The organism is Longilinea arvoryzae (assembly GCF_001050235.1).
Taxonomy (GTDB): domain Bacteria; phylum Chloroflexota; class Anaerolineae; order Anaerolineales; family Anaerolineaceae; genus Longilinea; species Longilinea arvoryzae.
Window position 1 is genome coordinate 164,274 of the sequence record NZ_DF967972.1, and the last position, 57,671, is coordinate 221,944.

A 57,671-nucleotide genomic window follows, 5' to 3' on the forward strand; every position below is an offset into this window, starting at 1 on the left:
CAGGCCATCCAGGCTTTCGAAGCCACTGAGGCCGCCGGCAACGCCGATCCGGTCCAGGTGACGGTCGCCGGACGGTTGCGCTCTTCACGCCCGATGGGCAAGGTGACCTTCGCACACATCGAAGACGGCAGCGGCCGCCTGCAGCTTTTCATGCGAATCAATGAAATCGGCGAGGAAGCCCTCAAGCAGTTCACCGAACTCTTCGACCTGGGCGATTTCATCGAAGCCAGCGGCAGCATGATGCGCACTCGCACCGGCGAAATCACCGTGCATGTCAGCTCCTTCCGTATGCTCGCCAAGGCCATCACACCCCTGCCCGCCGCCAAGGATGAAGTGGTGGACGGCGAGGTGGTGCGCCACGCCCAGCTCTCCGACCCGGAAACTCGCTACCGCCAGCGCTACGCCGACCTGGCCGTGAACCCCGAGGTGCGGGATATCTTCCGCAAGCGCGCCGCGATCACCCACGCCCTGCGCGATTACCTTGATTCGCACGACTTCCTCGAGGTCGAAACGCCAGTCTTGCAGCCCATCTACGGCGGCGCCGCGGCGCAGCCCTTCGTCACCCACCACAACCAGCTTCACCAGGACCTCTACCTGCGCATTTCCTTCGAGCTGTATCTCAAGCGCCTGCTGGTGGGCATGTACGACCGCGTGTATGAGATCGGGCGCGACTTCCGCAATGAAGGCGTATCCTTCAAGCATAACCCCGAGTTCACCCAGCTCGAATTCTACTGGGCTTACGCCGACTATGAAAAGGTGATGACCTTCGTCGAAGAAATGCTGGCCTATGTTTGTGACACCGTCCTGGGCACGCGTACGTTCGAATACAACGGCGCCACCATCGACATGAACCTGCCGTTCAAACGCCTGAGCATGCGGGATGGTATTCTGGAGAAATCGGGCATCGACATCAACGCCTACCCGACCACCGAGAGCCTGTCAGAGGCCATGCACGCCAAGAACATCGCCTTCAAACCCGGTTTGAAGCGCGGCAAGCTGGTGGACGCCCTGCTGAGTGAGTTCCTCGAACCCACCCTGATCCAGCCCACCTTCCTGTACGACTATCCGCGCGACATTTCGCCGTTGGCCAAGAGCAAACCCGGCGACCCTGGCACGGTCGAACGTTTCGAGATCTACGCCGGCGGCATGGAACTGGGCAACGCCTTCACCGAATTGAACGACCCGCTCGATCAGGAACAGCGCTTCCTCGAGATGGGCCGCACCTATGAGGCCGGCGACGAAGAACGCCATCCGCTGGACGAGGATTACCTCCAGGCCATGTCCTACGGCATGCCGCCCACCGGCGGTTTTGGCATGGGCGTCGAGCGCCTGACCATGCTGCTCACCAACAAACCCACCATCCGAGAGGTCATCCTCTTCCCGCACCTGAGGGAAGAGAAGTAGGAAAGTTCTGAGTTGATGAGTGATGAGGTGCGGCCAGGTTTGGCCGCGCCTCATTTTCAACTTCCCTCTCAATGTCTGATCAAATCATCAGTCTGCGCCGAATCGGGGAGAAGCTCCTGCAGGTACCCGGTAAAGTTCGGAGAGGAAAGACCTGGCGCAGCCTCCGATTGGGTTGTTTCCAGCGCTGATAAAGATCCCCCTGGGAGCAGCCTGACAGAAAAATTGTCATAACGCACGTCTGCATTCGGCATATTGGAATAAGGGATAATGAACAGACCTACGCCGGTCAAACCGCTGACACGTCCATCGGTCCAGGTTCCCAGAACGCTGCCATTGATACCCAATGTAATCTGGTTGCCGTTGCGGGTTACCATTAAGTGATTCGAAGAGCCATTGTGGATCAGCGCTGAATATTGCCAGTTAACGATCGCTTCATACCCATTGGCCCCACGATAGAAAAGAGCATATTCCTGGTAATCATTATTCACCACAAACAGATAGTAATTATTGAAACCCTCGTCCAGTCCAAAGAGCAAACCATACCCATCCCCACGGACGTTCACCCAGCGTGCATCCGCTTCAACGATGTAGTTCTGCCGTTTACAGGTCGGGGCCATGATCAGATAGATATATTGGGGATCTTTTGCCTGCAGGCGGTATTCGCCCTTGATATATTCGGTCAGAAGATAGGCGTCGTTGTTAATGGGCCAGCCGGTGGTGCTATTTTCAAACGTATCGAGAAAATCGGCGCATCCCTTTGTACATAAAGGAAGAAATGTCATATATCCGATCATCGTCTCGGCATCGATTACCTTGCTGAAAGTTCCGGCAGTCAACTGCGCCGAGTTGTGCAAAACTGCAGGCATCTGGATGTTATTCACCAACACCTGATAAGTCAGCATGACCGTCTCTTCAGCACTTAGAACCCCAGTCCAGGTAATGATCCCACTATTGAACACAGCGTCACCACTCGACGCTGAAAGCGAATCGGGCACGTAGCTCACTCCGGCGGGCAGCGGATTGACGGCCGATGCGTTTGAGTAGGTCTCCCCTCGCAAGTTATTGATCTCGATGGTATACGTCAGTGAATCGCCCGGTAGCGCATTCCGGTCTGAAACGCGCATTCTGGAAAGCGTCAGTGGATCCGCTTCGACGCTTTCAAATTGATAAAGTGCATAAGACGATCCGACAACAATTTCCCGGTTACTGTCATGATCGATCTGGTTAATCGGAATCTGATTAAACCCACCCAGGGCGTCTCCCAGATAGCTGCTTTGCCACAATAAATCTTCCGTATCACTTGTATAGACCATCAAATAACCGGAACTACAGACTACCCATTCAGGAATTTCGTCTTTATCCAGGTCAGCATATTTCAAGCATGCGATTGGTTTGGTGGTAAACGAGATTGTCTTTTCCAGCACATAGGAAGTGCCATTGAAAATATCGATAGCCCCATCTGAAAGCCCCACCAGAATAGATTGCCTGCCATTTTGATTCATATCACCCACAGCCAGGGAATAGGCCGTCGTTGGGATCAGTGCCTTTAATTCATGCGTCACCCCATTAAATACATACACTGAACCACCCTTGATCGAGACGATAATCTCCACTTGATGATCCTGATCCACATCGGCCAGTTGGATATCGTACACATTTCCCCGGTATGTATCCTGGTTAATACTTTGCCATTTGACTTCCGAAGTCTCTCCATCAAAAACAGTGATGTAAGGACCCAGACCGCCAGTATTTCTGCTCGCCCAGCCAACGACGATCTCCATTTTTAAATCGCCATCCACATCCCCGATCTCCAAAGCAGTCGTACTTTCCCCAGAATTTTTTTTACTTTGCCGTTCCAGGGTATGCGTGGCGCCATTATAAATTTGTATCAATCCATCATAAATGTCAGACGTAGCCAGAACAAATTCCGTCTGCCCATCCTGATCCACATCGCCAATCCGCAGTGAGGATATCCCAAACCAGGCATTGATTCCCGGAAGATCCTCGCTTTGCCATTCCAATGCATGTGTATCTGCATCAAAGATGCTGACGATTCCATCGTCATGCCCTGTATTACTGGATTTCGAGGCCATCACAATTTCAATCTGGCCATCATCATCGACATCCCCGGTATCGACCGCATACAATGGACCGTCCACATCGATGTTTTGCCATTCGATTGTATTGGAAAGGATATCGGCTACGTATAAGTGAACCGCTCCAATGATTGATTGTTGGCCCCCCCACACTACTTCCAATTGACCGTCATGATCCGTATCACCTGTTGCGAGCCCATTTAGGCCATTGGATGGATTGCTAATTTGCCAAAACACCTGATGCGTTTGTCCATCAATCGCATAAAGAGAACCCCATTGGGCATCACCATAAACGATATCTGGCCGATTATCTCCATTTACATCCGTCAAAGTTAATGCATCAATATCCATTTTTGTAGTGATTTCCCACATTGGGGACTCTGAGGTCGCTTTATAAATGGTAATCTTGTAATAACGTTCTGACTCAACAATTTCATAAATACCATCTCCATCGATGTCACCTATCGCCACTTGAGCCCCATAACCGGAAGCCTCGGGAAAATACCACTCCACATTGCGCGTCGCGCTGTTTAACACATAACCTCTACTGGATACGATTTCCGAATTTCCATCGCCATCCACGTCCCCTGCGGAGAGATTTCCGCCGTAGCCGCTGGTCTGCCAAATCAACAGGAATGTCACTGCGTTATAGGCAACAATATCTGTACCATTCGAGATTATGATTTCGAATGTTCCATCTCCATCCGCATCGGTAACGATCATAGAGTTAGGTACCAACGCGCTAGAGAAAGACCCAATTAAGCTGAAATCTGTCCCACTATAAACAAACACCCTTTTATCTGACAGGGCAACATAAATTTCACTGAACGCGTTTCCATCCACATCAGCGGTCAGCATCTTTTGTATATATTGGGTATAAATTTCACTAAAATACACTTGTTCATAATTCGCCGAATCAATCGATCGTAGTACGAACCAGCGATTATTTGGGCCATGGCTCTCAGCCAATGTTTCACCTGCAACCACCTCCAATGATCCATCATTATCAATGTCAGTGATGTTCAAGCCACTAATGCCTAACTCTGTTCCAAAAATAGGATATGACCATTCATTAGAAAGTAATGATTCTTCAGATAGAAGGGCTGAGGGAGGCTGATTTTCCATTTGACCTTCAACAGAGTTGAGCGAGTCTCCAAATGGGTTATCAGAAACCTTTTTCTTTCCAATGACGTTCAGATTTACGCCCAAAACCTCCTGGGAGAATCCACCTGAAGACTTCTGGATATAATTTCGCACAATGTTTTTATCGAAACCAACAGCACCATTTACATCTTCCTGGGCATTCCTATTAAGATGCGCAGCCTGAACCGCTGTTACGGGCTTGCCAGATGCGATTGCCGAAAACAGGATGGCTACAAAGACCAGCGATGAGATCAGGATGCGAGTCGTTTTTTGCATGCTTGACTCCATGGATTGTTGAGGGTGAGGTTGGAAGCGGTGCCCTTGTTCCATTAAATTTACTTGTCTTTGAAAGAAAGATTCTAGGGGTGTCAATACCGAATAAAATTATTCCTATTCAATGCACCAACTATTTTACAACATGTCGAATAAAAACGATGACCCTTCAGCCAATAAAAAAAACCAAAGGAGCTGATAGCGACTCAAAATCAGCTCCTTTGGGTCAAAGGCGGATTCATTCCTCCTTGTGGTGTCTACACCGAATTACTCTTGCACCGCCTCCGCCAGCAATCCTTCCAGCGTGACGCCTTCATCGAACAGGCGTGACTGCCAGCCCGGCGCGAAGCGATCCAGCAGCGCCGCCTGAGCGAAGCCGGTATAGTAAAAACGACCGTCCTCATCCGCGTTGGCTTCGCGCAGGATTTGCTGGATTTCGCCATCCCACTTTTTCTGCCCACTGCGATAAGCGTTGAACTCTGAATCCTGCGCTGTCCCGGCCAGAGGCTGGTAATTGCTCTGCATGCCAGCCAGCCTGTAAGCAGTCAGCTCGCTGTACTTGGCAATGCCCTCTTCCCACTCCTTCAACTGCTCGATTCGAATGAGCACGCTGGAAAGACCTGCAGCTTCCCGGCGGTCAGCGCGTTGTTGGAGAAATTCGCGCGTTAATTTCATTGCTTCGGCATCCTCCCCGGTCTCGAGCGCTGCGTTCAGCGTTTCCAATTCTGTCTGCCAGCCGGCTTGAAAACCTTGATCGTCATATGGATAAGTCGATCGATAACTTGCGTAGACCGTTTCGGCATCTTCCAATTTCTGTTCGGCCTGCATCCCCTGGTAGGCGTGCACCGATTCATGCAAAAGGAGCGTGGCGTACACATCGCTGCCCGACAGGAGCAAATTGCGCATGAATAATTTGACCGGCGCGATGGGTTGCAGCCAGGCCGGCAGCTGCTCTTTGAAATCATTTTCACCCCAGGCCCACAGATAGTCCATTGTGCCCAGGCTGGCCGCCCACGCATCCCCCACCCGCACCGTAAAACCCTCCGGGGTCTCGCCACTGGCCGGTAATTTTTGCCGGTAGTAGGGCTGCCCATCGAAATCCTCCCCCGGCGTCACTTCCCAGGCCGACCCCATGTGTTTGCCGCTGGGAACCACGGTCCAACCGTCCGCAGGATCCTTCAAACCGATCAGAAATGCATAGCTTCCGTTATAGATCACCACCGGAATCTCGGCCTGCGCGAAACCCGGCAGCGCCTGATCGCCCAGCGAATGGCGTAAATGGAACCCCTCCGCCAGTCGAACCTTTTCCATTTCGGTGAGATGGTCCCGATCGACCGATAGCTCCGGTTGGAGAGCGTTCATCACGACGATCGACGCCGTCAGAACCATACACAGCCCCACCAGCGACAGCACAATCGTCAGAAGGATGCGCGGAGCGCTTTTCTTTTGCGTTTTCACTTTTCAACTCCTCTTGCAGGACGAACCCTGTTAATCCTTGCCCGGCTTGTAATCATATGCCATAAACTCTTTAAAACACACCTTCTTTTGTGCGATCTTTCACAAGCTAATGGACCAAGACCGGCCTGGCCGGTTGACCGGTATGGTACACTTTTCACGATGAATAAACTCGATCTGGCCGCACTTCGCCTGCGAAACCAACGCATCCAGGCCGGGCGCTTCGAGCACCCTGAGGATGTCGCTTCCTGGATGGGCGCACTGCAAGCGCAGGATTACGCCCAGGCAGTGTGGGCGCTTGGACTGCGCACTCAAACGGCCACGCTGGCGGACGTGGAAAATGCGATTACCGCCGGTAAACTGATCCGCACTTGGCCCATGCGCGGTACGCTTCATTTCGTGGCGCCCCAGGACGCCGGATGGATGTTGAACCTCTCCGCGGAGCGCAGTTTCGCGGCGGCGCGGCGGCGCAACGAACAGTTGGAACTGGATGCAGGCGTGTTCGAGCGCAGCCAGCGCCTGTTCTTCGATGCCTTGCAGGGCCATCATTTGCTGACCCGCTCGCAAATAATGGAGTTGCTCGAGCAGGCCGGTATTTCGACGCAGGGTCAGCGCGGCTATCACATCCTCGTCCAGGCGGCCCAGAGCGGTTTGATCTATATGGGTCCCATGCTTGGAAAACAGCAGAGCTTCGGGTTGTTGAACGAACTCGCGCCCCAATCGAGATCCTTTTCCCGCGCCGAAGCCCTGGCCGAGCTGGCGACCCGATACTTTACGGGCCACGGCCCGGCCAGCGTGCGTGATTTCACTTGGTGGGCCGGACTCAAGCTCAGCGATGCGCGCGCCGGGTTGGCGGCCGCGCGAGGATTGACCCGCCTGCGGATTGATGAAATTGAATACTGGCTACCGGCGGAGGACCTGGACGGAAACGAAACCGCGAAGCCCAACCCACACCTGCTGCCGGGTTTCGACGAATACTTCATCGGTTACAGCGATCGCAGCGCGCTGATCGAAGGAAAGTATCTGGCACGCATCGTTCCCGGCGGGAACGGCGTGTTCTATCCCATGCTGGTGGTCGGCGGCCAGGTCGTTGGCGTCTGGAAGCGGGCCGTTAAAAACCGCGGCCTCGAAATCAACCTGACTCCATTTCAGGCATTGAAGATTCCAGAAGAGCAGATCGGGCCGGCCGCCGAACGCTATGCCCGTTTTCTGGGGCTGCCGTTGACAAAATTATCCCTGTCGCAATCGGAAGGCCTGTCAGCTTAAAATTTCAAAATATTACTTGACAATATGGATAATAAATATATACTCTAAAGAACATACGTTCGATGATCGAGGAGCAAATGTTCAAATGAGTACCCTTCCCTTCTCCACCCTGACTCAAGCGCTCGACGTCCTGTTCATCGAAGCCTACGCCGGACCACCCGATCCGCATGCCACCTGGTGGATCGATAACGAACCCGATTGCGGCATCCTGGGCATCTTGAAGAACGTCACCGCCGCCCAGGCTTCGACCTCGGTCGACGGCAGCGGCAAAGCCGGTTCGACCATCGCCGCCAACGTCGAGCACCTGCGCTGGTCAATGGCCAATGCCAACGGCGCCCTGCGCGGCGAGCCCTACAAGCAGAACTGGGATGAAAGCTGGGCGTTGGTCGATGCGGACGAAGCCAAATGGGATCAACTCCGAGCCGGGCTGCGCAGTGAATACGAATCGCTGCGCGAAGCCATCCAAAAACAACAGGATCTGCAAGGCGACTTTTTGCTCGGCGTCATGGCGCTCATCCCTCACGCCGCCTTTCACCTGGGCATTTTGCGCCAGATGATCGAACGCGTGCATCAGGCGCAATCGGCCGGCATCTGACGAACGCCGCCGGCCCGCAATCGTGTTTGGCATTGGCGATTTTCAAAAAGAATTCGAAAGGCTCAAGAAGGTGGGCGTCGTCTTTCGCCAGGAGCCGACCCGCCAGGATTGGGGCGGCTATCTGGCGCTCTTCGAGGACACCTGCGGGAATCTGATTCAACTCGCCCAGCAATTCGCCTGAGCAAGCGCCAGGAAGAGATGACGATGCGTTCGATTCCACGTTAAGAATCGAACGCATCGTACATTAAGGATCATCTAATGGATGTCTTTTTCAGTCCCTCTTAGTTAACCAATTGTTAAAATTACAGTTTCAAGTTAATCTTATGTTAAGGGTATAATTCCCCGTAGTCCGTAAAATCTTAAAAATTTTATCTGGAGGGACCCTTGAATTTTACATTCCTGCCCGCGGAAGTAAAATTTTATGACTATTTTGAAAAAGCAAGTTCAAATTTAGTCGACGGCGCCCACCTGCTTAAGAACCTTGTTGAAGACTTCCAGAATATCGAAGAGCAGGTCGGCCAGATCAATGAAATCGAGCATAAGGGTGATTTCATCGTCCACGAAGTCACCGAATTACTGCCGCGCACGCTCATCACCCCCATTGATCCGGAAGACATCATGCGCCTGGTTTCGGCGCTGGACGATGCGCTGGATGCCATTCAGGCCGCTGCCCAGCGCATGTCCATCTATCAGATTACGGAAGTCCGAAAGCCCGCCCGGCGCCTGGCCAGCCTGATCTTCGAAAGCGCCCAGGAACTGGATACGGCCATCAAGGGATTGCGTGACAAAAAGGAATTCGACCACATTCGCGAGCGCGTCATCCAGATCAACACACTCGAGAACAACGGCGACCGCGTGCTGTATGACGGACTGGTCAGCCTGGTTGCGCACCGCGAAGACATGTTCGAATTTACGCGTTGGAAGGAAATCTACGAGCTGCTTGAAGCCACCACGGACCGCATCGAAGACGCCGGAGACATCATCCTGCGTGTGATCATCGCCAACGCCTGACGCATTCCAGCCCACACCTATGGATCTTACTCTCCTGCTCATTATCATCATCATCGTGATCGCGCTGGCCTTTGACTTTGTCAACGGCTTTCACGATGCGGCGAATTCCATCGCCACCGTCGTTTCGACCCGTGTCCTCACCCCCGGACAGGGCGTTCTCTGGGCGGCGTTTTTCAATTTCGTCGCGGCCTTCACCTTTGGAACCGCCGTCGCCGAAACCATCGGCGGCGGATTGATCGATGTGACCAAGGTCGACAACTTCGTCATTCTGGCCGGATTGGTCGGCGCGGTTGTCTGGGATTTGATCACCTGGGTACTCGGGCTGCCCACCAGTTCCTCGCACGCGCTCATCGGCGGTTACGCCGGGGCGGCTGTGGTCAAAGCCGGTTTCAATGTGCTCATCATCAGCGGCTGGGTTAAAACCCTGGCTTTCATCATCATAGCTCCCGTGCTGGGCTGGGTGTTGGGCACCTTTTTCATCACCATCATTTACCGCCTCTTCAAACACCAGACTCCCGCCCGCACCGACCGGACCTTCCGACACCTCCAACTCCTTTCGGCCGGATTGTACAGCCTGGGACACGGCACCAACGATGCGCAGAAAACCATGGGCATCATCGCGGGCGTGCTCTTTACCGTCCCTACGTACAGACACCTGGTTTCGAATGCAGCCGGTCATCTATCCATTCCGTTTTGGATTGTGATGATGGCTCACGCCGCAATCGCGTTGGGCACCATGTCCGGCGGCTGGCGTATCGTCCATACCATGGGCAGCAAGATCACCAAATTGAAACCCATCGGCGGCTTTGCAGCTGAAACGGCCGGCGCCATCACCCTGTTCACCTCCACCAGCATGGGTATTCCCGTTTCGACCACCCACGTCATCACCGGCGCCATCGTCGGCGTGGGCACCGTGCACGGCAAGCGGGCCGTCAACTGGCATATGGCCAGCCGCATCGTCTGGGTGTGGCTCTTCACCATCCCGATTGCCGCACTGATCTCGGCGGGTGTCTACGAAGTCATCCTGCTGATTCAACACCTCTTTTAATTCTCAATGCACCCAACAGGCCGGCGCAACGCCGGCCTGTTTTTATTTTTCAATCCTGCTTCAACAAGCGCGATGAATTCCCCAGAATTCCCAGGTCGGGCAGCGACTGCAGGGCCGCCGCCAGGATGGGCGGCAGGATGCCGAAGGCGGCCAGCGTCAGGCCCACCGTATTGTAGACCAACGTAAAAATAAAGTTCATCTTCACCACATGCATCGTGCGCCGGGCAATGCGAAATAGGCGCGGCAGCAGGCTCCAATCGTCGCGCAACAGGGCGATATGCGCCGCCTCGATGGCCACGTCGCTGCCGTACGCGCCCATGGCAATGCCCACGTTCGCCTGTGCCAGCGCGGGCGCGTCATTGACGCCGTCGCCCATCATCACCACCGTGCGCCCTTCGGCCTGGTATTCCTTCACGATGCGAATCTTGTCCTCGGGCAGCAAATTGGCGCGGTAAGCGATGCCCAATTGCCCGGCAGCGGCCTGCGCCGTGCGTTCGTTGTCGCCGGTCAGAAGTTCGATGTGTTTCACGCCCAGCCCTTTCAACTCCGCCAGCGCGCCCGGCGCCTCCGGTCGCAGCGCGTCGGCTGCCGCCAGCACCCCGGCCAGCGCACCGTTCGTTCGAACATAGAGCAGCGTCTTGCCCTGGCTTTCCAACGCGGCGGCCCGGGCCGGAATCTCATCTTCACCGAGCATGCGCCAACTGCCCACCTCGATGGTCACGCCGTTCACGGCTGCGCGCACACCTCTGCCCGGATCGGTGCTGAAATCGCGCGGCTCCAGCAGGCTCAGTTCGCGCTCCAGCGCAGCCGAGCGCACCGCTTCGGCCAGTGGATGCTCCGAATAGCGTTCGGCCGAAGCCGCCAGGCGCAGCAATTCATCTTTGCCCAGGCCGTTCAGCGGCACCACATCCGTCAGGCGGGGCTTGCCGCTGGTCAGCGTACCGGTCTTATCGATCAACAGCGTGTCCGCCTTGGCCAGCAGCTCCAGATAGCGCCCGCCTTTGATCAACAAGCCGTGCTTCGCGCCTGCGCCGACCGAAGCCAGCATGGCAATCGGTGTGGCCAGGGCAAACGAGCACGAGCAGGCCACCAGCAGCACTGCCGCCGTGGAGAGCGGATTGCGGCTGATCAGGTAGGTCGCCAGCGCGATCGATGCCACCACCGGCAGATACCCGGCGGCAAAGCGGTCGCCCAGGCGCTGCACGTCGGCGCGGTTGGCCTCGGCCTCTTCTACCATTCGCACCACGCGTCCAAACGTGGTGTCCGCTCCGACCTGCGCGGCGCGCACCCGCAGGCTGCCCAGTTGCGCCAGCGTAGCGGCGTAGACCCTGGCGCCCGGTCCGGCTTCCACCGGCATCGATTCGCCGGTGATGGCCGCCTGGTCAAGTGTGGCCTGGCCTTCCAACACCTCGCCGTCCACGGGGATCTTTTCGCCCGGCCTTACGATCACCACTTCACCCACGGCCACCTGGTTCACCGGAATTTCCATTTCCGCGCCGCCGCGCTCGACGCGCGCCGTTTGCGGCGCCAGCGCGGTCAGGTCGCGGACGGCTTTGCGCGCGCGTTCGGTGGTGAATTTCTCGGCGTAGTCGCCCACGCGCATGAAAAACACCGCCACCGCCGCCGTGGCCCACTCACCCACCGCCAGCGCGGCAATCACGCCCATCGTCATCAGCGTGTGCGCGATAATCTGTTTGCGCAGCGCGGCCTGGATCACATTTTTGAACACCGGAAAACCGAACAGCAGCACCAAACCAACCCCAACCGGGAAGGGCACCCAATCGGTGACCTTCTCGAACCAACCCAGCCATTCGCCAAACACCACCCCAAACAGCACCACGCCGAACACAATACCGAAGATGGTCATAATTGGCCGGGTGAAATTCTGCAGCGTCCGGGCGGGGGGCGGCTCCACCGGAGCATTTACCTCCGGAACCTGATATCCCGCCGCGGCCACCGCCCGGCGGATCATGGGCAAATCGACCAGCACCGGGTCGAGCTGCACGGTGGCGCGTTCGGCCGCCAGCAGCACCGTCACCGACTTCACACCCGGCAGCGCGGCGATGGCATGCTGCACGTGCAGCGTGCATTCCACGCAATCCATACCTTGGATGGGAACTTCGAACTTTTGAATTTTGGACATGCATCGCTCCAGAAAACGAGCTACCGTTCTTGGGAACAAACTCAACAGCGGGGTGCCCGGGGTGATAATCTGACCGTCGCCGCGTTATTAACCCGGCTGGCACAGGCCGGCATAGAGTTCGATTTCACAGTGGGTAGAATCGTTCATTGTTCATAAATTATATCTTATTAGGTTTATTTTAAAGCCAGTGAGTATTTCAAATTCACCGATCCCCGATGCGGATGCTTTCCGAAATGGTGTTGCACGTTTGCAGGTATAATTTGCTCGTTGTCTTTCCTATTCGAACCGCGAAAAATGCACAGGGTAAACCCATGTTAAAAATCGGTGTTGCTCAGGCAGATTTCAAACTCGCCCAGCGCGAGGCCAACCTGGAGATCCTCCGAAAATTGCTCGCCGAAGCCGGCAAGGCCGGCGTGGACGTGCTGGTGCTGCCCGAACTCGCCAATTCGGGCTACAACTTCGAAAGCATGGCCGAAGCCGAGGCGCTGGCGGAAGTCGTCGATGAGGGCCCGGCCTGCAGCCTGCTGCGGGATTGGTCAGCGGCCGGACGCCTGGTGGTGAGCGGACTGTGCGAACGCGGCGCGGATGTGCTCTACAATTCAGCTGTCGTGTACGCCGATGGACGGTTGGAGGCGGTGTATCACAAGGTGCACCTGTTCGCCAACGAGGGCACGTTCTTCCAACCCGGAAATGAAAAGCCGCCGGTCGTGAACTTTCACAGGCAGCGCTTGGGCGTGATGATCTGCTTCGACTGGTTCTTCCCCGAGATGGCGCGCAGCCTGGCCCTGCGCGGCGCTCAGATCATCCTGCACCCGGCCAATTTGGTATTGCCCTACTGTCAGAAGGCCATGCTCACCCGCTCGCTCGAGAACCGCATCTTCACCGCCACCGCCAACCGCACCGGCAGCGAGCGCGGCCTGGCTTTCTCAGGGCTCTCGCAGATCACCTCACCCACCGGCGAACTGCTGACCCAGGCCGGCGACAAATTCACCGGCGTGGTATGGGTCGAAGTCGATCTGGATCGGGCTGATGACAAATGGGTCACGCAGCAGAATCACCTTTTCAACGACCGCCGCCCGGAGTTGTACGACGATCTATGCGTCCCAAAAATTTGACACAATAATAGAGAAATGTTACACTTTTTACAGAATTGATCAAGTATTTCATTTTCAAAGGAGTGTAACCATGCCTGTTCGTGAATCAATTGCGGTCTGGAATGGCAGCCTGACGGATGGTGAAGGCAAGATGCGTCTAGCCTCCGGTGCCTACGAAGGCGCGTTTACACGCGCATCCCGCTTCGAGGAAGGTCCCGGCACCAACCCGGAAGAGTTGATCGGCGCGGCCCACGCCGGCTGTTTCTCCATGTTCCTGGCGGCGCTGCTCTCCAATGCCGGGCACGTGCCCACCCGCATCTCCACCAGCGCCAGGGTCCACCTGGGCGCCGGCCCCAAGATCACGCTCATCGAACTCTCCACCGTGGGCGAAGTCCCCGGCATCGATGAAAAGGCCTTCCGCGAGTTTGCCGAGCAGGCCAAGAAAGGCTGCCCGGTTTCGCAGGCGCTGGCGGCCGTCGACATGATTCTGACGGCCAGACTGGCCTGATCGAAATTAACCCAACCTGCAAACACCGGGCGGATGATCCGCCCGGTGTTTTTGATTATCCAAAGGTGTGGGTTATTTATCCGGCTCCACCCGCACCAGCACGGCGCGCACCATGCGGCGGTGGGCATAGCTGTTGGCCTGCTCGCTGTAATTCTCACAGGTCACCAGCGTCAGCCAGGGTTTTTCCTCGTGCTCGAGCACCACGCCGGCCTGATCTGGCAGTACCAATCGGTTTTCATGCACTTCATAGACATACACCTGGCCGAAGGCGCGGATCTCGATCAGGTCGCCGTATTTGAGTTTCTTGATCCCCACAAACGGACCCGGCTGATTGTAGGCATCCCAAACGTGCCCGGTGATCACCGAGTTGCCGTTCCAGGTCGGATAGGCGGTACCGTTCAACCAACCGGCGCCATCTCCCAGCCAGGTCACATCCCAGCCATCTCCGCTTTGTGGCACGCCCACCACCGGAATATCCACACCCAGCGTCGGGATTTGCAATTGTATGTCTTGTTTTGTATAACGTTTTTCAGCTGGCTGATCGGGCAACAGGTGAATGGCTCCGGGGCGGAAACCGGTGTCGGGCAGCAGATTGACATCGCTGGCCGGGCGCGTCCAATCTGCGCTCGCGGTGGCATCCTGCTGCTCGCCGTTATCGGTCACATCACCGTCGCCGTTGATGTCCGAATCGATAAAGGCGGTGTTGGTCACATCCGAAATGCCGGCATCCACGCGCACGGTAAAGCTGATAGCAATTTCATTGACCGCTGTCGCGGCATCCAGCGCGCTGTAATCCGGGCCGAGCACGCCGCGCCAGACGATGCGGCCGCGCGGGTAGGTTGCGCTGGGGCCTTCATAATAGCAATACTGCGTGCTGGTCAGCCCCGAGTTATCGCTGCACGTCACGCCGCTGGCCAGCGAACCGGCCGGAGCGCCGGCGGGCAGTGGGTAGCCGCTGGGGATGCCGGTATTGACAAAGCTCGTGCCGACCGGGATGCCGTCGCCGACCTGCGCATTGACCGCCACCAGGTTGGCGTTATTGATCCAGACCATCGTCCAGCGGAGCAAACTTTCGCCGGTTTCGGTGACGACTTTGACGCCGAACGGCGGGTCGAACAGGTTGCCCTCAAAATCCAACGGGGTCGGATCTTCGTTGTTGCCCGGGTCGCCGTCGTTGTCCGGGTCGGGATCCGCGCCGTCCTGCGACACGTCGGTTACCGTGCCGCCGCCGGACCCCGTACCGGAGGCGATTGCGCTGTTTTCGAATGGCCCGGCCATCGCGGGAGTCACCCGCACCACCAGTCGAAGGGAGCCCGTCTCACCCACGCCCAACGTTTCCGAGCCGCTCAACAGGTTGACGTTGCTGCTGCCGTCATACCCTGGCCAGTTGACCATCAGGTCGCTGCTGGTCAGTGATTGCACCGTAAAGGTTGTCGGCTGTGGGAAAGCCGCTGAAAGATTGTCTGTGATTTGCAGGCTTGAGAGTGGTACGTTCCCGTAATTTTGCACAGTCAGGCCGAAGGTGATCTCCCATACGCCCGGGCTGACCTTCTGCGGCGCACTGATCACATCCTTAGCCAGCCCAATGGCGGGCGCTGCCGTCTGCGTTGGTATCAGGGTCGGTACCGACGTCTGAGTCGCAGTCGGGGTCGCCGTGGACGTATGCGTCGCGGTCGGGGTTGGTGTCGCCGTCGAGATGGCAGTGGCCGTCGCGGTCGAAGTCGCCGTGGACGTATGCGTTGTAGTCGGAGTTGGCGTGTCCGTCGAGATAGCGGTGGCTGTCAAGGTTGGGGTCGCCGTGGACGTATGAGTCGCGGTCGGGGTCGGTGTCTCCGTCGAGATGGCAGTGGCCGTCGCGGTCGAAGTCGCCGTGGACGTATGAGTTGCAGTCGGGGTTGGCGTGTCCGTTGAGATAGCGGTGGCTGTCGCGGTTGGGGTCGCCGTGGACGTATGAGTCGCGGTCGGGGTCGGCGTCTCCGTCGAGATGGCAGTGGCCGTCGCGGTCGAAGTCGGCGTATCCGTCGGCGTGGCGGTGGCGTCTCGGTCGAAGTCGGCGTGTCCGTCAGAGTCGCCGTGTTGGTCATGGTCGGCGTTGGAGTATCCAGGGGCGTGAGGACGACCGTCTCACTGTCCGTGTTAGAGGTGGTGCCGTCCGCCGAGGCAGACGCCAGGTTGGTCACTGCACCGGCAAGCACGTCGGCGTCCGTGACCGTGTATGTCGCAATGCAGGTCAGGCTCTCACCCGGGTCCAGGAAGGCATCCAGGTCGCCGACCGTTTCCACGGCCGGGCAGCTCTCGTCGCTTGAACGATCGTCGCTCACCACCACCGGCCCGGCCAGCGGTGCGTAACCGCTGTTGGTCACCTGGTAGGTGTAATGCAGCACGTCGCCGGCCGCGTCAAAGAACGTTTCGGCGACGCTCTTGACCAGCGTCAGCGCCGCGGTGGCGTAGCTGGCGGTGGAGTCATTCGATATGACCGGCGCGGCGGCGTAGCTGCCCTGGGCCGCGGCTGTGTTGGCATGCGCCCCTTCCACGGCCGCCACCGGTCCGACCACGCAGACCTCCGCGGTGTAGCGCGACAGCGCGGCCCACGAACAGGCCGCCAGGCTGACGCCCGTCCCGCTCAACGTTGGGTCGCTGACGGCGACGTTTGTCAGGTCCACATCGCCGATGTTCTCAACGATAAAGCGATAATACACCGGCGTGCCGGGGGCGACGCCGGCGAATTTTGTCCATACGCCGTTCGGATCGCCGTCCAGTCCGACCTGTTTCAGGATCGCCAAAGCCGGGTGAGGCGGGTTGACGGTCAGATCATCCGCTGCCGTATTGCCCATCAGCGGCACGCCGGAGATGACCGCCTGCACGGGAGAGGTAATGTTGTGGTACGCGCCGACCGTCGCTGCGCTCACATTCACCCGGATCACACAGGACCCGCCCGGCGCGATGCTGCCGCCGCTGAAGGAAATCGATCCCGCACCGGCCGCCGGCGTGAACACCGGCGCGCCGCAGCCAGTCGTGGCCGCGTCCGGCGCGGCCGCCACGGTCATCTGTCCGGGCATCGTCGGAAACCCATCGGTGAATTGCACATCGGTCAGCGCATCGTTCAGATTCGGGTTCGTGATGACCCAGGTAAGCGTCGAAACCTCACCCGGCAGGATCGGGTCGGGCGAGAAGGATTTACGGATGTCCGGCGGAGCCAGCACCGCCAGCGTATCCGATCCGTAACCGGCAGCGCTGGTGTTGGTCAGGGTGCCGGCGCTGTAATCGGCGGAAATGAATCCGGAAACATTGTCATAAACGCCCGCCCTGACCGCCGTGACGGTCACCGTCAACGTGCAGCTTGCCCCGGCTGCCAGCGCACCGCCGGTAAAGGCCAGCGAGGAAGGCGCGGTGCGGGTCAGCGTGCCGCCGCACTGCGCCGTACTGCCGCTGGTCATGGTCAGGCCGGCCGGCAGCGTATCGTCGAAGCGCACGTTCGTAAGCGCAAACGAGTTGGGGTTGCTGAGTGTAAAAGTCAAGGCTGAGGTGCTGCCCTCAGCGATCGGGTCGGGTGCAAAGCTCTTGCTCAACGTGGGCAGTTGCGGGGCGCCGCAACCCGTGAAGGTGATATTGTCGAGGTTCAGGTCGTTGCCGCGCGTCGTAGCGTTCGCGCCGAAACCGTAAATACGGTAATACGACGTCCCGGTGGTGGCCTGCGTGGTGTGCGTGGAGAATCCGGAGGTGGCCGGGTTGATCGCGGTGGCGTTATCCAGCAGCCAGGTGGCGCCGTCGCTGCTGTAATAAACGGAAACGTTATTCGGGCCGTTGTTTTTACGGTTGGCATCGAAGGCCATACGTACGTCCGTATAGTGGCGGGTATCGACCTGGAACTGGTAGAACGGGGAGGTGCCGGTGGCAATTGGACCGGTCTTGGCCCAGCCGTACAGCATCAGGGACGGCGCGAGGTTCCCGTTGGCGGTATCGATTTCCTGCGTCAACCCTTGCCCGTAGGAGGTCAGCGCGGTGGTCACGTCCGACGCGCGGAAGGAATACAGCGGCGGCGTGGCGCTGCCGCTTACACCGCCCGCCAGGGTCCACTGCGCCAGCATGGCGTTGGGCACGCAGGCCGGGGCGGGTGGGGCGGTGTTGACCGTCAGCGTATCGGAGGCGGAGTTGCCCGTGTCGCTCGTACCGATGAACAGATTGCCGGTGGTGTTGAGGTAGGTCCCCACCGCTGGAACACTCACGTTGACTTTGATGGTGCAGCTGCTGTTGGGCGCCAACGTGCCGTTGGAGAACGCAATCGAGCCGCTTCCGGCGGCCGGCGTAAAGGTGGGCGTGCCGCAGCCGGTGGTGGATGCGTTGGGTGGGGTTGCGACCACCATCATACCCGGCGTGGTAGGAAAAGAATCGCTAAAGTTGAGGCCGTTGATCGTGGCGGGCGTGGGATTGTTCAGCGTAATCGAGAGCGTCGAAATGCCGCCCGCATTGGTCGGGTCGGGGTTGAAATTCTTGCCGATCGTGATCATCGCCGGGTCGACGATATAGGCATAGCGCACGCTGGTGATGTAGTCGGCGTTGTAATGATAACTGCTGCCCGAGAAATCATAGATCAGGGTCGCCAGCGGCTGCGGGTTGACGCTACCCACGCTCAGGATGCGCACCTGGTAGCTGGTGGTTACCGATCCGCCGGTCTTGCCGGTCGAGAGGCAGGCGCGATAATTGGGGCTGTTGGGGTCGTTCTCCCAATGACAGGCATCGCCGTACAGCAGGCTGTTGGGATTATCCACGGTCGGCGACGTATCCGCCGAGTAACCGGTCTGTACCGAGAGGATCTGAAAGATGGTGTTGGGGAAATTAATAAAGTTTTCGATCTGTTCGTAGCCCTGCGTGGCGGTCTGGCCGGAGAGTGTGATGGTATAGGTCTGACCGACCATCAACGCCATCGTGCCGCCGTTGGGGATCGAAACGCCGTCCACGCTGACGTCCAGGTTGGCATTCCGATTTTGCGAAATCAGGTGTTCCACGTACAGTTCGCGCGGTGTGGGGGTGCTGATCACGCCCAGCGTATCCGCCGTGGCAGTGATGTGGTAACGGCGCACGTGATCATAAGCAGCCGGATTGCGCGTGATTTCCACTTCGTAGTAAAAGTCAGTGCATGCGCCGGGCGCCAGCGCTGCAACACTGGCGATACTTAACGAGCCCGGGCGTAAATGAATATATGAGTCGGTGCTGTCCCATACAAATTGTGTCGTCACATGCGTGGCCGTGTCGGTCGCATCCTCATTGCAGACGCGCGCGCCCACCGGAAAGACGTTGGGGCCAACATTCACATCATTGCTGTCCAACCCGATCACATCCCAGGTGATGGGCGTGATGGTCAGCACGGGTGCGCCGTGAACCGTCTGCGCCGGTGATCCACCCAGCCAGGCGATTGCCACGATATTGAAGACGACGAGGATGTTGAGAATCGCCCAACGCTTCTTCATAAAGATCCCCTTGTGTTGGATTGAAATCGGTAAAAAACCATACCCTGCGGCCATTACCACCCTTGATTCAGCCGTTAGTCCCTGATCCCCTGAAAGGGTCAGGAAATTTTAATCATAATGACAGTTACAAGCCCCTACAAAAGTCCAATTCTATCACAATCCCAAGAATGTCTTAAGAATTGTTAATATCCATACGATTACAATTCAACCTGCACCCGAACAACGGTTGGGGGCAGCGTGCTGCATGGAGCGTCGCCCAAAGCGCCGCCATCCCCACCGATCGGCGATCGAACCGTCTGAAAAACAGGAGTATCCTGGGTTCGCAAACCGTAGACCGCGAAACCCGCGAAACACACGATAATGAAGCAAGGATTTTTTCCGAAGCGCTGTGTGAACGGTTTTAATTCGCGACTTTCGGGATTATTTTCTTTCCGAGGGCAGCATGTCAAATGAGCATACCAGCAACTGGCTGGAAATCGATCTTTCAGCGGTGAGACACAACACGCGTGAGGTGCTGCGCCAGACCGGCGTGGCGCTGATGGCCGTGGTCAAGGCCAATGCTTATGGCCTGGGCGCGCTGCCCGTCAGCCGCGCCATGCTGGCCGGCGGCGCGACCTGCCTGGCCGTGGCGCGCGGCTGTGAGGCGCTGGAACTGCGCCGGGCCGGCATCCAAGTCCCCATTCTGGTGTTCGGTTTGCCTGCCGAAGCTGAACTGGATGCACTGATTGCCGCGGACGTCACCCTCACCCTGACCGGCTTCGAAGCCGCCGAAATGTACGCCGCGCGCGGCGCGGTCCTCGGCCGGCAGCCGCGCGTGCATCTCAAGGTGGACACCGGCATGGGACGGTTCGGGGTGCTGGCCGATGAAGCCCTGCCGTTGGCCCGGTGCGCGCTGGAAGCCGGCCTGGATCTGGAAGGCATCTACACCCACTTCGCGATGATCGACAGCGACCCGCGCGACCCGTTGAACGCGCTGCAGCTCGAACGCTTTCGCCAGGCGCTGGCCGCGCTCGAAGCCGCCGCCATCCGTCCGCTTTGGGTGCATACCGCCAATTCGGCCGCCGCGCTGGGCCACCCCGAAACGCACTTCAATATGGTGCGCGCCGGATCGGCCATGCTGGGCATCCGTCCTTTTTACTACGCGCCCTTCCCATCTTACCTGAAGCGCGTGGTCGCCTGGAAAACGCGGCTGGTGTCCTGCCGCGAGCTGCCGGCCGGCTGGGGTGTTTCGTACGGCCAGACCTACCATACCCGCGCAGACGAAACCATCGGCGTGATCGCCGCCGGCTATGCCGACGGCTTCCGGCGCGCCGGCAGGAACGAGGTGCTGGTGAACGGTCAGCGCGTGCAGGTGGTCGGGCGGGTGTGCGCCGACAACTGCATGCTGCGCCTTCCAGGACCTCTGCCGTTGGGCAGCGAGGTGGTCCTGCTGGGCCAGCAGGGCGGCCAGTCCATCCAGATCGAAGACCTGGCCGGGCGCTGGAACACCGCTCAATCGGATGTCATCAGCGCCATTGCCCCGCGCGTGGAACGGGTTTATCCCACATAGGCCGGCCTTCAACCTCGATCGCACAACCCTCAGGCTGATCGGCCGCATTCCCATTTTCCGGCGTCATCCTGCCAGCCACAGGTTGGATCATCCGTATTTAAAATCACTTTTTCATTCATTAATCTTCTATTCAGGTGGCTGTCTATCCTTTATATTAGTACAATGATTATCATTAATGGCATATTACATGACCTTTTCGTTCGTCAGATGATAGAAACGGCCACTTGAGTATGAGCAGGCGTAAATATCCTTCTTTTTATGAGAAAGCCATCCCCATCGCCCTGGCGGCCCTGGGGGTGTTGATGCTGGGTCTGCTGATTGTGATCGCCATTGTGCTGTCATCCGCCTGATATCCTGTTGAGCTGAAAGGACTCACCCACCTCATGAACCCGATCGCTTTTCTCCCCCTGACCTCGATGGTCGTCAGCCTCACATTCGCGGGTTTCGTCCTCCGCCACTACCTCCAACACCATCACACGCAGTTGCTGTTGTGGGGCGTCGGCATGGTCTTTTATGGCATCGGCAGCGCGAGTGAAGCCTATTACGGCCTGTTGGGTTGGAATCCAACCGTTTTTCGCTTATGGTATCTTTTTGGCGCCATTCTGGTGGCTGCCTGGCTGGGTCAGGGCACGGTTTACCTGCTGGCCAAAAAACGCACCGCCAACATTCTCATGGGGGTGTTGGGTCTGGCGTCCATCTATGCGCTGGTTGCTGTATTCAACGCCCGGCTCGATCCGACCCTGATCAGCGCCAGTGAGCTGAGCGGCAAAGCCATCACCTCACCCGGCGTGCGACTGTTGACGCCCTTCTTCAACCTGTACGGGACCCTGACCATGGTCGGCGGGGCCTTGTATTCATCCGTTTTGTTCTGGCGCAAGCGTGTCCTGCTGCACCGCGTCATCGGCAATGTTTTGATCGCCGCCGGCGCCATAATGCCGGCCTTTGGCGGAACCTTCAGCCGTCTTGGCATCCCCGGCGCGCTGTATATCAGCGAATTGCTCGGAGCGGTGGTGCTGTTCATCGGTTTTCTACGCGCATCGACGCCCATCGAATCGAAAGTGGAGGTCTATGCGTGACTCACCCCCGGCATTTCAGATAACCCGGTAAAAATCCAGTTCGCCGGAGATCCGGCGTCAGCGTTCGGATAACGGCGTGCGCGGCTCGGGCAGTGAAATGTTGAAGCGTACCGCCAGCAGGCGCAGGATGAAAACGAACGCCACCGCCAGCGGCAGGGCCAGCGTGTGCAGCCAGCCCAATTTCGTCGCCAGGATGTAGACCCAGGCCCCCAGCAGCGAGCAGGTGGCATACAGGTAGATATCCTTTTTGAACAACAGGGGTACTTCGTTGCAAATCACATCCCGCAGTACGCCGCCGAACACGCCCGTGATGACGCCCATCAGCGATGCGATGAACATGGACGTGCCGTCCGCCAGACCGGCTTCCACGCCCATCACGGTGAACGCGCCCAATCCGAGCGCATCCGGCACGATGATCGAGCGCACCGAAAGCCGCAGCAGCCGGGTGGAGTAGAACACCACCGGCGTCAGGGCCAGTGTCAGGTAGGCATAATTCTCATCCCGAATCCAGAACACCGGCGTATGTCCCAACAGGAGATCGCGCAGCGTTCCGCCGCCCAGTGCGGTCAGAAAGGCCACGGCCACAGCGCCCACCAGATCCATGCGCTTGCGGCGTGCCTCCATCACCCCCGAAACCACCCCGGCGCCCACGCCCAGGGCGGAAATGATCCTCATCACCCAATCGACTGGCATCTTCCGAACCTCAACATTTCCCTAAAAATACAACGAGGCGAGATTATATCACCGGAAAGTCAATTTGAAATTACCCAACGCTTTTCAGACGAGTCTGGAAAGTCGAAAAGCCATGTGAGGCGTTATATAATGAGTACACGGTTTATTGACTGGAAGGAGCAGACCATGAAATATCGTCCACTCGGTCAAACTGGCTGGTCGGTTTCGGAAGTCAGTATGGGCACCTGGGCCATCGGCAGCGCCTGGGGCAGCGTCGACGATGAGCAGTCCATGGCGGCCCTGCACCGCGCGCTGGATAATGGCGTCAACCTGTTCGACACCGCGGACGTCTATGGCGACGGGCGCAGCGAACGCCTGCTGGCCCGCCTGCGCAGGGAACGTTCCGAGCCGTTTTACGTCTTCACCAAGGCCGGCCGGCGCCTGGATCCTCACGTCGCCGCCGGTTACACACGCGCCAACCTGACTACTTTCGTCGAGCGCTCGCTGCGCAACCTGCAGGTCGAAGCCATCGACCTCTTGCAGTTGCACTGTCCGCCCACCGAGGTCTATTACATGCCCGAGGTTTTCGGCGTGCTGGACGACCTGGTCGCTCAGGGCAAGCTGCTCCACTACGGCGTCAGCGTGGAGAAAGTGGAAGAAGCCCTCAAGGCCATCGAATTTCCCGGCGTGAAGAGTGTGCAGATCATCTTCAACCTGTTTCGCCAGCGCCCGGCCGACCTGTTCTTCGAGCAGGCCCAACGCCGGCAGGTGGGCATTCTGGCGCGCGTGCCGCTTTCTTCCGGCATGCTGACCGGCAGGATGCGCCCCGATACGACCTTCCAGGCCAGCGACCACCGCGCTTTCAACCGTCACGGCGAGGCCTTCGACCGCGGCGAAACCTTCTCCGGCATCGATTACGAGACCGGGCTGCAGGCTGTCGAAGAACTCCGTCCGATCGTTCCGCCTGGCATGAGCATGGCTCAGTTCGCCATGCGCTGGATCCTGATGTTCCCGGCCGTGACCTGCGTCATCCCCGGCGGCCGGACTCCGGCCCAGGTGGATGAAAATACGCGCACGTCCGAACTACCCGGGCTGCCGGATGACGTCATGCAAAAGGCGGCCGAGATCTACAGCCGGCGCATCCAACCTCTGGTGCACTATTACTGGTAGGCCATCGATCTTCTGCGTCAACTTCGGCAGGAGGCAAAACGAGCGTGCATTCGCTTTGCCTGCTTGATTATTCCCAGTTGTCACGGCCTGGCGCCAGAGTTATGATAACCACAAATTGCATCGGGTTTGTGGCTGCGGAGTGAAACATGGCAAAAGATGACCTTATCACGCAATATTGGAGTCAAACACCCGAAACGCTCGGCTCCAGGCTGAACACTTCTCTGAAAGACGGCTTATCCCCCGCTGAGGCCGCCCAGCGATTGAAATCCGTCGGTCCCAACCAGATCCGGAAAAAAGCCAGGGCCACGCCGCTGAGGCTCTTATTCAACCAGTTCAAAAGCCCCATCGTCCTCATTCTGCTGGGCGCCACCCTCATCTCAGCTTTCCTGAGTGATTGGGTGGATGCAATGATCATCTTTGGCATCGTGTTGGGCAGCGCGCTGCTGAGTTTCTTTCAGGAATATAGCGCCAACAGCGCGGCTGAAAAACTGCGCGCCCAGGTTTCGTTGAAATCGCAGGTGGTGCGCAGCGGTCAAACCCTTTCCATACCCAGTGAGGAAATCGTCCCCGGCGACGTGGTGCTGCTGGCCGCCGGCAGCCTGATACCGGCGGATGGGGTGGTACTCGAGGCCAAGGATTTCTTCATCAGCCAATCCGTGCTCACCGGCGAGACTTTCCCGGTCGAAAAGACAACCGCTGCCGTCGCGGCGGGCGCGTCCCTGTCCGAACGCACCAATGTCGTCTATATGGGCACCAGCGTGCGCAGCGGCAGCGCGCGGGTGCTCATCGTCGAAACCGGCGCGGGCACCGCCTTCGGGCAAATCGCCGACCGGCTGGTGTTGCGTCCGCCGGAAACCGAATTCGAGAGCGGCATCCGCCGCCTAGGCTACCTGCTGACCGAAGTCATGTTCGTGCTCGTGTTGGGCATCTTTGCCTTCAATGTCTACTTTCACAAGCCCATTCTTGATTCGCTGCTCTTCTCGATTGCGCTGGCGGTCGGGTTGACCCCACAGCTTTTGCCGGCCATCATCAACATCAACCTGGCGCGCGGCTCGCAATCGATGGCGCGCCACGGCGTGATCGTGCGCCGGCTCGAGTCGATCGAAAACTTCGGCAGCATGGATATCCTGTGCACCGACAAAACCGGCACACTGACCGTCGGCGTGGTGGAATTGAATGGCACAATGGACGCCTCCGGGCAGCCCTCCACTGAGGTGGACCTCTACGCCTACCTGAACGCATCCCTGCAAACCGGCCTGCCGAATACACTCGACCAGGCCATCGTCGCCAAGGGTGCGGATGGGGCTGGCGAGTATGAAAAAATCGATGAAATCCCCTACGACTTCGTGCGCAAACGCCTGAGCGTGGTGGTGGAACACAACCACGAGCGCAGCGAGATCACCAAAGGCGCACTGGAGAACGTGCTGGCGGTATGCAGCCATGTGCGCCTGAATGGGCAGGACCAACCCATGGACACCGAACGCCAGGCTGACCTTCAAAAACGCTTCGAAGATTGGAGCGAACAGGGTTACCGCGTGCTGGGGGTGGCTACCAAGTCGGTCCCGGTCCAGCAGCATGCCTACGAACATTCTGATGAAGCCAGCCTGACCTTCGTTGGATATCTGCTCTTCCTCGATCCACCCAAACCCGGTGTGGAAGAGGCCATTCGCGGGCTGGAAAAGCTGGGCGTTCAGCTCAAGATCATCACCGGTGATAATCATTTGGTGGCGAAGCACACGGCCGCGGCCGTCGGGTTGGGTGATGTGAAAATGCTGACCGGCAGCGACCTGGATAAGTTGCGCGATGCGGCACTGTGGAACGCCGTCGAAACCACCACCATTTTTGCCGAAGTAGACCCCAATGAGAAGGAACGCATCATATTGGCGCTGAAGAAACGCAGGCATGTGGTCGGCTACATGGGCGACGGCATCAACGACGCTCCCTCCCTGCACAGCGCCGATGTGGGTATCTCGGTGGCTAACGCCGTGGACGTCGCCAAGGAGGCTGCCGACCTGGTGCTGCTAAAACAAGACCTGGATGTGCTGCGCGAAGGCATCCAGCAAGGGCGCAAAACCTTTGCCAATACGCTCAAGTACGTATTCATGGCCACCAGCGCCAATTTTGGCAACATGTTTAGCATGGCGGGCGCCTCGCTCTTTTTGCCTTTCCTGCCCATGCTACCCAAGCAGATCCTGCTGATCAATTTCCTGACCGACCTGCCGGAAATGACCATTGCCGGCGACAATGTGGATCCCATTTACATCGAGCGCCCGCACCGCTGGGATATTGCCTTCATCCGGCGCTTCATGCTGGTGTTTGGACCGCTCAGCTCGGTGTTCGATTTTGCCACCTTCGCCGTCCTGTTGTGGGGTTTACGCGCATCCGAACAGGCTTTTCATACCGGTTGGTTTATCGAATCGATCGTTTCGGCCAGCCTGGTGGTATTCACCATCCGCACCCGCCTGCCGCTCGGCCGCAGCCATCCCAGCCGTGCAATGATGCTGGTTACCGCCTTCGTGGCACTCTTTAGCCTGCTGTTGCCCTTCACTCCGCTGGCCGCTCCGTTGGGCTTGACGCCGCTGCCGATCACCACCGTGCTTATTTTGCTGGCCATCGTGGCGCTCTATTTCATGTTCGCCGAGCTGACCAAACGCTGGTTCTATCGACGCCTCCAGAACCAGTAAGCGCTATCCGCTCTCAATCGCTCAAGTCACTCAACGCCAGCGCCACCACCGGCAGTAGCGGTCGACCTATGCGCCGACTCAATCCCTTGTAGGCCAATGCATCGATTAATGGCGATGCGTTCTTTCCAATCCGGTTACTCACACTTCCTGAATGTCGACCCAACCGGCGACTGAAGAGCAGACGCGCAGGTCCGCGGCTACGGATTGTAAATCTCAATCGCTCAGGCCGCTTAACGCCAACGCCACTACCGGCAGGCTGGCCAGGTTGGGGTAGATCAGATAGCGTGGCGACCAGGAGGGTCCGAATTTTTCTTTGAAGCCGTGTAACCCGCGGAAATTATAGGTCGTGTTGACGTGGGTATAGATATAGTGCAGCGCGCGTTCGATGGCCGGATCGCCGGTAATCTCGCCCACGCCGGACAGGCCGCTCAACCCCAGATTGAAGCGCGGGTAGCCCATTTGCTGCGCGGTTTGTAGCAGGCTGGCAAACAGGTAATCCATCGTCCCGGCCGGCAGCTCGCGTTGGTGACGCATCAAATCCACCCCCACCCCGTGGTTCTGGTACTCGTCCACCAGATTGGCAAAGGCGACCACCTGGCCCTGCGGATCCAGCACGCTCAGAATGGGTGTGGTGTCGAGATAACCGCGCTCGAACCAGCCCAACGAGAACTTCATTTCCTTGCGCCCCTCCAGCCATTCGTTCGAGATCGCTTGCAAACGGTCCAGAAGGGCGGCGTCGTGCGGCGGCTGGCTGATGCGGCAGGTATAGCCCAGGCGTTCGAGTTTGTTGACCGAGGTGCGCACCGATTTCATCTCGCCGCCCTTGAGGGTGAAGGCCTGCAGGTCCACCAGCGCTTCCTCGCCGATTTTGAGCGCCTGCATGCCGGCTGCCCGGTAAGCTTCCAGATGATCCGGCAGGGTCTGGTAGAACGCCGCCAACCAATCATTGCGCTGGCAGAAGGCCTGGAAGGCCTGCACCGCCGCCAGCACGTCCTCCGCCGGGCCGATCGGATCTCCCAGGGCCACGGCGGTGCGGTTATTGTAGGCAAAGGCAATGACCGAACCGCCCGGGGAAAAGAAATAATGCTTGTCATCGAACAGGCAGAAACGCGCCAAAACCGTTCGCCCGTGCTGCTTAACAAGATCGGCAGCCTTCTCGCGTTCGCTGCGTTCGGCGGCATAGCGCAGCAGCACCGGCGCCAGCAGCGCCAGCAGGGCGTATCCAATGGTCACCGCGCCAATCACATAGACCGAGTCCGCGAAGTAGCGGCCGAAACGAGTGGTCGCAATCAGGCCGGGATCCGTAAACTCGGTAAACATGCGCAGGGTTTGTAAGACCGCCTGCCACAGATTGAATTGAATTGAGAAATGCCGGTCCAGAAGGTAGAAACCGGCCGTGCCATAAGCCAGCGTGAAGGCCAGCGCCATGCCCAGCGTGCGCAGACCGCGTTCGATGGTCGGCGCATCTGAACGGGCCTGAAAACGGCCGCGAAAAAGGACCAGCCCCACGATCAGCAGGACCGCCAGGCTGGCTTCCTCGATATCCAGGCTCTTGAACAAATGGGCGAGGGTGCTGACTGCCAGCGTCGCCAGGGTGACCACCCAGGCTGTGCGTTTGCCGCGCCAGATACCCGTCGCCAGCAGGAAAAGGGCAAAACCCGACAGCGCAGTCGCCAGGCGCGTGCCGGTGCGAACCTGCAAAGGGACCATCTCTTCCAGAAACAACAGCCGGCTTTTCAAAGCCGGGGTGACCGCCGAAAACAGGTTGACCAGCCCCATCGCGCCGGTCAGCAACGCCAAAAAACGCTCCGGGCGCAATTGGTTCATCCGAACAAGTTTCACGGTTCCCTCCGCACCCAACCCCGCTCTATGTTAAAATCATTAAACCATAAAGTAGAACCCATGAACACATCCGTTTTACCCACTTATTTCGAATATGGCAATCCCCAGGGCCTGCCGCTGGTGCTGATCCACGGCGGCGCGGGCGGCGTGTGGGTCTGGGATGAGGTCGTCCCCTTCCTGAAGGATTTTCACTGCCTGATGCCCGAATTACCGGAACACGGCTCCAACCATGCCAATGGCCGCTTCAGTGTCCCGCTCGCCGCGCAGGGGATTCTGCAATTGATCCGCGAACGGACGCCGCAGGGTCGAGCCCACGTCTTCGGCCTCTCGGTCGGCGGGCAGGTGGCGGTGGAGATGCTGGCGCGCGCGCCGGAAGCCGTGTTCAGCGCGGTCATCAGCGGCGCGCAGCTCCTGCCCGTGCCCGGTTACCGGCTGGGGATCTTCTCGGAAGCGGCCATGTCGCTGGTCTACTGGCTGGGCATCGCGCCCTGGAAGCACAATGACGCCTGGATTCGTTGGAATTTGCATACTTCCACCGGAATTCCCGAGCGGTATTTTCCACAGTTCAAACGCAATTTTCAAAATCTCAACCGCACGGGTTGGGCGCATGTGATGAGCGAGAACTACCGCTACCGCGCTCCGGCCGGCCTCGAAAAAGCCGACCTGCCGGTGCTGCTGATCGCCGGGCCGCATGAAAAGACGGATATTCAGCCCACCAACCGCCTGTTGAAGCAACGGCTGCCCCGCAGCCGCGCCGTTCTGGTGGGCCAGGGCCTCGGTTGGTCGGCCCCCCAGGAACACAACTGGCCCTTCAACAATCCCCAATTATGCGCCGACATGCTGCGAGCCTGGATCACCGGGCAGCCTTTGCCGTCCGGGCTGGTCGATTTTTCCTGAGCGCAGGCTGGTAGGTTCGATTGGGTTGACCTCTTACAAAAGGGTTTGTAAGAGGCTACTATTTATATATGACATAAACGCATTTTTGTACTATAATATTGGTACATTTGACATTCAACTCCATCCTGAGGATACAAAAATCGTATGCCAGCAGCGGATCGTAAAGAAGAGTTATCTGCAAATACTGAAACGGAAGTGGGGCGCAGGCTGCGTGAACTGCGCGCCTCACGCGGATTCTCGCTGCGCGCCCTGGCCGAACGCAGCGGTTTCAATATCAATACCCTCAGCCTGATCGAAAACGGCAAAACTTCACCCTCGGTGAGCACGCTGCAGCAACTGGCTCATTCACTGGAAATCCCCATCACCGCCTTTTTCGAATCCACCCTGGCACCGCGCCGTGTGGTGTACACCCCGAACCAGGAGCGCCCGACCACTCAGTTCGGGAGCTCGACGATGCAAAACCTGGGCAAAGATCTGGCCGGAAGCGAACTGCAGCCTTTCATCGTCACCCTGCAGCCCGGCGAGGGGCATCGCGACCCCATCATCGTGCATACCGGGCACGAGTTCGTTTTCGGTCTGACCGGCAGCATCGAATATCGTATCGAAGAAAAGACCTATCCCATCGGTCCGGGGGACGCCCTGGTCTTTGAATCGCACCTGCCCCATAGCTGGAGGAATTCCAGCCCGCAGGAAGCCCGTTTCCTGCTGATCTTACACTCCCCGGACCGGCATGAAGAACCGCTGAAACGCCATTTTATCCGCAGCTTGACCCAAAAAGGAGCATTTTCGATGAAGATCGCAGTCATTACCGAGGATGGCAAGACCATCAGCCAGCATTTCGGCCGCGCGCCGTATTACATGGTATTGAGCGTCGAGAACGGCCAGATCGTCGAGCGCGAAATGCGCGAGAAGATGGGTCACAACCAGTGTGATCATCTCGAAGAGCATCATCATGAAGGCGAACATGGTCATGATGAAGACTCGCACGGCAAACACGTTCACATGGCCGAGGCCATCCGTGACTGCCAGGTGCTGCTGTGCGGCGGTATGGGTTACGGCGCCTACGAAAGCATACGCCGGCTCAATATCCAACCCGTGGTCACCGATCAAAACGACATCGATGCGGCAGTTCAGGATTATCTGAACGGCACGCTGGTCGATCACACCGAAAAACTGCACTAGGCCGGCCGCGCTTGAGCGAAAAAACTGTGGAAATTATGCTTCAGCCCATCGGCATATTGCACACGCCCTTCAGCATGACCGAAGGAATGCCCATCCAATCAGCGCGTTCCGAACTGCCGGGCAGCGCCGAGGTGTTTCCGGAATATACCGAAGGCCTGGAAGGCGTGGAGGAATTCTCTCACCTCTACCTGCTGTACCGGTTGCACCAATGCCAGGCGCCGGACCGGTTGAAGGTCAAGCCCTTTTTGGACGATCGCGAGCACGGCGTCTTTGCCACGCGCTATCCATGCCGTCCCAACCGGCTCGGTATTTCGATCGTCCGGGTGGTCAGTTGTGCAGACGGCGTGCTGCATTTCCTCGGCGCCGACATGCTCGACGGCACTCCACTGTTGGATATCAAACCTTATATCCCTGAATTCGATGTCTTCGAGGTTCAGAAATCCGGCTGGTATGAACACCGCGCCTTTTCCTGATCGAGGGATTGACTTTATAAAACAAATATTCCATAATTTAAGCATCCCCTCAGACTTGAGGATGCGATGCGTATCGATCAGAATGTGTTTTGTACGGATTCTCCGTGCGCGGATGTACTGCCCGAGCGTAGCAGCGTTCCAGCCGTCGAACTCGACCCGGCGGCAGTCCGCCTGGTGCTGATCTCGGAATGCGCTTCGGCGTTGCCAGAGGACGATTATTACGCCTCTGGCAACGCTTTATTTGCCCGTACGACCCTCCAGGCGTTCGAAGATGCCGGCCTGAAGGCCAGCTCAATCGGCGATTTACTTGCGCACGGCATCTACTGCACGCCAGCGGTGAAATGCGCCAAAACCGGGTACGCCATCCAGAAAGCGACCATCGCGGCCTGTTCGCGCCTGCTGGAGCAGGAACTGGCGCTCTTCCCGAACGCCGCCGCCTACCTGTTGATGGGCGATGTCGCCATCTAGGCGCTGAATGCCATTGCCAGACGGCATCAAGAGGAACGCGTCATTCCGGCGGTGTCCACCTACAAGCTGCGCGGACAGACTTTCACCTACCGCGGCCGGCGCGTTTTCCCCTCCTACCTGCAGGCCGGTCCAAGCTTCTTCATCGAGAAAAGCAAGCGCAGAATGATCGCCGAAGATCTGAAGGCCGCCCTGGCTTTACTTCAGGCCTGATCTTCGTCTGATCTCAGGCCATTCGCATTCCAGGACCCCGTAAAGCAGTTCATCCCGCCATTCGCCGCGCAGCAGGCGCGTCTGGCGCATGCTGCCCTCGTGGCGCAAGCCCAGTTTTTGCATGACCCGTTCTGAGGCCCGGTTATCCGCGTCGCAAAAGGCAACCACGCGATGCGCGTCCAGTTTCTGGAATGCAAAATCGATCACGCTTTGGGCGGCCTCCGTGGCATAGCCCTTGCCCCATTCATCCGGATGCATCATCCAGGCAATTTCCCAATCGCGCGTCATGCGGATGTTCAGAGATAAGCCGATCAGGCCGCGCACGGTATCGTCCGGCTTTCGGGTGATGGCAAAACGGAACAGCGTGCGCGGCTGGATATGCGCCTGCATCTCGGCCTCGTGCAGGTAAGCTCCAACGCCGTCGGCGCCCATTTGCGGCTCAAACCGCACCACTTCAGTCCGGCTGTCGATGGCATACAATGCATCGAAATCAGAAACGCGAAATTCGCGCAGGGTCAGGCGAGGGGTTTCAAGGTGCATAAGCAAAGTCTTCGAATTTGCATTCCAAAAATGCGGCTGACGCCGGGAGATGAGATCATGAGGCAATGGGTTCCTGGACAGACCACCGGAAACCATCCGAGACGATTGTACTCAAAAAGACACGGCCGGGGGGTATCATTTTGGGACTGAATCCCAAATGGCACCCCTGGCCGCATCTTTTCCATCCACTGACCGCCGACCACTAACAGCCAACAGCCAACTGTGAATGGCTAATTACTGACGGCCAATCGCTTCTGCTCACTTCACCTGGTACGGCACCTCGGTAATGACGATATTTTCGCGGTGCAGCAGCGCCTTGCGCAGCGATTCGGCCGTGCGCGTGTGCAGGAAACTCGTCCACCAGTGTTGGGGTATAAATTGGGGTACGACGATGGTGATGATGTCGGTCGGGTTGGCGACCGCGGCCAGTTTATCGATATAGTCCAGCAAGGGCTCCAGGAACACGCGGTAAGGCGAATTCAACACTATCAGGCGGTATTCCTCGCCCCATTTTTCCCATTTCTCTTCCACCTTGGCCGTCTCTTTCGCGTCGACCGAGATATGTACGGCGGTTATATCGTCCGAAAGCGTGCGGGCGAAGCGCAGCGCCTCCAGCGTGCCGCGGTGCACGCCGCTGATGGGCATGATGACGCGGTTGCGGCGGATATGCGGCTTCTTGGGAGCCGGATTGTCCAATGAAAGCTGCCGGGCCAGGTTCTTGTAATGGCGGTGGATCGAGAAGAATATCGTCACCAGCACCGGCGTCAGCAGAATCACCACCCAGGCGCCGTCCTTGAACTTGGTCACCGCAAAGACGATCATCACCACAGCGGTGCAGAAAGCGCCCAGACCGTTGATGATCATTTTATGCTTCCAGCCGTTGTCATAACGCACCGTCGAACCGGGTTCGACGATCTCTTCACCGGGTTTCAGGTGGCCCGATTTCCACCAGCGGCGCGCCATACCCGTCTGCGACAGGGTGAACGATAGAAATACGCCGATGGCATACAAGGGAATCAAGCGGGTGACGCTGGCCTGGAAAGCAATCACCAGCAGCGAGGCAATGACCGATAACGCTACGATGCCGTAGGAAAATACCAACCGGCTGCCGCGGTAGGTGAGCTGCCGGGGCAGGAAGCCGTCGCCGGCATGCAGCGCGCCCAGGCGCGGGAAGTCAGCGAATGCCGTGTTGGCCGCCATCACCAGAATAATCGTGGTGGCGCTGATGGTGAGCAGATAAAGCGGACCACGACTACCGTAAACGGTGCGCGCCAATTGCGAAATGACCGTCTCACCATCCACCGGAATGACGCCAACATGAATGCTCAGGAAGGTGATACCGATGAGCAGCGAGCCCAAAATGCCAGCCATCCAAAGGAGCGTGATGCCGGCATTCTTCGCGCGCGGCTCGCGGAAAGCCGTGATGCCGTTGGAAATGGCTTCCACGCCGGTCAAGGAGGTGGTGCCGTTCGCGAAAGAGCGCAGGATCAGGAACATCGTGAGCGGCTGCAATACGTTTGTTTCCAGCGTCGGCGGATTGACCACCGTGCCCAGGGTACCGGCAAGCAAACGCACAAAACCGATGATGACCGTGGCGAAGATCAGCACCAGGAAAAAGTAGGTTGGGACGGCAAAAGTGATTCCCGATTCTTTTACACCGCGCAGGTTGATCAGCATGATCAGCAGAATCATTGCCACGGCAATCTCGACCCGGTAAGTGTACAGCGCCGGAAAAGCGGATACGATCTGCGCCACGCCGGAAGAAATGGACACGGCCACGGTGAGGATGTAATCGGTCAGCAGGGCCGCGCCGGCGGTCTGAGCCGGCAATTCGCCCAGGTTGTCGCGGGCAACGATGTACGCACCGCCGCCGTCCGGATACGCATGGATGGTTTGCTCATACGAGAAAGTCAGGATCATCAACAAACCGACGATGCCCAGCACAATGGGGAAAGCCAGATGCAGCAATCCCGTGCCAGCCGCCACCAGGATCATCATCAGTTCCTGCGGACCGTAAGCCACCGAGGACATGGCGTCTGATGAGAACACCGCCAGGCCGATCAACTTGCCGATGGTCTGGTGGGGGGCATCCTCCGTCGCCAGCGGCCGCCCGATCAGCATGGTTTGCAGCGACCGCTTGGGCGTAAACCCAGTCGTTTCGATAAAGATATTCGAGACCGATTCTTTGATATTCAATGCACACTGCTCCAAACGATTTTAATAACGATGAGTTTATACAACCCTCACCGTCAAAACGCGGGCAAGAATCGGCATCGAAGCGTCAAGAATGGGTCAAGAGACCGCCGATTTCGATAAAAAATGGACCAAAGGATTACAAATCCTTCAGTCCATTCAGATCTTCAGCTAACAGCCAAAAGCTAACAGCTAATCGCTAACAGCTAACCGCTGACCACTTTTTCATTCCACCTGATAGGGCACTTCGGTAATCACGATATTGTCGCGGTGCAGGAGCTCTTTGCGCAGCGCCTCAGCCGTACGTGTATGCAGGAAGTTCGTCCACCAGTGCTTGGGGATGAACTGCGGCACGATGATGGTGATGATGTCCGTCGGACCGGCCACCGCGCACAGCTTGTCGATATAATCCAGGAGCGGTTCGAGGAACAGACGGTAAGGCGATTTGAGCACCACCAGGCGGTATTCCTCGCCCCACTTCTCCCATTTCTCCTCCAGCTTGGCTGTCTCCTTCGCATCTATGGAAATATGCACCGCAGTGATATCGTCCGAAATGGTACGCGCATACCGCAGCGCGATCAGGGTGCCGCTGTGCACTCCGCTGACCGGCATGATGACCCGGTTGCGGCGAATATGCCCCTTGCGCGGGTTGTTTTCCAACGAAAGCTGCTTCGCCAGGCGGGCATAATGGCGGCGGATCGTGAAGAAGAAAGCGACCAACGCCGGTGTGAGCAAAATCACCACCCAGGCGCCGTCCTTGAATTTGGTCACGGCAAAGATAATCATGACCATGGCGGTACAGAGCGAGCCCAGGCCATTGATGATCATCTTGTGTTTCCAACCCTTGTCATAATGCAACGTTGAGCCTTGCTCCACGATTTCCTCGCCGGGTTTCAGGTGACCTGATTTCCACCAGCGGTGCGCCATGCCGCCCTGCGACAAGGAGAAGGACAGGAAGACGCCGATGGCGTACAGCGGGATCAATCCGGAAACGCTGGCCTCGAATCTGATCACCAGAAGCGAGGCAATGGCTGCCAGTAAGATGATGCCGCGTGAAAAGACCAACCGACTGCCGCGTACGGAAAGCTGCCGCGGCAGATAACCATCCGCGGCCACCAGCGCCCCCAGGCGCGGAAAATCAGCGAAGGCGGTGTTGGCAGCCATCATCAAGATGACGGTGGTGGCGCTGATCGTCAGCAAATAAAGCAGGTTGCGGTTGCCGTAGACGGTACGGGTGAGTTGCGAAATGACCGTTTCACCTTCCACCGGTACGACGCCGATGTGCACACTTAGGAATGTGATGCCCAGCAACAATGAACCCAGGATGCCAGCCATCCACATCAACGTGGCGCCAGCGTTCTTGGCGCGCGGCTCGCGGAAGGCGGTGATACCGTTCGAAATCGCTTCCACACCGGTCAAGGATGTAGTGCCGTTGGCAAAGGCGCGCAGGATGAGAAACAGCGACAGGGGCTGTAACAGGTTGGTCTCAAACGCGGGCGGGTTAACCACGGAGCCCAACGTACCGGTTAACAGGCGCGCAAACCCCATGATCACCGTAGCAAACATCAAAATCAAGAAGAAGTACGTCGGAATGGCAAAAGTAATGCCCGATTCTTTAGTGCCGCGCAGGTTGATTAGCATGACCAGCAGGATCATACCCACGGCGATTTCAACGCGGTAGGTATACAATGCCGGAAAAGCCGAGACGACCTGCGCCACGCCGGAAGAAATGGACACAGCCACGGTCAGGATGTAATCGGTCAGCAAGGCCGCCGCCGCTGTTTGAGAAGGCAGTTCGCCCAGGTTGTCGCGCGCGACAATGTACGCTCCGCCGCCATCCGGATAAGCGTGGATCGTTTGCTCGTAAGAAAAAACCAGGATCATCAATAGAATAGCGATGGCCAGTGCAATGGGGAATGCCATGCGCAGCCCGCCCATGCCGGCTGCCACCAGAATCATCATCATTTCCTGGGGACCATAGGCTACCGAGGACATGGCGTCGGAGGAGAAAACAGCCAGCCCGACCAGTTTGCCGATGGTTTGGTGCGAGGCTTCCTCCGTCGCCAGTGGCCGCCCGATCAGCATCGTTTGCAGAGAGGCCCGCGGGGTATGCTCTGTCATTTCTTCAAAGATATTCGAATGAGTATCTTTAATATTCACAACTCAACGCTCCATCCAATTCGCAATCTGATGCGTACAGAAACGCATTTTGGTCAAGTAATCATCAAGATTAACATAGGAAGCGTCAAGAAAATGTCAAGAAATGGTCAAGATGGTATTAGAATGCCATCAACTTATCCGGATTAAGGCTGACCAGCGTGTTTTCAGGATCCACCATCCAGGATTGGGGAGCTTCCGCCTGCAATTCTTCAGCGGTCAAATAACGCGCATAGATGCGTTCGGAGAATTGCGCCACCCGTTCCCGATCGGCGCTGATCAACTCGGCCACGCCTTCGAGCAGCACGCCCTGCAGGGGGCTGGTGCCGGGTAAGGGCTCCACCAAAATCGAGCAGCGTTGGTTCAGGCGCAGTTCCTTCACCTTGCGCGTGCTCGAAAAGGCGCTGATCCAGATGCGCTCGCCGTCCCACCAAAACCAGACCGGCACCACGTGCGGCTGCGTCGTTTTGGGGTTGGCGGTGGCCAGCTTGGCGGTGACGGCCTGCGCCAGCACGGCATCGATCTGCGCCTTACGTTCGGGTGGAATGTTTTGCATCCAGCGGTTCTCCGGGTCCAGTATGGTTTAATTATAAACAAAAAATCGCCCTGTGAAATCTGCGGATCACAGGGCGGAAATTTTGTGGGCTGCCTTGCCGGCGTCTAGGGCGCGACCTGGAGCCTGAACACCCACGGGCCGGCATGCACGTAACCCAACGCCTCGGTGAACTTCCGATAGGCCTCTTCGAAACTCATCCCCGCCGGCAGGCTGGTGAAACGCGGCCCGCCGCCCCCGCCGGAGCCGGTGGACACCGAATAATAATTCATCTCGATGCCCTGCGCCTTGAGTTTTTCCTGGGCGGCGCGAATCTGGTCGTTCGGGATGACCTCTGGCTGGGAAATTTCCATGCTATTGATCGTCAGGGTGAGCGGACCGGAGCGCCCGCCGTGCCCGAGCAGGAAACTGATCCGCAGGCAGCGCCCGTGCGCGGCGCTCTGGATTGCCTCCGGCACGCTCCAGCCTTCGCGAAAGCGCGGTGGCAGTTGAAAATCGGCGTCGTAGAGCATCGAACCGCCGCCTTCCTTCGCGGTATTGCCGGCGGCGTCCCTGAGTTCCGCCTCCATCACCCACCAGTCTTCGGCGGTGGGCTTATCGAAACACAACATCACTTCCGTGGTCGAGGCGGTCATCTCAACATAGGGTATGGTCATTTCAATATCCCCAGCCGTCACTGCGGGGACGTCGTCCACTTCCGTCATCGGATGTACCGGCGCGCTGAACTCGAAGTGGTAGGTGCCCACCAGCCGATCGGGCAGCGCGGGCGGGTAAACACCCGCCGGCCAGGGCGTGGCTTCCGGGGAAGACGGGATGTAACCCAGGACGCTATTCGTTTGTGAACCATCCAGGGTGATATCCAGCTTGAAGGTCGCCTCGGGTCCGGTGAGCGGCTGCTGGAAGCCGATACTGTAAACGCCGCGCAGTACGCCCGGCTGGCCGTCCACCCGCTCGATGGTGCTCGAACCAATTCCGGCGCCACCCAGCATCGCGCCGGCGGCGTCGCTCAGGGCGATCGTACCGTAAACCGACGTCGCGTCCGGCAGGTCGGGCAGCCCGCGGAGGGTGTATCCCACCGCGGCGCGCTTGGCATCCACGAAGAACCAGTCCAGCGAAACGGTCACGTCCCCGAGCGTCTGCTCGCCCAGCGGCGCCGCAGTCGGTTGGGGCGCGGCGGCAGAATCGTACGCGGAGCGTTGCGGCAGGTCCGTGTACAGATCCCACGGCCCGGATATCACCGATCCGTCCGCCGCGGCCAGTTCAGTCACGCGCAGCAGCAGTTGTTTCTCGTCGCCCGCGCTGCCGGCCGGGAAGGTCAACTCGGCGCAGGAACTGCCGTTCAATTCCAACCCTCGCGCTGCATCCAAAGCCGTCTCGGGACCGCCGTCCAATGAAACATTGGCGGCCTTGACGCTCGCGACCGCGGCGTCGTAGCACAGGATGGCCCGCGTGGTGGTTTCACTGACGCGCACGCCTTCCAGGCGCACCTCGACGGCGTTCAGCCGGACGGCGTAAGTCTGCTGCAGACGGATGTCCTGCGGAGCATACACCGGAATATCGTTGAGATCGAAATGGAAGGTATCCAGCACCGCGCCGTCCGGCTGCTGCAGCGCCACATCGATGCTCAGGTTCAGCGCCCCGGCCACCTCATCCGCGTGGACGACCTGATAGGAAGCATACTCAAGACTTCCGCCTGCGTCATTCATCCGCAGCGTCCACCCGCGCGGCTGCATCACGGTCGCCGCGCCGAAAGACACCCGCGGCGCGCCGAGTTCCAATCCCTGCGGCAGGTCGGCGCAGCTCATACCCAATCCCAGGCGCATCTCATCCAGGTAAATCCAGTCCAATGTCAGCGTCACGCCGGCGCGGGTCTGGCTGAGGGCCACCGGCACGGGCGCCTGCGGTTCGACGAGTGGCGTGGCGGTCGGCAAAACGGTCGGCTGCGCGCTGACGTTCAGGTCGGTATCCAGGCCGGCCTCCTGCACGGCCTGCAGGCCGGGGTCGTTGATGAAGATGTGGTAGACGGCGTACACGATGGTGGTGATGGCCAGCACCGCCAGCACAACAATCAGCAGGGTGCTTGCCAGTTTCAACTTCGGATTCATCATCGTCCTCTTTTCGGATCGAATCTTCGAAAGGATTCTGGGGGTCAGATCGAGCGAAGCGGGTACGCGCTCGGCCACGGCTGAATCCAGCAGGTTAGCTTGATTCTTTGAGGTCATTTGGCGCTCCTTTCCCCGCCGAGCAGGGCGCGCAGGCGGCTGCGGGCGGCGTTCAGCAGCCATTTTACCGTTCCGGGCGCTGCGCTTAATGCTGCGGCCATCTCCTGTTCGCTCATATCCAGGTAGTAACGCTGCACCACCGCTGCCCGCTGGCGCGCCGGCAGGCTGGCGATGGCCTCCAAAATCTGGCGTTTGATCTCACTGAATTCGACCTGGGTTTCCACGCTTTCCGCCTGCGCGAGCAGGCGATCCAGCCCATCCGGGCTGCAGTCGTTGCTGGCCGGGGCATAGCGTTCGCATTGCTTGGCCACGTTGAGCGCGGCGTTGATCACGCTGCGCATCAGGTAGGGCTCGAACGGACGCGCCTCGTCAAAATAACGGATGCGTTCGCAGATGTGCAGGAAGGTATCCTGTACGATATCTTCCGCAGTGGGTTCATCCTGAACGATGAAGTAGGCCGCGCGCACCGCTTTCAGTTGGTAACGGGCAATCAACGTTTCCAGGCCGCCAATGTCGCCGTTTTTCAGGCGCCGGATAGATTCTCTGTCAGACATAATGCTCCATGGAGTTTGGTTGTGACAGTATTAATACAAGGATGCCGGGAAAAAGGTTTGCAAATAAAGAAAAGTGGGCCGCGATCCTGGCCGTTTGGGCGGCCGGATCCTGTTCTTGACATTTTAGTACATTCATTCTATCATTGCAATCAGCAGCTTCAGGAGGGTCAAAATGGTCTCGGTCGCACTCACCCACACTCAACAAAAACAATTGGACGAGTTCAACACTGCCGCCAATCGCTTTCTCGCGTTCATCGAACCGCTCAGCGAAAGCGATCTGGACCAGCGCGAAGAGCCGGGGGGCTGGAGCATTCGCCAGATCGTGCATCACGTCAGCGACGACGGGGATGCCTGGGCGTTCCAGATGAAACGCGCCATCGCCACGCCGGGCGTGCCGGCGCGCTTCGAATGCTTCCCCGGCAATGAAGCCTGGGCGGCCGCGCTGAACTTTGAAGGCCGCGCCATCGGCCCGGATCTGGTGCTCATCCATGCCCACAATCGCGCCATGGCCGCGCTGGCCGCTGACTTTCCGAACGATTGGCAATGTAATGTCATCTTCCAGGATGAAAACGGCAAACAGGTCGGTTCCGTCAGCGTGTCCGACATGCTCACCTTTCTGACCGAACACTTACAGGAACACACGGAAACGATTACCCGAATCTTGGAAAAAAAGTAAATCGTGAGATGTGAGTCGTGAACCGGCGTCAAATCACGGTTTCGAAAAGATTGCCCGTTACCTTTCACCGATCACACCTCATGGATTCCGGTTCACCACTCATCCTTCACAGATCACTTCCTACTCGAAAGCTGCAATCATGCCCCAACCCCTTCCAGAAACCGATCCCTTTCCGCCTTCCGAATTCGACCAATGGGCCGGGCAGTATGACCGCGATGTCGACCGTCCGGGATTTCCATTCACCGGCTACCGGCGCGTCTTGAGCGAGGTCGTCCGGCAGGCGCAGGTTCAGTCCGGCATGGCCGTTCTCGACCTGGGCGCCGGCACCGGCAACCTGGCCGGGCTGTTCCTGGCGCTGGGCTGCGAGGTATGGTGCACGGATTTCTCGCGTGAGATGATCGACCGCGCGCGGGTGAAATTTCCGGCCGCGCGCTTCTTCCTGCATGACCTGCGCCAACCCTTTCCGCCCGGGCTGGCCCGGCGTTTCGATCGCATCACCTCCGCCTACGTCTTCCACCATTTCGAGCTGCCCGAAAAAGTCGCCCTCCTGCGGCAGCTTTTGAGCGACCGGCTCGAGCCGGACGGCCAAATTCTGATTGCGGATGTTTCATTCCCGACCGGCCAGGCGCTCGACACGGCCCGTCAGGCAGCCGGCGAAGGCTGGGATGAAGAGCGCTATTGGGTCGCCGCCGAAGCGCTGCCGGCACTCGAGACGCTCGGCGCAACGCTCAATTACACCCAGGTCTCTGACTGCGCCGGCATCTATCAGTTATCGAAATAGAACCAACTCGCTCCGCCGAGCGATCGGACGCAAACGAACTTCTGCCGTTCCATTTGCAGGTCTGCTGAAAATCATGCCCCCAACCGCTGTTCCTTTCGAAAGCCGTTTCTATACTTTTTCGCAGCGTTCGATCGTTGTTCCGGATTTTCCGGCTGAAGGCTTCATTCTGGATGTCGGCGGCGGCGGCGAAGGCGTCATCGGGCGTCTCAAAGGCCGCCAGGTGATTGCCATCGACCGTCTGAAATCCGAATTGGAGGAAGCGCCGGACGGTCCGCTCAAGATCGTCATGGACGCGACCCGTCTGCAGTTCCTCGACGACACTTTCGACACGGCCACGCTGTTCTATACGCCGATGTTCATCCCAACCCAGGATCTGGCGGCCGTCCTTGCCGAAATATTCCGCGTCCTGCGTCCTGGCGGGCGCCTGTGGGTGTGGGACGCGCTCCTGCCCGCCAAACCCGCCGCGGCTGGCGCGGAACAGGATATCGCCGTCTTTCCGTTTACTTTTGAGTTACCCGGTGAAACCGTCAGTACCGGTTTTGGCGCGGCCTGGCCGTCTCAAACGCGGGATGCAGCCTGTTATCGGGCTCTGACCCAGGCGGCCGGTTTTCGAATCGTCGAGAACCACGAAGATACGGGCGACTTCTTCCTGTTGGCCCAGAAGCCGGCTTAAGGTCATCCTCACTCCGGTTCACTTCGACGCTTTACGGACATGAAAAAACTCCCGCCTGAAACGATGGGCGGGAGTTTTCGATCGGAAAAGGAGTCTTTTTACTTTACCGGCTCGGCCAGGAATTCGGCGCCTTTGTGCAGCGCAGCCGAGTTGGCCGGCAGGAAGCGGTGGTGGCGGGCCGGCAGGTGAGCCTTCAGGCCGGCTTCGATGGCTTCCAGGGGCAGCACGGGCAGGTTGGCCAGCAGCGCGCCCAGCAGCACCATGTTGGTCAGGCGCTTCTCGGCAATCTGTTCGGCCAGTTCATTGCCCGGCACCATCACCCACTTGATATCGGTGCGGGTCGGCTGGCGGTCGACCATCGAACTGTTGACGATCAACACGCCGCCGGGGGCGACCATCGGCTCGTACTTATCGAGCGAGGGCAGGTTCATGGCTACCACTGCGGTGGGGTTCTTGACCAGCGGCGAGCCGATCTCTTCATCGGAAATCACCACCGTACAATTGGCGGTGCCGCCGCGCATTTCGGGGCCGTAGGACGGAATCCAGGTCACTTCCTTGCCGGAATCCATGGCTGAATAGGCCAGAATCTGGCCTGCGAACAGCGCGCCCTGGCCGCCAAAACCAGAGAAAATGAATTCGTATTGCATCTTATCCCTCCGCCTTTGACGCGCCGGATTCTTTCTGCAGTTCCGGGATCACTTTGAAATCGCCGAGCGGGTAGAAGGGGATCATATGATCCACCAACCAGCCCATTGCGTCGGTGGGGGCCAGGCCCCAGTTGGTCGGGCAGATGGAGAGCAGTTCCACCATCGAGAAGCCCATCCCTTTTTCCTGCACTTCGAAAGCCGTACGAATGGCCTTCTTGGCTGCGCGGATGTTCTTGGGATCATTCAAAGCGCGGCGCACCACATAGCTGGCACCATCCAGGTTGGCCAGTAATTCAGCCGCGTGAATGGGATAGCCCTGAAGTTCCACATCGCGGCCGGATGCCGAGGTCGTGGTCTTCTGGCCGGGCAGGGTGGTGGGGGCCATCTGGCCACCGGTCATACCGTAGTTGGTGTTATTAATGAAGATGACGGTGATGTTCTCACCGCGCGCGGCGGCGTGCACAATTTCGCCCATACCGATGGAAGCCATATCGCCATCTCCCTGGTAGGAGAAGACGATGGCATCCGGGCCCAGCGCGCGTTTGACGCCGGTCGCCATGGCCGGGGCGCGTCCGTGCGGGGACTGGACAAAATCGAAATCGAAGTAATTATAGGCAAACACCGAGCAGCCGACCGAGGCGACGCCAACGGTGCGATCGCGCAGGCCCATTTCATCGATTACTTCAGCCACCAGCCGGTGAGCAACGCCATGCGTGCAGCCCGGGCAATAGTGGGTGCTTACATTCATCAACGACCGGGGCCGCTGGTAAACAATCTGTTCATTCGCTTGCAGAGTTGTCATCTGTCAGCCTCCTCTTAATTCTTGCCCGTCATGCGATCCAGCCAGAGGCGGTGTGCATCGCTATTCAGGGGTAGCCCGCCGCCCACCATGCGGTGGATCTCAGCCAGGATTTCATCCGGGAAGGGCACAACACCGCCGGGACGGCCGTAGAACTCCACCGGTACGCGCCCGCGAACGATGCGTTGCACATCCAAAAGCATCTGGCCGCCGTTCATTTCGGTCACCAGGATGCTCTTCACCCGATCCGCCAGTTTGTCCAGGGCGGCTTCGGGATACGGATTCAAGGAAATCGGGCGCAGTAAACCAACCTTGATGCCCTCTGCACGCGCCTGGCGCACCGCGGTCAACGCGACCCGGCCGGCGGAACCGAACCCGACGATGGCAATCTCTGCATCATCCAGGTAATATTCCTTGTAGCGGATTTCGTTCTCCTTGATCGTTTGCCAGTTGCGCATCATGCGCAGGTTGGCAACTTCTTCTTCGGGGACCTTGAGATAGATCGAGGAGAGGATATTGGGTTTTTCTCGGCCATGTAAACCGCGCGCAGCCCAGGCGGGGAACTCGCCTTCCTTGCGCAGCGGTTTCATTTCCGGTAATTCGCAGGGTTCCATCATCTGGCCGATCGAGCCGTCCATCAGAACGCACACGACCGTCTTGTACTTTTCTGCCAGATCGAAGGCCTCCACCATCATATCGACCGCTTCCTGAACCGAGGCAGGCGCCAGGGTGAGGACCTGATAATCGCCGTGACCGCCGCCGTGCACGATCTGGTTGTAATCCGCCTGCGAGGGCGAAATGTTGCCCAGACCGGGACCGCCGCGCATGACATCGACGAAGACCAACGGCAGTTCGGTGGCGGCGACGTAAGAAATGCCTTCCTGCATCAGGCTGATGCCGGGGCTGGAAGAGGAGGTCATGGCGCGCACGCCGGTGGTGGTTGCGCCATAGAGCATGTTGATCGCAGCCAGTTCACTTTCGGCTTGCACGAAGGAACGGCCCAATTCAGGCATGCGTCGTGAAAGATATTCCAACAATTCCGTCTGCGGGGTGATGGGGTAGCCAAAATAGCATTGCAGACCAGCGCGTACCGCCGCTTCAGCGACGGCTTCATTGCCTTTCATCAGTTCTCGGGCCATGAATGCCTCCTATGCTCCGGCCGCGGCGCGTGCGGCTTGGGTCTCGCGGTAAACCGTAATTGCAGCTTCCGGGCACATGACGGCGCACACACCGCACCCGGTGCAGCCTTCCTTCATTAATTCTGCCGGATGAAAACCTTTGGCCGTGATGCGGTCCGGGGCCATGTGGATCACCTTTTGTGGGCAAACGCTGGCGCAGAGCTCACAGCCTTTGCAATACACATCGTCGACGTCAATTCGTCCCTTGACGGGCATGCCTGCCTCCTTTAATTGAATTCCGACAATTTCGACTAAGTCTGTAGACTTATTGATTTCATTTTTATTATCCATCCCGTTTCGCGAGAATCATAGTGTCAACCATCCTTCCACGGAAAACAAATATCAATAAATTGAGGGGATAAATTGATATTGTTATTGGATTTTTGGAAAATTATTTACCCTATAAATCGACAATCGGGCCAACGCGGCCGAATTTGGCGTTCAAGCCCCTTCACCGCCGCCGGTCGATGCCCGCGGGGGATGGATTGGCTATCGATACAACAAGGAAGACGAGCCGAAATCGATCAGCAGCCCTTCGCCCTCGCCCCAGGAATGCGGTTCGCCTTTTCGCCGCCCGGCCAGCAAATCCTCCACCCCGGCAATCAGGTCGTCGATCAACCCGGCCGGCGCGGGGTCCTGCGAATGCCCCCACAGCAGCCGGTCGAAATCAGCACGGTACGGCGCCAGTCCGACCAGCATGGCGCGAAAATCCGCCAGATTGCTCGATTCGGGCAATTGCAGCCAGATCTGCCCGCTGTGCACGGCGTCGCCGCTGAACAGAAGGCGGTTGGCGCGATCGAGCAGGCCGATCGAACCGGGGGTATGCCCGGCCAGACGGATCACCTCCAGTACCCGCCCGCCCAGGTCGAAGGTGTAACCGGGGTCGACGAACGTCAGCGGCGGCAAGGGCGAATTCGCCCAGCGCCGGTCATCGAAGCCCAGTTCGAACAACTTCAGGACGTCCGGATCTTTCCGGAAAGGTTCGTTTGCCGCCATTGCCCTGCGCCGTTCAACGGAACAATAACCCCGCAGCACAGGTTTATCAGCGCGTTCCAAAAAAGCCTCCCGGAATTGCCAGGCGCCGTCCGCGTGGTCCGGGTGGCCGTGGGTCAGCGCCAGTTGAATCGGTTTGTCATCCAGCCCGCGCGCCAGAGCCGTCAGATCGCCGAAGCCAAAACCGCAGTCGATCAACAGGCCTTTGTTCTCGCCGCTGGCGTAATAGAACACATCCATGCCGTGATCTGAAATGGCCCAGGTGCGCGGGGCGACCGCACGCACACCATAAAGCATTGAATTCAAGTCCATGGGATCCTCGGGGAGAATTTATCCGGTTTGATTTTGATTATATCGTTCAAAAGGCCGAACGTAGTTGCATTCGCCGAAACGCGCCTCCGGATACCGGCGGGAGTATTAAATTTGCCGTTTTTTCGATTAAAACTAGTCCTCCCCCCTCAACAATCTAATCTATTCTTCATTTTCGCGCGGGAAAACTATGTTATACTGCGTAGCTTTGGCCGGAAAGACACGCGCTGCCTTGAATGGGCAGCGCTTTCCCTTACCCGGATTCCGGTCGATTTTAGAGGAGAAGTAGAAGTATGTTGGTCGTTACAACCTTAATAGAAGTCCTTTATGTCCTGGCCTTGTTTGGATTAGCGGTTTATGGGGTGAACAGCGTGGTGAATATTGCCTTATTTGAATGGAAGAAGGGCAAACCCATGCAGCCCAATCCGCTACCCGATTGGCCTTCGGTCACCGTGCAGCTGCCCACATACAACGAGCGCTACATGGTCGAACGTCTGCTCAACGCCGTGACAGCGCTCGACTATCCTCGTGAAAAGCTGCAAATCCAAATGCTGGATGATTCCACCGATGAAACCGCCGTGCTGGTGCGCCGAATCGTCGCCAAGTACATCGCCCGCGGTCATAACATCGAACTGATCCAGCGTAAAGACCGTTCCGGATTCAAGGCTGGCGCTTTGGCGGAAGGATTGAAGACTGCCACCGGTGACCTGGTGGCGATTTTCGACGCCGACTTCATTCCCTCGCCAGACTGGCTGAAGAAAACGGTCATCTATTTTGGCGATCCCAAACTGGCCTGCATGCAGACCCGTTGGGGCCACCTCAACTCCGGCACCGACCTGTTTGCCCATGCCCAATCGTTGGGCATCGACGGTCACTTCATCGTCGAGCAAACGGCCCGTTCGCGCAACAGCCTGTTCCTCAACTTCAACGGCACTGCCGGCATCTGGCGGCGCACCGCCATCGAAGACGCCGGCGGCTGGCAGCCCGATACGCTGTGCGAGGACCTGGATTTGAGCTACCGGGTTCAGATGCACGGCTGGCACATTGGCTACACTCCCGAGGTGGTGGTGAAAGCTGAACTGCCGGCTCAGGTGGAGGCTTTCAAAAAGCAGCAGTTCCGCTGGGCCAAGGGCAGTTTCCAGGTGGTGCGCAAGACCCTCGGCAACCTGTGGCGCGCGCCGATCACCATCGCGCAGCGCGTCATGGGAACGATCCATCTCCTGGCTTACATCGTGCATCCGCTGATGCTGGTCACACTGTTGTTGATGCTGCCCATCGGCCTGCTGGACCCGAAATTCCTCAAGATGTTCCCCTGGACGATGATCACCGCCTTCGGACCGCCGCTGGTTTATTTGTGCGCGAAGACCGAATTCACTCCGCGCCTGATCGACCGCCTCAAGCTGATCCCGGCGCTGGTCATGATCGGCTTCGGCCTGTCGGTGAACAACACCCTGGCTGTGCTGCAGGGACTGTTCAGCAAGGATATGGGCTCATTCGTGCGCACGCCCAAATTCGACCTGACCGCAACCCGCGCTTCCAACTGGCAGGGGAAACCCTATGTCATGTCCATCAGCCCGTTGATCAGCGTGGAATTGGGCCTGGCGATCTACGCCATCCTTTCCATCATCCTGCTCCTGCCGTCGCAGGGTTTGGGCACCATGCCGCTGCTGCTGGTGTACGCCATCAGCTACAGCTATATGGCCGGCCTCAACCTGGTGCAGAACTGGCAGAGCAGTCAGGTTCGCCGCGCCAGCAACCCCAGCGAAGCATAAGCAAACCGACCCCGATCATTCAAAAACGCGAAGGCTTTTCCGGCCTTTGCGTTTTTATATTATCGCCCTGAGCTTCACCCTGGATCTGCAAATAATTTCGACTCGTTCGATCCTCTTTCCAGAATCCTGTTATAATCGCCGGCATGAAATATTACATCTGGACAGAAGGCTGTCAGATGAACGTGGCGGATTCGCAGCGGGTGGCCTCGGCGCTCGAGCACCTGGGTTATCACGATACGCCGCGCCCCGATGACGCCGACGTAATCGTCATGAACACCTGCGTGGTCCGCCAATCCGCTGAGGATAAAGCCTACGGACGGCTCAGTTCGCTGCGCCCCCTGAAAGAGAAAAAGCCCGGGCTGGTCATCAACCTGATGGGCTGCCTGGTGGGCGTCAAAGGCAGCGAACGCTTGAAAGCCCGCCTCCCGTATGTGGATGTGTTCTCGCCGCCCTCCGATCCGGGTCCCCTGATCGCCTATCTCACCCAGGGGCAGGCTCAAGAACTGGAACAGCGTGAAACCGTCCGGCGCTACGCCTGGATGGATGGCGACCTGATGCTGCCCGCCAGCGAACGCGGCCAGCAGGTCAGCGCCTTCATTCCCATTGTCCTGGGGTGCTCGCACGCCTGCACCTACTGCATCATTCCCTACCGCCGCGGCGGAGAGATCAGCCGCCCGCCCGAGGAAATTCTGTCCGAAGCCCACGCGCTGGTGGCGCAGGGCGTCAAAGAAATCACCCTGCTGGGCCAAATCGTCGACCGCTACGGCAAAGACCATCCCGAATACCCCACCCTGGCCGGGCTGCTGACCCGCCTGAACGCCATCGACGGGCTCGAACGGGTCCGCTTCCTCACCTCGCACCCCAACTGGATGACGGATGAACTCCTGGACGCCGTGGCCAGCCTGCCCAAGATCATGCCGCACATCGAGGTGCCCATCCAGGCCGGCGACGACCAGGTGCTGGAGAGCATGCACCGCGGCTACACCGTGCAGCAGTACCGCGACCTGGTGGCCAGGCTGCGCGCCCGCATCCCCAACGTTTCCATCGCCACCGACATCATCGTCGGTTTTTGCGGCGAAACGGCCGAACAGTTCGAGCACACTTATGAACTGCTGGCCGACCTCAAACTGGATGTGGCCCACCTGGCGCGCTACTCACCGCGCACCGGCACCTTCTCGGCCCGGCGCCTGGCGGACGATGTGCCGGATGCGGAAAAGTGGGAACGCTTCCGCCGCCTGGAGGCCCTGCAGGAGGGCATCGCCGGCGAAATTCACGCCCGGTATCTCAGCCAGGCCACAACCGTGCTCTTCGAGGAAAAGGTCAAGAACCGCTGGAAGGGCCGCACCCCCACCAATAAGCTGGTCTTCGTTGAATCGGACGCCGACCTGCGCAGCAAAGTCCTGCCCGTGCACATCACCTGGACGGGTCCGTGGTCGATGCAGGGCCGCGTGGTGGACCCCGTGCTGGAGAGAAATTAAGCGCCGCGACTTCATCCCCCGGGATGCAGTCAGGCACGGAAAACGAAAAGCATGAAAAGCGCCCGAATTCGGGCGCTTTTCATGCTTTTTCTCAGGCCGGGCGGATGGATGGGGCTGATTCGCTGCTCGAGCAAACCCTTTCTTTATCCATCGCGGACCCCCATCCAACTGCGGGCCTTATAGATTATTCACCAACTCAATTTTTTCCCTATTGACCTCATGCCGAACCCAGGCCAGGATGAAATTCAGGCCAAACAGCAGGTCGAACAGGCCCATCAACCAGAGCATGCGCGCATTCCACGCGGTGAACAAAAGCATCGCGGTGGTCGCCAGCAGGACCAGCAGGAAAACGATTCCATCCAGGATCAGGTTGCGCCTGTTAATCTTCTGGCGGGTATTCAAAAGTCCCAAATAGCCACTCAAGCGATCGGCTTGTTCCATTTTTTATCCCTCCAAGGCCCATCTCAATCCTCTGCGGGGCTGGTTGCAACGGCTGCGATAGCCAGGCCACCATAAACGCGCAGAATCACAGCTATGGAAGAAGTTGCGGATCGGGAGGATTATCCTCCTCACCCACCTCGCGGATGACAATGCCCAGCAGCGCCGCCACCTGCAGCGCCTGGGCCATCGTCACTTTTACGCCGCCCAGATCGGCAATGCCCACCTGCATGCCCTCGATGTTCGACGAGCGCAGATCCGCGCCCTTGAGTTTGGCGCCGGGCAGCTTGGCGCCGCTCAGATCGCATTGATCGAAGATCACGCCGCTCAGATCGGCGCCTTCGAAATTGACCTTGCGCAGAGAGCAGCGCGTGAAGCGGGCCGCTCGAAAGATCACCCCGGCGAAGAAGGCGTCATCCATCGAGCAGCCGCTGAAATTCACATCCTCGCAGCGCGAGTCGATCAGGCTGGCGCCGCGCAGCCGGCAATCGACCCATTCGGTCCGGCGCAGCCGGGCTTCCTCCCACTGCGCGCCGGAAAGGTCGCAGTGATCCAGGCGGCAGTTGTAAACGCGCAGGCCTGAAAAATGGGTGTTGAGCAAGTTGACGCGCCGGATGGCGCACTGCTCGAACAGCAGCCCGGCGGCAGACTGGTCGGAACAATCGCCGCTCAGGCTGGCCTGGCTGAACTCATTTTCGTCATACAGCCCGGCGAGCTCGATTGGCGTCAGGTCGATCGGGAGCTTCGGCGGGCGAAGGTCGCCGCCAGAACCGGATTTCATATCAGCGATTCGGTCTTTCCGGCCAGGTGGCGCAGAATTTCGAACTGGCCGATGTGAAAAGTCTCGTGGAAGTAGAAGAAGTGCAACCGGCGGTGCAGCTCCACTTCGCCGTGGCTGGTTTTCACCCTGCGCTGCATTGTCTCATCGCTGGCGCCTCGAAGGGCCGCCAGAAATTCAGCATCCACCTCAGTCCACCAGTGTTCGAGTTGCTCGAGCGGGCAGATATCCGTCGAGTCGGGCCCGACCGGATCGGCCCCAGTGTCGTAGCGCCGCAGCGCCTGCGGGGTGACCGCGGCCGGCTGGCCCAACAATTCGAGCATTTCGACGCGGCACAGCAGGATGTGTCCGAAGATATAGTTGATGCAATTGCCCGTGCCGTTCGGCCGGATGAGCGTGTCGGCCTGGTCCAGGTCATCCAGATGACGCTGCACCAGCCACGAATTGCGCGAATAACCATCGACGAGGTCAGTTTGAATCGACATGCCGCCTCCGGTGATCTCAGGATACCTGGATTGTATATCGGATTTTTCATGGGTTGGGTCGAGGAAGAAGAATGAACGCGGGACCCGACGCCCAAATTGCCCGCCCGGCCCGGGGCTCCATCGCCCGACCCAACCCGCACAGACTCTTACCCTACCGGCAGCTTCTCCAACTGATCGACAATGCCGGACAGGACATCGAAACCGCCCTGCCAGAAAGCATCCTGGCGCACGTCGATGCCGGCGTCGGCCAAAAGCTGCACCGGCGCCACCGAGCCGCCCGCTGCGAGAATTTTAATATAGCGCGGCTTGAAGGCTCCACCCTCAGCCTTGTATTGCTGGTAGAGGGCCAAAACCAGGAGCTGGCCGAAGGTGTAAGCGTAAACATAGAAGGGCACGTCGTAGATGTGGGGGATGGAAACCCACTCCCAGCGGAACTCGTCGCTGACATCCACCGCGTCGCCGAATTGCTGGCGCAGGTTCTTCAAATAGACGTCCGCCAGGTCATCCACCGAGGCGCCCTGCCGGATCAATTCGTGGGCATCGCGCTCGAACAGCGCGAAGTAAGCCTGGCGCTGCACGGTGGCGTACGCGTCGTCCATTTGACGGAAGAGCAGATCGCGGCGCACGGCTTCGTCGGTTTCTTCCTTCAACAACCGGTCGACCAGCACCATTTCGGCGAAAGTCGAAGCTGTCTCTGCCAGCGGCAGGCAGGCATGCGCGGTGAAGGCGCTGTGCTGTGCGGCCAGCATGGAATGTATGGAGTGCCCCAGTTCGTGAGCCATGGTGGCCACATCATCGGCGTGCCCCTGGTAGTTGAGCAGGACCCATGGGGTAAGCTGTGGAATGGCCGTGGCGCAGAAGGCGCCGCTGCGTTTACCCTTGCGCACCTCGGCGTCGAGATGGTCCTGGGCAAAGACGCGCTCGGCCAGTTCGGCGAATTTCGGATCGAACTGCTTGAAAGAATCCAGCACCAGGCCGGCAGCCGCGCCGAAATTGTATCTCTTGTCTGATTTTACGACCGGCGCGTAGATATCATAGCGGCGGAGTTTCTCCATCTGCAACCAGCGCGCTTTGAGTTTGAAGAAACGCTGGAATACACCCGTGTTCCGCTGGCAAACCCCGAGCAGCGTGTTGACCACATCATCCGGCAGGTCATTGATCAGGTTGCGGGCGGCCATTGGCGAGCCGTGCTTGCGCAGGGTCACCTGTTCGTTGCGCCAATCGCGCACCAGCGCCTGGTAGATCTGTCCCAAAATGGGACCGTCATCCCCGTAGACACGATACAGTTCCTGATAGGCCTGAGCGCGCAGGTCGGCGTCATGCTGGCGCACATAGACCATCAGCTCGCCGCGGGTCAATTCCTTCTCCTGGCCGTCGATGGTCAACTTGAAGCTATAGCGGTTCGAGAGCGAGCGGTAGAGCATCTGCAGCGCGCTGGCGCCGGTGACATTCTTGATGTTGATGATCTTTTCTTCGGGTTCGCTGAGGGTATGCGGTTTGAAGTGGCGCATTTCCTCCAACCAGTAGTGGTAGTCGCCGGAGGGAGCCATCAGGCGGGCGGCGTCCTGGTCGGAGAGGTCCTTCCACCACAACGTAAAGAAAATGGTGCGGTTCTCGAGCTCGGCGAAGAACTGCTCGACGCGCTGCATCAGGGTTTGCGCCGCCTGCGACTGCGTGTCCGCGGAAAAAGACAGCGAGGCAAAGCTGCCCAACCGGTTGGTGGCCAGGCTGATTTCTTCCAGCCTGGCGACGATAGCCAGAAATTCTTCAGTCGAGATCGCCGGCGTCAACTGCGGGCGCAGGGTCTCGAATTCGGACACCATTTCATCGATTCTTTTGAAAGCTGCTTCCAGTTCCGGGCTGTCCATGCCTCCGGAAACCAGCTCAGACAGATCCCAATTCTTTTGTTGATAGGAAGCGATTGTTTCGGTCATTTTTCTCCCTCGTCGGATGATTTGAGTAGGTCCCGCAATTGCTGGCGCAACAGGTCGATGGGCCGGCGTTCTCGACTGCCGGCGTCCTCATAGAACCAGAGCTGCCAGCCGTTGCAGGGTCCGGGGTGCAATGAACGAGCGATCTTATGAATGGACCCGCGCTGTCCATTATACTCGAGCGAGCCATCCGCCTGCACGCGGGCGCAGATGGCGCTTTGCTCACCAAAATAGAGCGGATCACCGGGCTGAAGCAGATTGTTTTCGAGCAGCGCGCCAAAGGGAAGGCGCGTTTCGCGGCGCGGATTGTGGCTGGCGTAGACCCCGGGGGCGCTTCCGGGCGGCGGCGACGCGGCGATGCGCTCGCGCGCCAGGGCCGCATATTTGGGGTCGCGCTCGATGCCAATCCAACGCCGGTTGAGGCGCCTGGCCACCACACCGGTGGTGCCCGTGCCGAAAAAAGGATCGAGCACCACATCCCCCGGATTGGAGCTGGCCAGCAGCACGCGGTAGAGCAGCGCCTCGGGTTTTTGAGTGGTGTGCGCCTTTTGCCCGTTGACCCGCAGGCGCTCCCGGCCAGTGCAAATCGGCAGCATCCAATCGGAACGCATCTGTTTGTCTTCGTTCAGTGCGCGCATGGCGTGGTGGTTGAAAGTATAAGTCGCGCCGCGCTCCTTTTGGGCCCACACCAGCGTCTCGTGGGCGTTGGTGAAGCGCACGCCCCGGAAATTGGGGGTCGGGTTGGATTTGATCCACACCACATCGTTGAGGATCCAAAATCCCAGGTCCTGCAGGCGCGCCCCCACGCGGTAGATGTTGTGATAGCTGCCGATGACCCACAGCGTGCCGCTGCGTTTGAGCACGCGCCGGCAGGCGCTCAGCCAGGCGGTGGTGAAGGCGTCGTAATCGGCAAACGAGCCGAACTGATCCCAGGCATCGTCCACGCCGTCCACCAGCGTCAGGTTGGGACGCCACAACTCGCGGCGGAGTTGCAGGTTGTAAGGCGGATCGGCGAAGATCAGATCGATCGATTCGGCGGGCAACCTCTGCAAGACGTCGATGCAGTCGCCTTCCAGCACCTGATTGATGGGCAGATCCGGCGCGTCCATTTGATTATTGTACACGGAAGAAGCAGTTAGCGGTTAGCGATTAGCTGTCAGTGGGTCGTCCCGTACTATATTTACAGAGTAATAGACAACAAACAACAGTTAACAGCTAAAGGCTAAAGGCTAAAAGCTAACGGCTAAAAGCTAATGGCTGACCGCTAAAGGCTTCCTCCCCCAATGGATGGCCATCGTGCCGAAGTTGAAGCGGTGAAAACCGACGTTCTCGAAGCCGGCCCGGGTCATCCGGTCGGCCAGCGCTTCGGCGGAGAGAAAATTCTCGCTCGTATCCGGCAAATAAGTATAAGCATCCCGCTGACCGGTGAGCAAGGTTCCCAGCAGCGGAATGACGAAATGCATGTGGATGTGGATCAGCGGCGAGAGCAGGTTGCGCACCGGGCGCGTGGTATCCAGGGTCACCATCCAGCCGCCGGGTTTGAGCACGCGCAACTGCTCCGAAAGCGCCCGGTCCAGGTCAGCCACATTGCGCAGCAGGTAACCGGAAACCAGCGCGTCGTAACACGCGCCGGTAAAGGGTAAATGTAATGCGTCCGCGGCGGCCCAACTGAAACCCGCCGCGCCCGGGCGTTTCCGGCCAACCCGCATCATTTCCAGCGTGAAATCCGCAGCGGTCACCCGCGCCGTGGGCACCTGGCGCAGCGTTTCGCGGGCCAGGTCGCCGGTGCCGGCGCCCAGGTCGAGCAGGCAGCCGCCCGGCGCAAGCTTTGCCCGCCGGATCACCTCGCGCCGCCAGCGCACATCCTGCCCGAAGGTCATCAGGCGGTTCATCAGGTCGTAGCGCGGCGCGATGCGCCCAAAAATACCGCGCACCTGACGGCCGCGGTCATCGATTGGTCGAACGGAGGTCTGAATCTTCTCAGCCCGGAATGGATTCACGGAAGGGCACCCAGGTGGTGATGGTCGTTCCCTGGCCGGGTTCGGAATAGATTTCCACATCCCCGCCGGCATTGCGGGCGCGGGTTTGCATGTTGGAAACGCCGTGCCCGATGGTTACGTGAACCTTGGTGGGATCGAAACCGCGCCCGTCGTCGTGAATCTCGAGCAGCACGCGGTCCGAGGTCTTCCAGACCACCACTTCCACTTTCTTCGCGCGGGCGTGCTTGGCGATGTTGGCCAGCGCTTCCTGGGTGATGTGGAACATGGCCAGGGCTTCGCCGTCGGTCATGCCGGGGAATCCGTCCGCCGGCCCCTGCAGGATCACGGGAATCAGGGTGTTGGCCTTGAATTCATTGACCAGGCGCTGGATGCCCTGCATCAGATCTTCATCGTGAAGCTGGCGCGGGCGCAGATCCAGAATATAAGCCCGAATATCCCGAATGGTGCTGTTCAGGTCGGCAATGGCCTGATCGATGCGCTGGTGGGCTCCGTTCAGGTCTTCGCTCATCAACAAGCGGGCATGTTCCAGGGTCAGGCCAACGGCGTAGATGGATTGAATGATCCCATCGTGCAGGTCCATGCCAATGCGCTCGCGCTCTTCGAGGATGGCGAGACGCTTGCCCTGCACGTTGAGGCGCAGGTTCTCGATGGCTGTGCCCAGCCAGGAACTGATGGTGGCCAGGTATTGGGTTTCGAGCTCGTCCAGGGGCTGGCTGTGGCAGGTGGCCACCACCAGCACGCCCAGCGTACCGCGCCGTCCGGTCAGCGGCATGCAGGCCAGGTAGCGCAGGCAGGTATCCTGAACGGCCGGGTTGAGTGAGGTCAACACCTTATCCGGCAGGGTGAAGAGGCGGGGTTGGTTGTCTTTGGCGGTCGCGCCGATGATGTCCTCGCCGATGAGAACCTGGTCCTTTTTCCACAGGCGGTCGATGAGCATGCCCTGGTGATGGACCATCTGCAGCACTTCGCTGTCCTCGCGGCGCAGAAACACCTCGCCGACCTCCAGACGCAGGTAACTGAGCAGTTGCCCCAGGCTCTGGCGGACGATGAGGTCGATATCGTCTGAAGTGGACATGGTGGAGGCCATGGTGTTGAGCAGGGCCAGGTTTTCGTTGCGGCGGGTCAGCACCCGGTCGCGTTGAATGAGTTCGCGATACAGGCGCGCGTTGGAGATGGCGACGGCGGCGTAAGAGGCCAGCATCTCAATGATCTGCTGGTCAGCCTCGGAAAACTCATCCGCATCGATCTTATCGGTCAGGTAAATCTGGCCCAGGGCTTCGTTGCCGAGGCGAATGGGTACGCCCAGAAACGACTTCATGGGCGGGTGGTGCGCCGGATACCCCGCGCTGCGCGGGTCGCCGGCAATATCGGCTATACGAATAGGGGCTTTGGAGCGCATCAGTGCGCCGATCAGCCCGCGCCCGACCGGCGGGTGCGCCATGCGGGCGACTTCTGCATCGCTCATGCCGACGGTGATGAACTGCTCCAGCTCGCCGTTGACGCCAACCACCCCCACCGCAGCATAACGGGCATTGGCCTGTTCGCAGGCCAGCGTGGCAATGCGCTTCAGCAGCGATTCGAGCGAAATATCGCGCACCAGATCCAGACTGGCGCGGTGCAGCGCCACCAGGCGCTCTTCGAGTTGTTCCTTGGTCAGCGTGCTCATCACATCATTCGGCATGGCCATATTTTACCTGTTGTATCCACTTTAGTCAAAAGAAAGGGGAAAGAGGTGAAGGGTGATGAGGAATGAGGAAGCCACAGAGCAACTGTGTAGAATGTCAAGAAAGAAAATCAGGCTAAAACTGAGGGAAAAGGCTGCCAGGGACGCCGATCACGAACCATAGCGTTAAGGATCACCAAGAACTTCCGCATACAGGCGACCAACGCCACTTTTTTCTCCTTTCCCATGGCCAGGAGGTGATGATAGAAAGAATGAATGATAGGGTTATATTTCGTGGCACTCAGGGTAGCCATGTACAGAACCGTGCGGACACAAGGCCGTCCGCCTTTGATCCGACGCTTCCCCCGATGACGGCCACTGTCATTGTTATAGGGAGCTACGCCGACCAAGCCAGCAATCTCCTTGCGGCCCAGGGCTCCCAACTCAGGCAGATCTGAGAGCAGAATGGCAGCCGTAACTTGGCCCACCCCAGGCGCGGAACGAAGAATGTCATTCTTTTCCTGAAAGTCAGGCGTATGCCCAATCAAGTCATCAATCTGATGGTTGAGCTCAACCAACTCCTGCTGCAGGGCTTGCATGATCTTCTGGATGCTGGTCTGCATGCTCGGATGGGCGCTGCACAGGTGGTTTTTCTCCATGGTTAGCATTTCAATCACCTGGCGACGTCGGGTCATCAATGCTGTGAGCTGCTGTTCTTCTTCACTGGGTAAGCGGGTCGGCTCGGGCTGGATGGCTTCTCCAAACCGAACCAGTAAGCGTGCATCGACTTTGTCGGTCTTGGCCAGCAGGCCAATCGAGCGGGCAAATTCGCGGACTCGGCGAGGATTGACCACCGCCACCCGAAAGCCGTCCAGGGATAATAACGAGACCACCGCTCGTTCCAGTCCTCCCGTGGCTTCCACTACGATCAATCCAGGCGCTAGAGGTTTCAGCTTATCAATGAAGGCCTCGATCCCGATGATATCGTTGCTTTCTGCCCAATCCTGGCCCGCGATTGAGACATCCAGCCGGTTCTTTGAAACATCAATCCCGACCACACTTACTGAGATTTGCTGCTCCATTCTGCCCTCGTCTGTTTGTATAATGGATGTGCCCGTTCTAGC

Annotated in this window: 49 protein-coding genes; 22 read left to right on the forward strand and 27 right to left on the reverse strand. The window is 58.6% G+C overall.

Annotated elements, in window-relative coordinates:
- The coding region (gene lysS / locus LARV_RS00770) for a lysine--tRNA ligase (RefSeq protein ID WP_075071846.1) at positions 1–1,404 on the forward strand (1,404 nt) is incomplete at its 5' end.
- Between the two features lie 68 nt (positions 1,405–1,472).
- Here lysS and LARV_RS00775 read toward each other — a convergent pair.
- Positions 1,473–4,919 (reverse strand): FG-GAP-like repeat-containing protein, encoded by a 3,447-nt coding sequence (locus LARV_RS00775; protein WP_172797747.1) that lies wholly within the window; start codon positions 4,917–4,919, stop codon positions 1,473–1,475.
- A gap of 264 nt (positions 4,920–5,183) precedes the next feature.
- On the reverse strand, positions 5,184–6,374 hold the full coding sequence (locus LARV_RS00780) for a hypothetical protein (RefSeq protein ID WP_075071848.1): 1,191 nt from the start codon (positions 6,372–6,374) through the stop codon (positions 5,184–5,186).
- A 159-nt stretch (positions 6,375–6,533) separates the two neighbouring features.
- Between LARV_RS00780 and LARV_RS00785 the strand changes: the two genes are divergently transcribed.
- The 5 genes from LARV_RS00785 (at position 6,534) to LARV_RS00800 (ending at position 10,291) form a co-directional block, all read left to right on the forward strand.
- Positions 6,534–7,637, forward strand: a complete 1,104-nt coding sequence (locus LARV_RS00785) for a winged helix DNA-binding domain-containing protein (RefSeq protein WP_075071849.1) — start codon at positions 6,534–6,536, stop codon at positions 7,635–7,637.
- Positions 7,638–7,722: 85 nt separating this feature from the next.
- Positions 7,723–8,232 carry a hypothetical protein gene (locus tag LARV_RS00790; RefSeq protein WP_075071850.1) on the forward strand — a complete coding sequence of 170 codons (510 nt, stop codon included), beginning with the start codon at positions 7,723–7,725 and terminating at the stop codon, positions 8,230–8,232.
- A gap of 22 nt (positions 8,233–8,254) precedes the next feature.
- Complete coding sequence (locus tag LARV_RS19990) at positions 8,255–8,413, forward strand: VOC family protein (RefSeq protein WP_201785848.1); 159 nt, start codon at positions 8,255–8,257, stop codon at positions 8,411–8,413.
- A gap of 203 nt (positions 8,414–8,616) precedes the next feature.
- On the forward strand, positions 8,617–9,243 hold the full coding sequence (locus tag LARV_RS00795; RefSeq protein ID WP_172797748.1) for a DUF47 domain-containing protein: 627 nt from the start codon (positions 8,617–8,619) through the stop codon (positions 9,241–9,243).
- A gap of 19 nt (positions 9,244–9,262) precedes the next feature.
- Positions 9,263–10,291: an inorganic phosphate transporter gene (locus tag LARV_RS00800; protein ID WP_075071851.1), complete on the forward strand. Its 1,029-nt coding sequence runs from the start codon at positions 9,263–9,265 to the stop codon at positions 10,289–10,291.
- Positions 10,292–10,340: 49 nt separating this feature from the next.
- Here LARV_RS00800 and LARV_RS00805 read toward each other — a convergent pair whose 3' ends face one another.
- The gene (locus LARV_RS00805) at positions 10,341–12,434 is read right to left on the reverse strand and encodes a heavy metal translocating P-type ATPase (protein WP_172797749.1); all 2,094 of its coding nucleotides are present in this window, start codon (positions 12,432–12,434) and stop codon (positions 10,341–10,343) included.
- Between the two features lie 311 nt (positions 12,435–12,745).
- Between LARV_RS00805 and LARV_RS00810 the strand changes: the two genes are divergently transcribed.
- Together LARV_RS00810 and LARV_RS00815 are read left to right on the forward strand one after the other, a co-directional pair.
- Positions 12,746–13,549 (forward strand): nitrilase-related carbon-nitrogen hydrolase, encoded by an 804-nt coding sequence (locus tag LARV_RS00810; RefSeq protein ID WP_075071852.1) that lies wholly within the window; start codon positions 12,746–12,748, stop codon positions 13,547–13,549.
- 70 nt (positions 13,550–13,619) lie between these two features.
- Positions 13,620–14,036 carry an OsmC family peroxiredoxin gene (locus LARV_RS00815; RefSeq protein ID WP_075071853.1) on the forward strand — a complete coding sequence of 139 codons (417 nt, stop codon included), beginning with the start codon at positions 13,620–13,622 and terminating at the stop codon, positions 14,034–14,036.
- A 72-nt stretch (positions 14,037–14,108) separates the two neighbouring features.
- Here the strand turns inward: LARV_RS00815 and LARV_RS00820 are convergent, their stop codons facing one another.
- Positions 14,109–15,821, reverse strand: coding sequence for a sortase (locus LARV_RS00820; protein WP_152031647.1), 1,713 nt, complete (start codon positions 15,819–15,821; stop codon positions 14,109–14,111).
- On the reverse strand, positions 15,818–19,504 hold the full coding sequence (locus tag LARV_RS00825; RefSeq protein WP_075071855.1) for a DUF7933 domain-containing protein: 3,687 nt from the start codon (positions 19,502–19,504) through the stop codon (positions 15,818–15,820). Before LARV_RS00825 ends, LARV_RS00820 begins: the two co-directional genes overlap by 4 nt.
- A 442-nt stretch (positions 19,505–19,946) precedes the next feature.
- Between LARV_RS00825 and alr the strand changes: the two genes are divergently transcribed.
- On the forward strand, positions 19,947–21,053 hold the full coding sequence (gene alr / locus LARV_RS00830; RefSeq protein WP_075071856.1) for an alanine racemase: 1,107 nt from the start codon (positions 19,947–19,949) through the stop codon (positions 21,051–21,053).
- Between the two features lie 383 nt (positions 21,054–21,436).
- The gene (locus LARV_RS00835) at positions 21,437–22,129 is read left to right on the forward strand and encodes a hypothetical protein (RefSeq protein ID WP_075071857.1); all 693 of its coding nucleotides are present in this window, start codon (positions 21,437–21,439) and stop codon (positions 22,127–22,129) included.
- A 57-nt stretch (positions 22,130–22,186) separates the two neighbouring features.
- On the opposite strand, the gene LARV_RS00840 is transcribed toward LARV_RS00835, so the two are convergent.
- Positions 22,187–22,822: a trimeric intracellular cation channel family protein gene (locus LARV_RS00840; protein ID WP_075071858.1), complete on the reverse strand. Its 636-nt coding sequence runs from the start codon at positions 22,820–22,822 to the stop codon at positions 22,187–22,189.
- A 165-nt stretch (positions 22,823–22,987) separates the two neighbouring features.
- Between LARV_RS00840 and LARV_RS00845 the strand changes: the two genes are divergently transcribed.
- Positions 22,988–23,971: an aldo/keto reductase gene (locus LARV_RS00845; protein WP_075071859.1), complete on the forward strand. Its 984-nt coding sequence runs from the start codon at positions 22,988–22,990 to the stop codon at positions 23,969–23,971.
- Between the two features lie 146 nt (positions 23,972–24,117).
- The gene (mgtA, locus tag LARV_RS00850) at positions 24,118–26,655 is read left to right on the forward strand and encodes a magnesium-translocating P-type ATPase (protein WP_075071860.1); all 2,538 of its coding nucleotides are present in this window, start codon (positions 24,118–24,120) and stop codon (positions 26,653–26,655) included.
- A 13-nt stretch (positions 26,656–26,668) separates the two neighbouring features.
- Here mgtA and LARV_RS20775 read toward each other — a convergent pair whose 3' ends face one another.
- Entirely contained in the window at positions 26,669–26,797 is a 129-nt protein-coding gene (locus LARV_RS20775) for a hypothetical protein (protein ID WP_269084961.1), read from the reverse strand.
- 71 nt (positions 26,798–26,868) lie between these two features.
- Positions 26,869–28,497 (reverse strand): phosphatidylglycerol lysyltransferase domain-containing protein, encoded by a 1,629-nt coding sequence (locus LARV_RS00855; RefSeq protein ID WP_201785849.1) that lies wholly within the window; start codon positions 28,495–28,497, stop codon positions 26,869–26,871.
- 60 nt (positions 28,498–28,557) lie between these two features.
- Between LARV_RS00855 and LARV_RS00860 the strand changes: the two genes are divergently transcribed.
- The 5 genes from LARV_RS00860 to LARV_RS19995 all read left to right on the forward strand — a co-directional run bounded on the left by LARV_RS00860 (position 28,558) and on the right by LARV_RS19995 (position 31,727).
- On the forward strand, positions 28,558–29,394 hold the full coding sequence (locus tag LARV_RS00860) for an alpha/beta fold hydrolase (RefSeq protein ID WP_075071862.1): 837 nt from the start codon (positions 28,558–28,560) through the stop codon (positions 29,392–29,394).
- Between the two features lie 144 nt (positions 29,395–29,538).
- Complete coding sequence (locus LARV_RS19795; protein ID WP_083522226.1) at positions 29,539–30,576, forward strand: NifB/NifX family molybdenum-iron cluster-binding protein; 1,038 nt, start codon at positions 29,539–29,541, stop codon at positions 30,574–30,576.
- A gap of 11 nt (positions 30,577–30,587) precedes the next feature.
- Entirely contained in the window at positions 30,588–31,049 is a 462-nt protein-coding gene (gene tsaA, locus LARV_RS00880; protein WP_236709895.1) for a tRNA (N6-threonylcarbamoyladenosine(37)-N6)-methyltransferase TrmO, read from the forward strand.
- Between the two features lie 66 nt (positions 31,050–31,115).
- Entirely contained in the window at positions 31,116–31,517 is a 402-nt protein-coding gene (locus tag LARV_RS00885) for a uracil-DNA glycosylase family protein (RefSeq protein WP_083522227.1), read from the forward strand.
- 51 nt (positions 31,518–31,568) lie between these two features.
- A complete protein-coding gene (locus tag LARV_RS19995) occupies positions 31,569–31,727 on the forward strand; it encodes a uracil-DNA glycosylase (RefSeq protein WP_152031648.1) in 159 nt (52 codons plus the stop codon).
- Here LARV_RS19995 and LARV_RS00890 read toward each other — a convergent pair.
- From LARV_RS00890 to LARV_RS00915, 6 genes are all read right to left on the reverse strand, one after another.
- Positions 31,713–32,267: a GNAT family N-acetyltransferase gene (locus LARV_RS00890; RefSeq protein ID WP_075071864.1), complete on the reverse strand. Its 555-nt coding sequence runs from the start codon at positions 32,265–32,267 to the stop codon at positions 31,713–31,715. The genes LARV_RS19995 and LARV_RS00890 overlap by 15 nt on opposite strands.
- Before the next feature lie 258 nt (positions 32,268–32,525).
- Positions 32,526–34,463: an APC family permease gene (locus LARV_RS00895; protein WP_236709896.1), complete on the reverse strand. Its 1,938-nt coding sequence runs from the start codon at positions 34,461–34,463 to the stop codon at positions 32,526–32,528.
- 222 nt (positions 34,464–34,685) lie between these two features.
- Positions 34,686–36,620: an APC family permease gene (locus LARV_RS00900; RefSeq protein ID WP_236709897.1), complete on the reverse strand. Its 1,935-nt coding sequence runs from the start codon at positions 36,618–36,620 to the stop codon at positions 34,686–34,688.
- Between the two features lie 118 nt (positions 36,621–36,738).
- Entirely contained in the window at positions 36,739–37,173 is a 435-nt protein-coding gene (locus LARV_RS00905) for a pyridoxamine 5'-phosphate oxidase family protein (RefSeq protein ID WP_075071865.1), read from the reverse strand.
- A gap of 104 nt (positions 37,174–37,277) precedes the next feature.
- Positions 37,278–39,392, reverse strand: coding sequence for a hypothetical protein (locus LARV_RS00910; RefSeq protein WP_075071866.1), 2,115 nt, complete (start codon positions 39,390–39,392; stop codon positions 37,278–37,280).
- Entirely contained in the window at positions 39,389–39,946 is a 558-nt protein-coding gene (locus tag LARV_RS00915; RefSeq protein ID WP_075071867.1) for an RNA polymerase sigma factor, read from the reverse strand. The genes LARV_RS00910 and LARV_RS00915 overlap by 4 nt, the downstream gene beginning before the upstream one ends.
- A gap of 172 nt (positions 39,947–40,118) precedes the next feature.
- Between LARV_RS00915 and LARV_RS00920 the strand changes: the two genes are divergently transcribed.
- The 3 genes from LARV_RS00920 (at position 40,119) to LARV_RS00930 (ending at position 42,076) form a co-directional block, all read left to right on the forward strand.
- The gene (locus LARV_RS00920; protein WP_075071868.1) at positions 40,119–40,622 is read left to right on the forward strand and encodes a DinB family protein; all 504 of its coding nucleotides are present in this window, start codon (positions 40,119–40,121) and stop codon (positions 40,620–40,622) included.
- Between the two features lie 139 nt (positions 40,623–40,761).
- A complete protein-coding gene (locus LARV_RS00925; RefSeq protein ID WP_075071869.1) occupies positions 40,762–41,403 on the forward strand; it encodes a class I SAM-dependent methyltransferase in 642 nt (213 codons plus the stop codon).
- 73 nt (positions 41,404–41,476) lie between these two features.
- Positions 41,477–42,076 (forward strand): class I SAM-dependent methyltransferase, encoded by a 600-nt coding sequence (locus LARV_RS00930; RefSeq protein ID WP_075071870.1) that lies wholly within the window; start codon positions 41,477–41,479, stop codon positions 42,074–42,076.
- A 98-nt stretch (positions 42,077–42,174) separates the two neighbouring features.
- On the opposite strand, the gene LARV_RS00935 is transcribed toward LARV_RS00930, so the two are convergent.
- The 5 genes from LARV_RS00935 to LARV_RS00955 all read right to left on the reverse strand — a co-directional run bounded on the left by LARV_RS00935 (position 42,175) and on the right by LARV_RS00955 (position 46,005).
- A complete protein-coding gene (locus LARV_RS00935; protein WP_075071871.1) occupies positions 42,175–42,723 on the reverse strand; it encodes a 2-oxoacid:acceptor oxidoreductase family protein in 549 nt (182 codons plus the stop codon).
- A gap of 1 nt (position 42,724) precedes the next feature.
- Positions 42,725–43,525, reverse strand: coding sequence for a thiamine pyrophosphate-dependent enzyme (locus LARV_RS00940; protein ID WP_075071872.1), 801 nt, complete (start codon positions 43,523–43,525; stop codon positions 42,725–42,727).
- Between the two features lie 14 nt (positions 43,526–43,539).
- On the reverse strand, positions 43,540–44,661 hold the full coding sequence (gene vorB, locus LARV_RS00945; protein WP_075071873.1) for a 3-methyl-2-oxobutanoate dehydrogenase subunit VorB: 1,122 nt from the start codon (positions 44,659–44,661) through the stop codon (positions 43,540–43,542).
- Between the two features lie 9 nt (positions 44,662–44,670).
- Entirely contained in the window at positions 44,671–44,991 is a 321-nt protein-coding gene (locus LARV_RS00950; protein WP_236709898.1) for a 4Fe-4S dicluster domain-containing protein, read from the reverse strand.
- A gap of 198 nt (positions 44,992–45,189) precedes the next feature.
- Complete coding sequence (locus LARV_RS00955) at positions 45,190–46,005, reverse strand: MBL fold metallo-hydrolase (protein ID WP_075071874.1); 816 nt, start codon at positions 46,003–46,005, stop codon at positions 45,190–45,192.
- 290 nt (positions 46,006–46,295) lie between these two features.
- On the opposite strand from LARV_RS00955, the gene LARV_RS00960 reads away from it, so the two are divergent.
- Positions 46,296–47,774 carry a glycosyltransferase gene (locus tag LARV_RS00960; protein ID WP_075071875.1) on the forward strand — a complete coding sequence of 493 codons (1,479 nt, stop codon included), beginning with the start codon at positions 46,296–46,298 and terminating at the stop codon, positions 47,772–47,774.
- Between the two features lie 143 nt (positions 47,775–47,917).
- Positions 47,918–49,252: a tRNA (N6-isopentenyl adenosine(37)-C2)-methylthiotransferase MiaB gene (gene miaB / locus LARV_RS00965; RefSeq protein ID WP_075071876.1), complete on the forward strand. Its 1,335-nt coding sequence runs from the start codon at positions 47,918–47,920 to the stop codon at positions 49,250–49,252.
- 177 nt (positions 49,253–49,429) lie between these two features.
- Here miaB and LARV_RS00970 read toward each other — a convergent pair whose 3' ends face one another.
- From LARV_RS00970 to LARV_RS01005, 8 genes are all read right to left on the reverse strand, one after another.
- The gene (locus tag LARV_RS00970) at positions 49,430–49,693 is read right to left on the reverse strand and encodes a hypothetical protein (RefSeq protein WP_075071877.1); all 264 of its coding nucleotides are present in this window, start codon (positions 49,691–49,693) and stop codon (positions 49,430–49,432) included.
- A 91-nt stretch (positions 49,694–49,784) separates the two neighbouring features.
- Positions 49,785–50,471, reverse strand: a complete 687-nt coding sequence (locus LARV_RS00975) for a pentapeptide repeat-containing protein (RefSeq protein ID WP_075071878.1) — start codon at positions 50,469–50,471, stop codon at positions 49,785–49,787.
- Positions 50,468–50,953, reverse strand: coding sequence for a DinB family protein (locus LARV_RS00980; RefSeq protein ID WP_075071879.1), 486 nt, complete (start codon positions 50,951–50,953; stop codon positions 50,468–50,470). The genes LARV_RS00975 and LARV_RS00980 overlap by 4 nt, the downstream gene beginning before the upstream one ends.
- Positions 50,954–51,099: 146 nt before the next feature.
- Entirely contained in the window at positions 51,100–52,887 is a 1,788-nt protein-coding gene (locus tag LARV_RS00985) for a M3 family oligoendopeptidase (protein WP_075071880.1), read from the reverse strand.
- Positions 52,884–53,993, reverse strand: coding sequence for a site-specific DNA-methyltransferase (locus tag LARV_RS00990; protein ID WP_075071881.1), 1,110 nt, complete (start codon positions 53,991–53,993; stop codon positions 52,884–52,886). Before LARV_RS00990 ends, LARV_RS00985 begins: the two co-directional genes overlap by 4 nt.
- Positions 53,994–54,134: 141 nt before the next feature.
- Positions 54,135–54,884, reverse strand: a complete 750-nt coding sequence (locus tag LARV_RS00995) for a ubiquinone/menaquinone biosynthesis methyltransferase (protein ID WP_172797750.1) — start codon at positions 54,882–54,884, stop codon at positions 54,135–54,137.
- On the reverse strand, positions 54,865–56,571 hold the full coding sequence (locus LARV_RS01000; protein ID WP_075071882.1) for a GAF domain-containing sensor histidine kinase: 1,707 nt from the start codon (positions 56,569–56,571) through the stop codon (positions 54,865–54,867). The genes LARV_RS00995 and LARV_RS01000 overlap by 20 nt, the downstream gene beginning before the upstream one ends.
- Before the next feature lie 107 nt (positions 56,572–56,678).
- Complete coding sequence (locus LARV_RS01005; RefSeq protein ID WP_075071883.1) at positions 56,679–57,629, reverse strand: IS110 family RNA-guided transposase; 951 nt, start codon at positions 57,627–57,629, stop codon at positions 56,679–56,681.
- Positions 57,630–57,671: the final 42 nt, after the last annotated feature.

Excerpts from the sequence above, each read along its gene's own strand:
- LARV_RS00845 (WP_075071859.1), top strand. The coding sequence starts at position 22,988 with ATGAAATATCGTCCACTCGGTCAAACTGGCTGGTCGGTTTCGGAAGTC.
- LARV_RS00860 (WP_075071862.1), top strand. The coding sequence starts at position 28,558 with ATGAACACATCCGTTTTACCCACTTATTTCGAATATGGCAATCCCCAG.
- LARV_RS00920 (WP_075071868.1), top strand. The coding sequence starts at position 40,119 with ATGGTCTCGGTCGCACTCACCCACACTCAACAAAAACAATTGGACGAG.
- LARV_RS00940 (WP_075071872.1), bottom strand. The coding sequence starts at position 43,525 with ATGACAACTCTGCAAGCGAATGAACAGATTGTTTACCAGCGGCCCCGG.
- LARV_RS00975 (WP_075071878.1), bottom strand. The coding sequence starts at position 50,471 with ATGAAATCCGGTTCTGGCGGCGACCTTCGCCCGCCGAAGCTCCCGATC.
- LARV_RS00910 (WP_075071866.1), bottom strand. The coding sequence starts at position 39,392 with ATGACCTCAAAGAATCAAGCTAACCTGCTGGATTCAGCCGTGGCCGAG.
- LARV_RS00825 (WP_075071855.1), bottom strand. The coding sequence starts at position 19,504 with ATGAAGAAGCGTTGGGCGATTCTCAACATCCTCGTCGTCTTCAATATC.
- LARV_RS01000 (WP_075071882.1), bottom strand. The coding sequence starts at position 56,571 with ATGGCCATGCCGAATGATGTGATGAGCACGCTGACCAAGGAACAACTC.
- LARV_RS00835 (WP_075071857.1), top strand. The coding sequence starts at position 21,437 with ATGAACCCGATCGCTTTTCTCCCCCTGACCTCGATGGTCGTCAGCCTC.
- vorB (WP_075071873.1), bottom strand. The coding sequence starts at position 44,661 with ATGGCCCGAGAACTGATGAAAGGCAATGAAGCCGTCGCTGAAGCGGCG.
- LARV_RS00935 (WP_075071871.1), bottom strand. The coding sequence starts at position 42,723 with ATGCAATACGAATTCATTTTCTCTGGTTTTGGCGGCCAGGGCGCGCTG.
- LARV_RS00775 (WP_172797747.1), bottom strand. The coding sequence starts at position 4,919 with ATGCAAAAAACGACTCGCATCCTGATCTCATCGCTGGTCTTTGTAGCC.
- LARV_RS00970 (WP_075071877.1), bottom strand. The coding sequence starts at position 49,693 with ATGGAACAAGCCGATCGCTTGAGTGGCTATTTGGGACTTTTGAATACC.
- LARV_RS00930 (WP_075071870.1), top strand. The coding sequence starts at position 41,477 with ATGCCCCCAACCGCTGTTCCTTTCGAAAGCCGTTTCTATACTTTTTCG.
- miaB (WP_075071876.1), top strand. The coding sequence starts at position 47,918 with ATGAAATATTACATCTGGACAGAAGGCTGTCAGATGAACGTGGCGGAT.
- LARV_RS00890 (WP_075071864.1), bottom strand. The coding sequence starts at position 32,267 with ATGCACCTTGAAACCCCTCGCCTGACCCTGCGCGAATTTCGCGTTTCT.
- LARV_RS00840 (WP_075071858.1), bottom strand. The coding sequence starts at position 22,822 with ATGCCAGTCGATTGGGTGATGAGGATCATTTCCGCCCTGGGCGTGGGC.
- LARV_RS01005 (WP_075071883.1), bottom strand. The coding sequence starts at position 57,629 with ATGGAGCAGCAAATCTCAGTAAGTGTGGTCGGGATTGATGTTTCAAAG.
- LARV_RS00905 (WP_075071865.1), bottom strand. The coding sequence starts at position 37,173 with ATGCAAAACATTCCACCCGAACGTAAGGCGCAGATCGATGCCGTGCTG.
- LARV_RS00960 (WP_075071875.1), top strand. The coding sequence starts at position 46,296 with ATGTTGGTCGTTACAACCTTAATAGAAGTCCTTTATGTCCTGGCCTTG.
- LARV_RS00805 (WP_172797749.1), bottom strand. The coding sequence starts at position 12,434 with ATGTCCAAAATTCAAAAGTTCGAAGTTCCCATCCAAGGTATGGATTGC.
- LARV_RS00985 (WP_075071880.1), bottom strand. The coding sequence starts at position 52,887 with ATGACCGAAACAATCGCTTCCTATCAACAAAAGAATTGGGATCTGTCT.
- LARV_RS19795 (WP_083522226.1), top strand. The coding sequence starts at position 29,539 with ATGCCAGCAGCGGATCGTAAAGAAGAGTTATCTGCAAATACTGAAACG.
- alr (WP_075071856.1), top strand. The coding sequence starts at position 19,947 with ATGTCAAATGAGCATACCAGCAACTGGCTGGAAATCGATCTTTCAGCG.
- LARV_RS00915 (WP_075071867.1), bottom strand. The coding sequence starts at position 39,946 with ATGTCTGACAGAGAATCTATCCGGCGCCTGAAAAACGGCGACATTGGC.
- LARV_RS00955 (WP_075071874.1), bottom strand. The coding sequence starts at position 46,005 with ATGGACTTGAATTCAATGCTTTATGGTGTGCGTGCGGTCGCCCCGCGC.
- LARV_RS00800 (WP_075071851.1), top strand. The coding sequence starts at position 9,263 with ATGGATCTTACTCTCCTGCTCATTATCATCATCATCGTGATCGCGCTG.
- LARV_RS00815 (WP_075071853.1), top strand. The coding sequence starts at position 13,620 with ATGCCTGTTCGTGAATCAATTGCGGTCTGGAATGGCAGCCTGACGGAT.
- LARV_RS00925 (WP_075071869.1), top strand. The coding sequence starts at position 40,762 with ATGCCCCAACCCCTTCCAGAAACCGATCCCTTTCCGCCTTCCGAATTC.
- LARV_RS00885 (WP_083522227.1), top strand. The coding sequence starts at position 31,116 with ATGCGTATCGATCAGAATGTGTTTTGTACGGATTCTCCGTGCGCGGAT.
- LARV_RS00950 (WP_236709898.1), bottom strand. The coding sequence starts at position 44,991 with ATGGATAATAAAAATGAAATCAATAAGTCTACAGACTTAGTCGAAATT.
- LARV_RS00790 (WP_075071850.1), top strand. The coding sequence starts at position 7,723 with ATGAGTACCCTTCCCTTCTCCACCCTGACTCAAGCGCTCGACGTCCTG.
- LARV_RS00785 (WP_075071849.1), top strand. The coding sequence starts at position 6,534 with ATGAATAAACTCGATCTGGCCGCACTTCGCCTGCGAAACCAACGCATC.
- LARV_RS00810 (WP_075071852.1), top strand. The coding sequence starts at position 12,746 with ATGTTAAAAATCGGTGTTGCTCAGGCAGATTTCAAACTCGCCCAGCGC.
- LARV_RS00990 (WP_075071881.1), bottom strand. The coding sequence starts at position 53,993 with ATGGACGCGCCGGATCTGCCCATCAATCAGGTGCTGGAAGGCGACTGC.
- LARV_RS00980 (WP_075071879.1), bottom strand. The coding sequence starts at position 50,953 with ATGTCGATTCAAACTGACCTCGTCGATGGTTATTCGCGCAATTCGTGG.
- mgtA (WP_075071860.1), top strand. The coding sequence starts at position 24,118 with ATGGCAAAAGATGACCTTATCACGCAATATTGGAGTCAAACACCCGAA.